This is a genomic window from Pseudomonas ovata (assembly GCF_003131185.1).
GTDB classification, from domain to species: Bacteria; Pseudomonadota; Gammaproteobacteria; order Pseudomonadales; family Pseudomonadaceae; genus Aquipseudomonas; species Aquipseudomonas ovata.
This window is the reverse complement of sequence record NZ_QFFU01000031.1, coordinates 1-57,671: the sequence shown is the minus strand read 5'-3', so window position 1 is coordinate 57,671 and position 57,671 is coordinate 1. Positions and strand designations below refer to the sequence as shown.

Here is a 57,671-nt window from a genome sequence, read left to right as displayed (position 1 = left end):
AGGCCCGCAACGGCGTGCGCAGGCCGGCGCAGACCACAAACAGGTCCAGGTCCTGCAAATGGCGCGGTTCCAGCGCCGAGTTGGGGCAGATCACCAGCCCCAGGTCGCTGGTGACCGACTCGCCATCCAGGCTGAAGGTGCGGGTGGCAAACACCCCGGCCCGAATCAGGTTGGCGGTCACCAGGGGGTCGAGGGCCTGGGTAAAGGCCGGCAAGGAAAAATGCTCGAGCAGCAGAAAGCCGACCCGGGCCTGGCGCGGCGCGTCACCCTTCTCGCCCACGTATCGGAGGTTCTGCCCTTGCATGCCTCCACTGAACTGTCTTCTCTCGACCAAGCGCGGCCTCTGCATTGCTTATTGTTGTTCAAATAGAAAACCGGACCGCTGAACACGCGGCCCGGTCACCCGGCATTCTTGTTGGCAATACGCTGCGGGGCATCATACCCCGCAGGATCGGTCAGCGCGCCTTGATAGTCGTACCTCGCTGCAAGGCGCCACGCGACAATCGATCAAGCAGCAAGGCCACCGCCACGATGGCCAGGCCCGCGCGCAGGCCAAGGCCCATTTCCATGCGGGTCAGGCCGCGGGTCACTTCCGCGCCCAGACCGCCCGCCCCCACCAGCCCGGCCAGCACCACCATGGCCAGCGACAACAGGATGCACTGGTTGAGCCCCACCAGCAGGGTCGGTGTGGCCGCCGGAATCTCGATCTTGAACAGGATCGCTCGTGGTGGCGCGCCCATGGCCTGCCCCAGTTCCAGCAGGTCCTTGGGGATCTGTTTGAAGGCCAGGGTGGTCAGGCGCATCATCGGCGGAATGCCATAGACGATGGTGGCGATAATGGCTGGCACCTTGCCCAGACTGAAGATCATCACGGCCGGAATCAGATAGACCCACGGCGGCACGGTCTGCATGACATTGAGCAGCGGCCCGACCGCCGCGTCCATGCGCTTATAGCGTGCAGCCAGGATGCCCAGCGGGAAAGCGATGGCCACCGAGATCAGCACCGACACTGTCACCAGCGCAATGGTCTGCATCGACGCCGACCACAATCCCGAGATCAGGCAGAACCCCAGCATGAAGGCCGACACCAGCGCGGCGCGCAGGTTGATGAAAAAGTACGCCAGCAGCACCACCATGCCTATCAGCAACCAGGCCGGCAGCGCCAGCAACGCCGCTTCGCAGCCGCCGAGAATGAATTCGATCACCCGACTGATGGCCGCGAACACCGGGTGCAGGTGAGTGTTGAGCCAATCGACTGCCGGGGCCAGGTAATGACCCGGCGAGAACTTCAGGTCAGCGAGACTCATGACCGGCCTCCTTTTTCGCTGTGGCGGGTCAGGCTCTGCGCCAGACGGTCGAGAATCAGCGTAAGCACCACGATGGCGATTGACGCATCAATGGAGCGGGCGATGTCCAGGGTCCGGATCGCCCCGTAGATTGCCTCGCCCAGCCCGCCGGAACCGACAATGCCGGCAATCACGACCATGCCGAAGGCCATCATCAGGCTCTGGTTGACGCCGGCCATGATGCTGGGCAGCGCAAACGGCAGGCGGATCTTGAAGAACAGTTGCACCCCGGTGGTGCCGCTGGACTCACCCAGCTCGATAAAGGGTCTGGGCGTCATGCGGATGCCCAGCGAAGTCAGCCTGAGCACCGGCGGCACGGCAACGATAAAGGTCGCCACCAGGGCGGTGCCCGAGCCGTAGCCGAGCAACGCAATGGCCGGCAGCAGGTAAATGTAGGGCGGCAAGGTCTGCAGCAGGTCCAGCACCGGCTCGGTGACCCGGTCCAGCGCCGGCATCAGGCCAGCCGCCACGCCCGCCGGCACACCGACCAGCAGCGCCAGGCTGGTGGCGGTCAGGACCAGCGCCAGGGTGCTCATGGTTTCATTCCACAAGCCCATGAACTCACAGCACGTCAACGCCAGAACAGCCCCGACGGCAAATTTCCAGCTGGCCGTCATGCGCCAGGCCAGTGCGCCGATCAACAGCGCAACGACATAGAAAGGCGCCACCGCCAGCAGCCAGTACACCGACTGGTAAATGACCTTGAGCCCGTCATTGAGCGCATCGAAGGCCGTCGACCAGTGCTCGGCCACCCACTCCAGGGCCGCATCAATGCGCGCGTCGAACGCAGACGCAAAATCGACAGGGTTCATGGCGTGGACTCCAGCACCGTGCCCGGTGCATCGGCCTGGTGAGCATTGGGCGTGCCTTGCACCCCACGCAACAGGTCGCGCTGAGTAATCACCCCCAGCACAACCCCGTTCTGCTGCACCGCCAGCGCCTCATGGCCGGAGCCGATCATCTGATTGATCAGCGCATCCAGGTCGGCTTCGGCACTGGCCACCGGCAAGGTGCCGATGTCCACCGTCGGGTGCGCGGCGCGCCAGGCTTGCACAGGGGTCATCACCGACTCGGCCTTGACCAGGTGCAGGCGCGAAATACCCGCCACAAAATCGGCCACGTAATCATCAGCCGGATTGAGGATGATTTCCTCGGCGGTGCCTTCCTGAATGATCATGCCGTCTTTCATGATCGCGATGCGGTCACCGATGCGGATCGCCTCTTCAAGGTCATGGGTAATAAAGACAGCGGACTTGCCCAGCGACTTGGTCAGCTCGCGGAACTCGTCCTGCAACTGGCGACGGATCAGCGGGTCCAGGGCGCTGAAAGGTTCGTCCATGAGGATCACCTCGGGGTCGGAGGTGATCGCCCGGGCCAGGCCGACGCGCTGCTGCATGCCGCCCGACAGCTCGGACGGAAAGCGCTGCAGCCAGTCGGTCAGGCCAACCTTGGCCAGTGCCTGCTCAGCCACCTTGTGCCGTTCGGCCTTGGCGACACCACGCACCTCCAGGCCGAACGCGGCGTTTTCCAGCACCGTGCGATGCGCCAGCAAGGCCACGCTCTGGAACACCATGCCGATGTGCCGGGCACGGATGTCGCGCAGCTCGGCGCCACTGAGCCTGGCCAGGTCCTTGCCCTTGACCAGAATCTGTCCGGCGGTGGGTGCGATCAGCTTGTTGAGCATGCGAATCAGGGTGGACTTGCCGCTGCCGGACAAGCCCATGATGCAGAAGATCTCGCCACGGCGCAGTTGCATGTTCACATCGGACACACCCACGACGCAGCCAAAGTCCTGCAGGATCTGTTGCTTGCTCAAGCCCCGATCGATATAAGCCTGCATGGCCGCATCGGCATTTTCACCAAATACTTTCCATACCGACTGACAGCTGACCAACAATTCATCAGTGTCATTTTTTACTGTTTTCATGTCACACCCGTCGAACCAGAAGCTTCTGGTCTATTTATTGATAGCGAGTTCGGCAGAGGCAGGTAAGGCGCAGCGCGCAAGTCAGTACTTCTTGATGTTTTCCCAACGCTTGATCAGGTCGGCATTCTTGTCGGTCCAGTCCTTGACGGCCTGGTCCATGGTCTTGCCGTCCTTGACTTCACCGTTGATCGAGGTGATCACCGGCAGCGGCACATAGATGCCGGCCAGGGTTTCACGCGCCTGCGGGTTCTCGGCCGAGAAGCCCTTGCGACCGATCCAGTAGTAGCTTTGCGGTGGCGCGAAGATACCCTTGGGATCCTTGAGGAATTTGAGCTCGTATTTCTGCGCCATCCAGGACGGTTCCCAGACGGTTACGGCCACCCATTCCTTGCGATCGACCGCCGACTTGAGCGCAGCGCTCATCGCCGCGCTGCTGCCTTCAACCAGGTTCAGCTTGATGCCGTAGTCCTTGACCGCCTGGCTGGCTTCGTTCATCAGGCCAGAGCCCGGCTCGATGCCCACGATGCGGTTATTGAACTTCTCGGCGTTGTCGTTGAGCTGTTCCAGAGAATCAACGGGCACATACTGTGGAACAGCCACGCCCTGGTACAGGCCATGGGAAACCGGTGAGATTTTTTCCAGGCGGTTCTTGTTCTTGTTCCAGTAGTCCTGGGCAACGTAGTCGATCTGCGACGCCAGGATCTGGATGTCGCCCTTGCTCAAGGCCGCGTAGGCAATGCCCCACTCCGAAAAGGTCGTGACCTTGACGGTGTATCCGGAGTCTTCGAGCACCTTCTTGGTAATGCCGGTGATCGGGGTCACGTCCTCGTACGAGATGGTACCCATGTTGATGGTTTTTTCTTCAGCCTGAACCGGTGCTGCCGTCACGCCGACGATGGTCATTGCACAAAGCGCTTGCCATAAACGTTTCATGGTGGATCCCCTGATAGACATCTGTTGTCTGGACTTTTTTGCAGCAAGTCCTGTTGTTGAATCGGCCGCCTCGAAAGAGGTCGCCGTCTGCTCTTGTTGTATTGGAATCAGGTGCCAGCAGGCGGGTGGCCCGTGGCCGATGAATCGAGACTCGCATGCGCTCGAAGACCGGTCAATGGAAATGTATTCTTTGTGTATACCAATAAAATTCAATATAAATACAAAATAGAATAATTTAATTCTTTTATTTCAATAACTTACATAACGAATAAGTGCGCACATGTTGTCGCAAACAGACATGGGGTGGGTCGTTTTTATCAGGTGCCAAAACCGTTTTTGCCGATTTCAGGTCTTGTATCCAAGACGTGGCTTGCGCACTCAGGGGCGGTGGGGCACAAATACCTGTAGACAGGATGTCCGGCACATCCCACTATTTCGTTATACACAATGTAGACAAGAGCTCATGACCCGCATAAAGACTGCCTTGAAACCGAAGGCGCAGCCCGAGATGGAACACTCTGCTACCGATGCCTCACTGGACCGCAAGGCGGTATTGGGTGACACCCTGCGCCGGCGCATCCTGAGCATGGAACTGGCCCCCGGTGCGGTTGTCGACGAGTTGGCCCTGTGTGACGAATTCGGCCTGTCACGCCCACCGGTGCGTGAGCTGCTGCGCCAGGTCGCGGCCGAAGGTTATATCGAGCTTGAAGCCAACCGCGCTCCGCGCGTGGCCTCGATGAGCCATGAGTCGCTGCACAGCTTTTTCCTGTCGGCCCCGCTGATCTACATCGCCACCACGCAGTTGGCGGCCCTGCACGCCAGCGCGGCGGAAATCGAAGGGCTCAAGGCCATTCAGCGCAACTTTCGCCAGGCCCTGGTCGATCGCGATGTCGAGAAGCGCATCATCTACAACGATCAGTTCCATCTGGAAATCGGCAAGATGGCGCACAACGATTACCTCATGCCCAGCCTGCGCCGGCTGCTGATCGACCATGCCCGCCTGGGCAAGACGTTCTACCGCCACCCCACCACCGGCGACATGCAACGCGACCTGGAACTGGCCTGTGACCAGCACGACCAGATGATCGAAGCCATCGAGCGCCGCGACCCTGACGCCGCTGCCGAAATCGTCCGCGCGCATTTCGAGCTGTCACGCCGGCGCATGGCCGAATACGCCGCCCCCGTCGGGGTCGAGGTGGCCTTGGTGTACTGAGCGTACACGGACCGGAGCGCGCTTTCCGTGTGTGCGCATGCAGATAGCAACAATTCCCGATAGTGATGTTATATTGTAACCATCACTATCAGGATCACCTCCCATGTCGTCCCGCAAAATCGCATCCCTGGCCGGTTTCGCCCTGAGCGTCCTTGGCGCACCGCTTTATGCCGCCGATCCGGCCGCCCCTATCGAACTCGATACCGTGACCGTCACCGCCGATCAGGATTTCGAGACCGCCAGCAGCCCGGTACGCGGCTATAGGGCGACCCGTTCGGCCACCGCGACCAAGACCGACACGGCGATCAAGGACATCCCGCAGTCGATCAGCGTGGTCCCGGCGTCGGTGCTCAAGGACCTGGGCACCAGCCAGGTGGAACGTGCGCTTGATTACGCCGGCGGGGTGTCGAAGCAGAACAATTTCGGCGGCCTGACGCTGTACGAATACAGCATTCGCGGCTTTACCACCTCGGAGTTCTACAAGGACGGCTTCAGCGCCAACCGCGGCTACCCGGCCACCCCGGATGCGGCCAACGTCGAGCGCATCGAAGTGCTCAAGGGGCCGGCCGCCAGCCTGTACGGTCGCGGTGATCCGGGCGGTACGGTCAATATCGTCACCAAGCAGCCGCAGCCTGAAGCCTTTACCACGCTGCAGACCAGCGCCGGCAGCTGGGATCGCTACCGCACCGCCCTGGACGTCAACACGCCGCTGGATGCCGACGGCAAAGTGCTTTCGCGGGTCAACCTGGCGGTGGAAGACAACCACAGCTTTCGTGATCACGTCGAAAGCCACCGGGTCTTTGTGGCGCCGTCGCTGCGCTGGGAAATGTCCCCGGACACCACCTTGCTGGTGCAGACCGAGTTCGTGCGCCACGATTCGATTTTCGACCGCGGCATCGTCGCCCCCAACAACCGCCTGGGCAGCGTCTCGCGCTCGACCTTCCTGGGCGAGCCCGACGACAAGATCGACAACGACAACAACCTGATCCAGGCCGCGCTGGACCACAAATTCAACGACACCTGGTCACTGCGCCTGGCCAGCCATTACAAGCAGGGCGAGCTGTCCGGTTTTGCCAGCGAGTCCCGCCCGCTCAATGCCGACGGCCGCACCGTCAACCGCCGCTACCGCGAGCGCGACACGAACTGGCATGACAGCATCACCCAACTGGAGCTGCGTGGTTTCTTCGACACCGCAGGCCTGCAACATGAAGTGCTGATCGGCACCGAGTACGAGAACTACCGCAAGAACGAGCGCGTCACGACCCTTGCCGGCAGCGCCTATGCCATTGATATCTATAACCCGGTGTACGGCCAGGCCAAGCCAGCCGGCGCCCGTTCGGGCACCGACTTTTTCGAGCACGTCGAGAGTCGGGCGCTGAACCTGCAGGACCAGATCATCTTCACCGACAAGCTGCGCGGCATGATCGGCGCACGCTACGAGCACTTCGACCAGCAGATCGATAACTACGCCGGCAACAGCCGCCAGACCCAGCGCCATGACGCCTTTACCCAGCGCGCCGGCCTTCTTTACCAGCTCACCGATCAGGTGGGCCTGTTCGCCAACGCCTCGACGTCGTTCAAGCCCAATAACGGGCTGGATGCGGCCGGCAAAGGCTTCGACCCTGAAGAAGGCATCGGCTATGAAGCCGGCATCAAGGCCGAGCTGTTCGATGAACGCCTGAGCGCCACGTTGGCGGCCTTCCATATCGAGAAGGAAAACGTCCTGGCCCTGGACCCGGGCACCGACACCAGCCGCGCCATCGGCGAAGCCCGCAGCCAGGGTCTGGACCTGCAAGTGAGCGGCCAACTGAGCGACGCCTTTCGGGTGATCGGTGCCCTGGCGTACATCGACGCCGAAGTGACCAAGGGCGACCGCACCATCCCCACAGGCAGCCGTATCCTGGGCGTGGCCAGGCGCAGTGGTAGCGTGCTGGGCGTGTATGAATTCCAGGAAGGCCGGCTGCGCGGATCGGACGTGGGCGCGGCCTTCACCTATGTCGGCGACCGCTCCGGCGAGGCAGGCACCGGTTTTGAATTGCCGGCCTACCACACCGTCGACCTGCTGGCCCATTACAAGGCCACCGACAACGTCACGGTGGGCCTGAATCTAAATAATATCCTTGATGAGAAGTATTACGATCGATCCTACAGCAATTACTGGATTGCACCCGGCGAACCTCGTAACTTCACCGTCAGCCTCACCCTGAACCTCTGAAACACAACAATAAAGGATCCAACATGCGCATTACCCCTACTCTGCTGAGCCTCAGCATCATCGGCGCGGCCCTGCTGGCCGGCCAGGCCAGCGCCCACGGCCTGTGGACCGAGCAACGTCGTGGCAACATCGAAGTGGTCTACGGCCACGGCCCCGAAGACAACGCCTTCAAGGCGCAGAAAGTCAGCGGCGCCTGGGGCTACGACGCGGCCGGCAAGTCGATACCGGTCACCGTCGAGCGCCTGGACGACCATGCGCGCCTCAAGCCGATCAAGCCGGTAGCCGTGATGGCCGTGGCGCTGGACAACGGCATGTGGACACGCAACACCGACAAGAAGTGGATCAATGAGGGCCGCAGCAAGGTGCCGGGCGGCACCGAGTCGATCCACACCTTCAAGTACAGCCTGGCGATCTACGAGCACGAAGCCAAACTGCCGGCGCTGGACAAACTGAAGATGGTCATCGTGCCGCAGGTCGACCCGCTCGAAGTCGGGCCGGGCAAGCCGCTGCCGGTGCAAGTGCTGATCGACGGCAAGCCGGCCGCCGGCATCAAGCTGTTCGGCGACTACCGCAGCGAGCCGGACAAGGTCAGCGCCGAGACCGATGCCGAAGGTCGCGCCACGGTGGTGGTGCGTAACGAAGGCCTGAACATCATCGCCGCCGAAGTCACCCTGCCGGTCAAGGACAACGCCGACATCGAAGCACGCGGGCTGTTTACCTCCCTGACCTTCGTGGGTGCCGAACACCACGACTGACTTGGTGCCCGGTAGGAGCGCGCTTGCCCGCGACCGGCTGCGTTAGCAGTCGTAAATTTTCAGCGTTTCCGAGATTTTGCGAGCGCTACGCACTCGGTCGCGGGCAAGCGCGCGCCTACATACCCTGTATAAAACTGTTACAACCCCGACAAAAGAAAGGTTGTGCCATCATCCGCACATCAGGATAAATGAGAGGCATTATCAGTAGCGTTTGCAAGCCGGATCACAAGCGCTCTGAACCGCCCTTCTCCTCTGATCTACAAGGATCGACCATGCGCATCAATCCCTCCTTCCTGGCCTTGAGCCTGCTCGCTACCACGTTGTTCGCCACCCAGGCCAGTGCCCATGGCCTGTGGACCGAGCAGCGGCGTGGCCATATCGAAGTGGTGTTCGGCGAAGGTGCCGAAGACACCGCCTACAAGCCGGAAAAGGTCACCGGCGGCTGGGCCTGGGATCAGGCCGGCAAGCCGATTGAGGTCAGCATCGAGCGCCTGGCCGACCACGCCCGCCTCAAGCCTGCCAGCCCTGCCGCAGCGGTGGCTGCCGAACTGGACCTGGGCATCTGGACCCGCAACCCGGAAAACAAGTGGCTCAACGAACCACGCAGCAAGGTCACCGGTGGCGGCGAGTCGATCCAGACCCGCAAGTACAGCCTGGCCATCTATGAACATGGCGTGAAGCTGCCGGCGCTGGATCACCTGAAGCTGGTCATCGTGCCGCAGGCCGACCCGCTGGAAGTCGGCGTCGGCAAGGCCCTGCCTGTGCAAGTGCTGCTCGACGGCAAGCCGGCCGCCGGCATCAAGCTGATGGGCGATTACCGCAGCGCACCGGAAGACGTCAGCACCGAGACCGACGCCGACGGCCGCGCCACCGTGGTGGTGCGCAATGAAGGCCTGAACGTGATCGCCGCGCAGACCAGCGTGCCGGTCAAGGGCAACGCCGACTACACCAAGCGTGGCCTGTTCACCTCGCTGACCTTCGTCGGTGCCGAACATCACGATTGATGGCGGTGGAAACGCTATCGGGCCTTGAGAAAGCGTTGCTCATGGTCCGGTGTCGGCAACAGGCACTGGTCGTAGCGACCGAAAATCCGGTAGCGATTGAACGCCACGCGGTCGTAGCACCAGTCCCGCACGGCCCGTGGAAAGACCCGCAGCAGGCCCAGCCAGGGCCAGGCCGCAGGAAGCTGGTGGACCACTTCGAGAAACGCGTCCGAGCGTACCCAGTAGTGCCGGTCGCGAATCACCGCCATCGTATCGAAGCGGTCCATCGGCAAGCCGGCCCAGGCCAGCAGCGCCTGGCCTTCGGGGGATTGCACAGTGGCCAGGCGGATGCGCCGGTGGCGGTCATGACGAATCAGGAATTTCGCCCAGCCGTTGCACAATTTGCACACCCCGTCGAACAGCACCACGGTTTCGCCGGGTGCCAGCAGCGGTGCGGGGTCGGGTCGTCGCAGTGAAGTCGACATATTGCAGCTCCTGAAAAAAGTTCTGGCCGGCCTCTCAGGCCCCCGTCAGGGCGTGGTCTATTCGGTATAGCGTAGCCACAGGTGGCAGCAACCGATAATGGCCCCGGCAAACGCCGCCAGGCGCGCCGGACGCTGGGCTTCGTCGGTGTTGTACAACGCACACAGGTCTTCGGCCAGCGCCTGGGCCACGGCCGGACTGGCCGGCTCTGCACGCACAAAGCCAAGGTAGGATGCCCCCACCCCCAACAGCGCATACCCGTGCTGAAGAAAAAACCGCTGCGCCACCGCATGGTTATGCGCAGGCCCAAGATCCGGTTCGAAATAACCGTTGGGAAAAGCCGCCAGCGCCTGGCTGGCGTGTTCGACTGGCACCACCAGGGCTAACAGCGGTTGGTCCAGCAACGACAAGGGCTGCGCCTGATAGTCGATCCATTCCTGCAAGGACTCGTCACTGAGGGTCAGGCCGAACGCGCAGGCATCGGCAAACGACACGTCGGCTACCAAGGCCATGAAGTTGCGCAGGCAGATGGGGAATTCAGCCTTGGTGGTCAGGTAGCCGATGTGCTCACCCTTTTCGAAGCACTCGGCCGGCAGCCCCACCAGGTCTTGTGGCTTCACCTCGTCCAGGTACAGGTTATTGCGCACATGGCCCGAGGTGTAGCGCGCCTGGCCGGGGTCGTCGAGCGACAGCAAAATATGATGCCCGGGGTGCTCGGCGCCCAGCTTGCGCCAAGCGTCGAGCAGTTCATCGAAGCGTTCGATCGCGCTCAGGCGGTACTCGTCGCAAATACCCTCGGCGGGGTTGCCTGAAGTGTTGTTACCGCAGAATCGAATGTCCATTGATTGTCATTGCTCCACTTCCTGAGGACCGGACAGATGCGCCCGACTGAAAACACCCCCCGTGTAGGAGCGCGCTTGCCCGCGACCGAGTGCGTTAGCAGTCGTAAAATTTCAGCGTTTCACAAATTTTTCGGTCATTCGCTGCAGATTTTCGGCGATTTGGAGATTTTGCGAGCGCTACGCACTCGGTCGCGGGCAAGCGCGCTCCTACAGATGTCCTGTGTTTGCAGGGGGCTGCGTGCCCTGCGGCGGTCGGATCCGGAACCAGATCGCATACATCGCCGGCAGGAACACCAGGGTCAATACCGTACCGGCCAGAGTGCCGCCGATCAAGGTGTAGGCCAGTGTGCCCCAGAATACCGAGTGCGTCAGCGGGATAAAGGCCAGGATCGCCGCCAGCGCCGTGAGGATCACCGGGCGGGCACGCTGCACCGTGGCCTCGACCACCGCATCGAAGGGCGCCAGACCGGCCTGTTCGTTCTGGTGAATCTGACCGATCAGGATCAGCGTGTTGCGCATCAGGATGCCCGACAGCGCAATCAGCCCCACCAGCGCATTGATGCCGAACGGTTGCTGGAACAGCAACAGGGTCGGCACCACACCGATCAGCCCCAGCGGGCTGGTCAGGAACACCATGATCATCGCCGACATCGAGCGCACCTGCAGGATCAGGATGATCAGGGTCAGCGCCAGCATGATCGGGAACAGCGGCAGCATCGCCGCCATCGCCTTGCCCGACTCCTCGATGGCACCGGCCTCGACGATGCGATAACCGGCTGGCAGGTGGTCGATGATCGGCTGCAACTGGCCGGTGATGGCCTTGGACACATCCGGTGGCTGCAGGCCTTCGGCAATATCGCCACGCACGGTCATGGTCGGCACCCGGTCGCGCCGGCGCATGATCGGCTCTTCCATGCGCACATCAACCTCGCCGATCTGCGCCAGCGCAATGCGCTGGCCGTTGCTGCCGGCCAGAGTGAAGTCCATGATCCTGGCCGGGTCAAAACGCCCCTCGCCCGTGGAGCGGGCCATCACTTGCACGGTGCGGATGTCTTCGCGCACGGCGGTGATCGGCACACCGTTGAGCAAGAACTGCAACTGCTGCGCGACGCTGCTGGAACTGAGCCCCACGGCCTGCAAGCGGTCCTGCTGCAAGGTGAAATGCAAGGTCGGCACGCGACTGCCCCAGTCGCTGTTGACCGTGCGCATCATCGGGCTGGCGTCCATGATCTTCTGCACCGAAGCGGCGATTTCACGCAGCCGGTCCGGGTCAGGGCCGCTGACCCGGTAGGCCACCGGGAACGGCGAATAAGGGCCGAACACCAGTTGGGTCACTCGCACCTGCGCCTCACCGGCCAGGCCATCGGCGATGGCCCTGCGCAAACGGTGCTTCAAGGCTTCGCGCTCGTGCTCGTTGCCAGTACGCACCACGATCTTGGCAAACGAGGGGTCGGGCAATTCGGGTCCCATGGCCATGTAGAAACGCGGCGCCCCCTGGCCGATGTAGGCCGTGACGATCTGCGCCTCCGCTTGCGTGGCCAGCCAGGCTTCGACGGCGCTTGAGGCGGCGCTGGTCTGTGCGATCGAGGTGCCATAGGGCATCTGCACCTCGACCAGCACCTCGGGGCGATCAGAGATGGGAAAGAACTGCTTCTTGACCATGCCCATGCCCAGCACAGCGGCCACGAACAGCCCCACGACCGCCGCCGCGACCCACCCCTTGAGGGCAATCACACGGCCCAGCACGCGCCGAAAACGATTGAAGCGCGGCGTGTCATACAGGGCCTGGTGGCCGCCTTCGACCGGCTTGAGGTCCGGCAGCATGCGCACGCCCAGGTACGGCGTGAACAGCACCGCCACCAGCCACGAAGCGATCAGGGCAATGCCCACGATCCAGAACATGTTGCTGGTGTACTCACCGGCCGTAGAGCGGGCAAAGCCGTTGGGCATGAAGCCCACCGCCGTCACCAGGGTGCCCGACAGCATCGGCGCGGCCGTGTGGCTCCAGGCATAGGCCGAGGCCTTGATACGGCTGTAGCCCTCCTCCATCTTCACCACCATCATCTCGATGGCAATGATGGCATCGTCCACCAGCAGGCCCAGTGCCAGGATCAGCGAACCCAGCGTGATGCGGTCGAAATTCTTGCCGGTGGCCGCCATCACCACAAAGACCAGCGCCAGGGTCAGGGGCACGGCAGCGGCGACCACGACCCCGACGCGCCAGCCCATGCTGATGAAGCACACCAGCATGACCACCAGCAGCGCGACAAAGAACTTGACCATGAACTCGCCGACCGCCGAGTCGATATTGACTGCCTGGTCGGTGACCTTGGTCAGGCTCAGGCCCAGCGGCAGCGCTGCGTTGATCGCGCCCACTTCATGGTCCAGCGCCTGGCCCAGGTCCAGGCCGTTCCAGCCGTCGCGCATGACGATGCCCAGCAGCAGGGCCGGCTCGCCGCCGTTGCGGATCATGAACGTCGCCGGGTCTTCATAGCCGCGCTTGACGCTGGCAACATCCGAAAGCTTTAGCGTGCGGCCCTGGGCCACGATGGGCGTGTCACCGATCTTCTGCAGTTGATCGAACGCTCCGTCCAGGCGAATGAACACCTGCGGCCCACGGGTTTCCACGGAACCGGCGGCCGTCAGGGCATTCTGGTCATTGAGCGCGGCAAACACTTCTTGCGGGCCGATGCCGAGCGTGGCCAGGCGCTCATGGGAAAACTCGATGAAGATGCGCTCGGGCTGCTCGCCGACAATGTTGACCTTCTTGACCCCCGGCACGTGCAGCAATTGCTGACGCAGCCGCTCGGCATCGCGCACCAGCAGGCGCTGGGCCTCACCCTTGGCCTTGAGCGCGAACAGCGCGAAGGTGACGTCGGCGTACTCATCGTTGACCATCGGCCCGATCACGCCTTGCGGCAGGTTCGCCGCTTCGTCACTGATCTTTTTGCGCGCCTGGTAAAACTCATCCGGCACCTCGGCCGGCGGCGTGCTGTCGAGCAAGGTCAGGGTGGTGAACGCCAGGCCCGGCCGGGTGTAAGTCTCGGCCCGCTCATACCAGCGCAGCTCCTGCAGGCGCTTTTCCAATTTTTCGGCAACCTGGTCCTGCATCTCCTCGGCTGTCGCACCGGGCCAGGCGGTGATGACCGTCATCACCTTGACGGTGAAGGCCGGGTCCTCGGCCCGCCCAGCTTGAAGAACGCGAGCAGCCCGGCCAGGGAGATCAGCAGGATAAAAAACAGCGTGATCGAGCGCTCCCGCACCGCCAGCGCCGACAGGTTGAACCGTCCCTCGCTCATGGCTGCGCTCCGGCCACGGTCGTGGCTTGCACAGGTGCCGCCACCCGCACCGACTGCCCCTCGCGCAGCAGGTGCGCCCCCAGCGCAACAATGCGCTCACCCGGCTTGAGCGCACCGGTCACCCGCGCGCCTTCATCGTCGAGGTGCGCCACCGTGACCGGCTGCCAGCGAACCGTGGCCGGCTCGCCCTGGATAACCCACACCCCCGGCCCTTTGCCGGCGTCGTGCAGTGCGCCGATCGGCACCTGCGACCCCGGCTCGGCGGCCGCTGCCGGAATGTTTACGGTGATGGTGGTGCCCAGCGGCGCGTCGGCCAGCTCACCTTCCAGGACATAACGCGCTTCAAAGGTACGGGTCTGGCGCTCGGCAACGTCCGACAATTGCCGCAGTCGAGTCGTCACGCTGACGCCCGGTTTACCGAACAATACGGCCTGGGCACTGGAGCCGAGCGCCGGGCGCAGGGTTTCCGGCAGCTGGATCACCGCTTCACGGGGACCGGCATGGGCCACGCGGACCACCACCTGCCCGGCACTGACCACCTGCCCAGGTTCGACCGGCGTGTCCATGACCACGCCGTCGGCATCGGCCAGCAACTGGGCGTAACCGGTGGCATTGAAGGCCACCTGGGCCTGCGCCTGGGCGGCGCTGAGGTCAGCCTTGGCCGCATCGGCCGCAGCCCTTGCCTGATCGTAGGTGGACGCCGACACCGCACCGCTGCTGCGCAAGGTGCGGTAGCGAAGTTCATCGTCTGTGGTTTGCCGCGCCCGCGCCTGCGCGGCCGTGACCGCCTGGCGTTGTGCCTGGGCGGCCAGTTGCAGGTCCGAAGGGTCGATGCGCATCAACACCTGGCCGCGCTGCACCCGCTGCCCGGTATCGACCCGTCGCTCCAGCACCTTGCCGGCCACCCGAAAGCCCAGGTCACTCTGCACCCGCGCCGCGACGATACCGGTAAAGGCACGCGGTGCCGACGTGGCCGGCTCGACCGTCACGACCCGCACCAGCGGTGCATCAGTGCGCGCATCCGGCGGGGTCTGCTCGCTGCAGCCGACCAGCACCAGCGGCAAGACGCCGAGAACAAACAGTGAAAACAAGCGACGCCCGGCCATGATCGGTCCTGCCCAAAATGATGATGGCGCTCACTTTGGGTCTAGTGACCAATTTAGTCAATAGTCACTAACGCGTCATTTCAGGGTGACAGACTGCGCAGCACCAGGCTCGACAGCTGCGCCGGGGCGTGCTCGATGTAGTCGAAACCATGCTGCAACAGCAACGGATTGAGGTAAGGCCTGATCACCAGGTAGATCGCCATGACCAGTTCATCCAGCGGCGTCTTGCGCTCGAAATCGCCGCTCTGGCGGCCAGCAAGCAGGATGTCCTTGAGCAGGTCACGAATCCGTGCCTCGTAGGCCATCGCTGCCGGCCAGCGCTCGGTGGCTGCCGATGTGGCGATTTCGTACAGCTTGCGCTCCTGGGAGAACAGCTTGAGGCTGGCCTGCACGATCGAGGCGAACAGGCGCCGCAGTTTCTCCGGCGGCGTATGGGCCTGCTCGACCGCGGCCCTCACCTCGGCCTCGATCTCGCTCAGGCAGCGGGCGCAGATCATCTCGCCGATGGCCTGCTTGGACTCGAAGAACTTGTAGATATAGGCCTTGGAAAAATCGATGGACCGGGCCAATTCCGACACGGTGGTCTTTTCATAGCCATACAGGCTGAAGTGCTCGGTGGCGGCGGCAACGATCTGATCGCGAACGTCATGATCGACCGGGCCGCGTGCGGGAACGGAGGAAGGGACTGTCTGGCTCATGGTGTGCAGCTTACCGGCAATCGTGAAAGGGCAACAAGTGACCGATTATAATTTTGGTCACGAACATTCATGACGTGCATCGCTGTAGGCATGACGCACGTTGCCGGCAGAGTATCAGGCTTGCAAGGCTCATGGCGCGCCAGGTCCGCACAGGCAGGACCTGGCGTGTAACGGTCAGCGGGGCGATGTCGCCAGGCCTGGCTGAACCAGATCCTGGCCCACCACCGCTGGCGCCGTCTCGGGCATGCGCAAGGCACAGGCGGTCGAGATCACCCCCAGGGCGCTGAACAACAAGGCCGGCCCGATCCAGCCGACCATCGCGAACAGGCCGGTGGCGATGAAGGGCAAGGCACCGGCCACCAGCGAGGCGCCGTTATACCCCAGCGAGATACCGGAAGAGCGCACATTGGGCGGGAACTGCTCGGTAAACCAGCTGGCTTCCACGGCAAAGATCGGGTCATGGCTGAGCAGCAAGGACAGCGCCACCGCCACTACAATCAGTGCCACCACACCGGTGTTGATCAACAGGAACAACGGGATACCGAAGGCGATGGTGAACAGTGAGCCGATCAGGAACACCTTCTTGCGCCCGATCCGGTCACTCAGAGCACCGAAATACAAGTGGCTGCCCAGCCCCAGGGCCGAACCGATCAGGGTGCCCCACAGCACGTTTTCCCGGGTCGCCACACCCGCCAGCAACACATACGAGAGCATGAAGCTGGTTGCCAGGTAATAGCCGCCGGTTTCGGCCAGGCGCAGGCCAACGATCTGCAGGATCTTGCGCCAGTCATTGCGGATCACGGTCAGGGCCGGCTGCTTGATCAGGGTGTTCTCGGCCTTCATTTTTTCAAACTCGGGCGACTCGCTGACGCCCATGCGAATCCACAGGCCGACACCGACCATCGCTACCGAGGCCAGGAACGGTGCCCGCCAGATCCAGTCGCCTTCCAGGTACGCGGCCGACAGCAGGAACGCGCCATTGGCCATCAGCAGCCCCAACGGGATGCCGATCTGCGGCACAGCACCGAAGAAGCCGCGCCGATGCGGCGGAGCATGCTCGCAGGCCATCAACACCGCCCCGCCCCACTCGGCGCCAAAGCCGATGCCCTGGATCATGCGCAATAGAATCAACAGGATCGGGGCGATCACCCCGGCCTGCTCATAAGTCGGGAGCGCGCCGATCAGCACCGTCGCGCCGCCCATCAGCAGCAACGACCACAGCAGCACCGACTTGCGTCCGATACGGTCACCATAGTGACCTGCCAGGTAGCCACCCAGCGGGCGCATGAAAAAGCCCACGGCCATGGTGGCGAAGGCCGCAAGAATGCCGACGATCGGCTCGGTGGTGTGGAAGAACACCGAGCCGAACCAGCCGGCCGCCGCCGTGCCGTAGATGAAGAAGTCGTAGCTTTCGACCGCCGAGCCGACCATCGAAGCAAAAGAGACTTTCGAAGCCTTGTCGTGCGGCCTGGTCGCCGCGCTGTCTGAATGACTCATAAAAAACCCGCCTTTATTGTTTTTGTCTGGGTGGGCAGACCGGGCCTGCCCTGTTGACTCATGATCGGATATGAAATCCACCTCGCAGGAGCGACCAGCGGTCGCGAACAGACGCTTCGCGACCGCTGGTCGCTCCTACAAAAAAGCCACGACGACGGATCGCCTACCGGACCGTTGTCACGGCAGTGCCCAGGTCTCGATCACGCGGCTGTCGTCGCGGGCGCCGAGGCCTGAACGGGCGGCGCTGGAAAATCGCTGGTGGGCGATGTCCAGCAGCGGTACGGCGGCCTTGCACGCCTGGGCCGCCTCGGCCACCAGGCCGCTGTCCTTGACGAAGATGTCGACCATGCTGGTGACCTGCGCATCAGTGCCCTGCAGCATGCGCGGCCCCCGGTCCGAGAGCATCCATGAACCACCTGCCCCGCGCTCGACCAGTGCCAGCACCTGAGCCGGGTCCAGGCCCAGTGCACCGGCCAGGCTCAGCGCCTCGGCGGCGGCAACCAGGTGCACCGAGCACAGGTGCTGGTTGACGACTTTAATAGCCTGGCCGTCCCCGACATGGCTGCCAGTGACCCTGACCTCGCCCATGGCACCGAGCACTGGCCCGACCTCATCGATATCGGCTTGCGTACCCGAGGCAAAGATCAGCAGGCTGCCGGTGTTGGCCCGCGCCACCCCGCCGGTTACCGGTGCATCGATCACCTTGACGCCCATGGCCGCCAGCCGCGCCCCTTGCTCACGCACAGCCGCAGGGCCCACGGTGCTCATGATCACCCAGTGCTGGCCCTGACGGACCTCGCTGAACTGCGTGACCAGGGCCTCAAGTTGCGCCGGCGTGGCGACCATCACCACCACCACAGCCGCATCCTGCGCCGCACGCCAGTCGCCGCTGGCCTCAAGCCCTGCGGCCTGGGCGCGGGCACGTCCCGCCTCGTGCAACTCGATGCCAATCACCCGGTGGCCGGCCTTGTTCACTTGCAGGGCCATGGGCAGGCCAATGGCGCCCAGACCAATGAATGCAACGTTCATAAGGCGCTCCTCAACCGAGCCACTGGCGAATGTTGGCGGCCATGATGGCCGTGGAAATCCCATAGCGATCATGCAGCGTCGGCAAGGCACCGGCGTCCAGGAAGGCATCGGGCAAGGCGATCTGGCGGAACTCGGGCGCCACCCGAGCCTTGAGCAAGGCCAGGGCCACGCTCTCGCCCAGCCCGCCGACGGTGCTGTGGTTTTCCGCCACGATCACCAGCCGGCCGCTGCGCCGGCACTGCTCGATAATGGTCGCCTCGTCGAGCGGCTTGATGGTCGGCACATGCAGCACCGCGACGTCGGCACTGCCATCGCCAAGCACCTTGGCCACTTCCAGGGCACGCATGGTCATGATGCCGCTGGCGATGATCAGCACGTCCTTGCCATCGCGCAGCAGGCTGGCCTTGCCCAGTTCGAACCGATAGTCGTACTCGTCCAGCACCATCGGCACCTTGCCACGCAGCAGGCGCATGTACACCGGGCCGTTGTAGCGGGCGATGGCGTCCACGGCCTGGGCCGTGTCCAGCGCGTCGCACGGGTCGATCACGGTCAGGCCCGGAATCGCGCGCATCAAGGCCAGGTCATCGGTGGCCTGGTGGCTGGGGCCGTAGCCGGTGGTCAGGCCGGGCAAGGCCGCGCAGATCTTCACATTGAGGTGTTCCTCGGCGATCACCTGATGAATGAAGTCATAGGCACGCCGGGTAGCAAACACCGCGTAGGTGGTGGCGAACGGCACCAGGCCTTCCTTGGCCAGGCCACCGGCGGCGGCCATCAACAGTTGCTCGGCCATGCCCATCTGTACGTGTCGCTCGGGAAACTCCCGGCCGAAGATATGCAGGTCGGTGTATTTCGACAAGTCAGCACTGAGGCCGACGATGCGCGAATCGCGCTCGGCGGCGGCCACCAGTGCGTGGCCGAAGGGCGCACTTTCAGTGCGCTGCCCTTCGCTGGCAATCGAGGCAATCATCGCCGAGGTGGTCAGCCTTGGCGTTGGCAAGGTTTCGCTGCCCATGTCAGTGCACTCCTTGGTCGTAGTGGGCGTCCAGCGCCGTCAGCGCCGCCTGCCACTCGTGTGGCTCGACGCGGATGAAGTGGTTTTTCTCGCGGGTTTCGAGAAAGTCCACGCCCTTGCCCATCAAGGTGTCGAAGAGAATGACCCGGGGCCGGGCCTCGGCCACCGCCATCGCGGTGTCGAATGCGCCCAGTACGGCCGCCAGGTCGTTGCCATCGACACGCTGCACGTGCCAGCCAAAGGCTTGCCACTTGTCGACCAGGGGTTCGAATTCCAGGACTTCGTGGGAGTTGCCATCGGCCTGCTGCTTGTTCAGGTCGACCAGCGCAATCAGGTTGCCCAGTTTGTGATGCGCCGCCGACATGGCCGCTTCCCAGGTTGCCCCCTCGTCCAGCTCACCGTCGGACATCGAATTGAACACCCAGGCCGGATTGCCCTTCATGCGCAGGCCCAGTGCCATGCCGACGCCGATGGCCAGGCCCTGGCCCAGCGAGCCCCCGGACATTTCCATGCCCGGGGTGTAGGTGGCCATGCCCGACATCGGCAGCCGGCTGTCATCGGCGCCGTAGCTGTCCAGCTCATCCTCGGCAATCACGCCGGCTTCGAGCAATGCCGCGTACAAGGCAATGGCGTAATGTCCGTGGGACAGCAAAAAACGGTCGCGGCCCTCCCAGGTGGGATCACCGGGGTCCAGCTTCATGGCATGGCAGTAGGCGACCGCCAGCACATCGGCCCAGCCCAGTGCCTGGCCGACGTAGCCCTGGCCCTGGACTTCACCCATGCGTAGCGCAAAGCGCCGGATGCGCCAGGCGTGATGGGCCAGCGCGGCAAGAGGCTCGGGGGGCGCAATCGCGCCTGAAGGAATTATTGTCATTGTGGTTTCCTGCTTGCGATAGAAATGGCCCCGTGCTGAACTGATGTTAAATATTCATCAAATAGTTCAAGCCGGAACGTAGAGCCACGCTATCACTGAGGTTTACACCCTTACAAAAGGCATTTTTACAATAATGAATGAACAAAATTCATCAATAGCCCGACTGCGCAAAGTGCCATTGTCATCGCTGCGCGTGTTTGAGGCGGCCGGGCGCAGCGGCTCATTTGCCGTGGCCGCACACGAGTTGGGCCTGTCGTCGAGCGCTGTCAGTCACTCGATTCGCAAGCTCGAAGACGCTATCGACCTGGTGCTGTTCGAACGCACCACTCGCGAGGTGAACCTCACCGTGCGCGGCCGCCTGCTGCTGGAGCATGTGCAGCGCGGGCTGGACGAAATGCACCGCGGCTTTGCCTTGGTCAATGCCGACGAGCCACCCCCGCTGCGCCTGCACACCGCACCCAGCTTCGGTACGCAATGGCTGATGCCACGCCTGGCGCGCTTCGTGGCTGCGCACCCGAATATCGACCTGCGCTTTTCGGCTAGCACCGAATACGCCCGCTTCGAGAACGACGACTTCGACCTGGACATTGTCTACGGCGAACCCAAGGGCAGCCTCAATGAAAAGGTGCCGCTGGCCGTCGAGCACCTTACGCCGCTGTGCAGCCCGCAGATCGCTGCCCGCATTCGCAGCCCGCAAGACCTCTACCAGCACACCCTGATTCAGTGCGAAGTGCAGATGCTGCAATGGAAAGGCTGGTTCGAGGCCAACCACCTGTTCGCGCCCCATCACTACGCCTTGCGCTTCGACCGCAGCGCCATGGCCATCGCGGCGGCCGTCAACGGCATGGGTGTGGTGCTGGAGTCGACCTTGCTGGCCGAAGGCGAATTGCAGAGCGGCACCCTGGTGGCGCCGCTGCGCAGCGTGACCCATGAGATCCAGTACATCGGGCATTACCTGGTGTACCCCAGGCGGCGCACCCGGCACGAGGCCTCGGAGGTGTTCAAGAAGTGGCTGCTTGATGAGATCGGGGTACGCTGATCAGTCGTTGATCCGGGTCATGACTTCACTGACCCGCTGGCCATCGAGAAAAAAGCTGTAGCGCAATCTGGCATCAGGGGTGGGTTGCAGGACAATGGTGTTGTTCGACTTGTGGAACGGATGGCGAAAGAGCAAGGGGTTGTCGGAATAGGCAAAACTCTGGAAATGCAGTTCATCGCCGACCCAGCGGACATCGTTGAACAGGTGATGCCAGTTTTCATCACCGGCATTGAGCAGGTAATAGCGGCCGGTAGCGTCACGGACGATTTCCAGCAGCATCTGGTCTTCGGCCCCGGCCCACTTGCCGACGTAGCGGCCCATGTCGGGGTGGTCCGGCAAGGTCGGTGCCGGCAAAAAATCATCGGGCTGATAAGGCGTGCGTCGCGCCAGTTCGGTGCCACGGGCAGGATCGTGCGGGCATGACGCCGCGATCCTGTCGACCTTGCGGTAGTCGAATGTCAACCGCCGAGGCCCCACTTCACGCACCAGTTGCAGGCGTTCTGCCGAAAGGGACAGGACGTTGAATTCGTAGGTGCCCAAGGGTGACGAGACATGGATCGTCTGCCCGTCTTCGGCCAGCCGGTAGTCGAAGGTTTGCACCGGTTGCGCACGCGGGTGCCTGCAATTGACCGGGTGCAACAACAAGGCGCCATCGGCGCGGTACTCGGCCACGGTGGCCGTGCCGTCCTGCAGCGGCTGCAGGGCCCAGATGCCCACGAGACGCGAGTTGACTGCCAGTGAATTCGTGGCATTCAGGTCACTGCTCTGGTAGGCACAACCACTCAGAATCAGGGTGCTCAGGACCAGGGGCATGAACGGGCTCGACACGATGCTCCTCCATGGTGGCATTGTTCAACGGCCCGGGTGCAAACCTGCATGCACCTGCACCCGATTGCGTTAATCGTAGTACGAGTATCGTAAAAAGCCCGGCTGAGCATCAAATGAGCGGGTCAAGGGCTTATGAGTTGCTGCGACACTCACTCATGGCCCGGTATTGCAGCGCGTTGAGTTCGCCTCTGGAGTCCTTGTAGATCATCAGGCGCGGGGCGACTTCACAGGTTTTCTGCAAGGGCGACTTGAACACGATGCGGGCGACGTCCAGCTTCATGCCATACCGGTACTCGACAATGTCAGGTGCGGGCAGGTTCTGCCGGCTGGCGTGGTCCTGCACGATGCGCTGATAGTTGCTCAACGTCTGGGTCGATACCGAATGGTCGGGCCGGGAGGCCTGGGCGGCCAGGGGCATGGACATCACCAGGGCGGTCAACAAGGCGGTGGACAGTTTCATCGGGGTTCTCCTTCAAAAGATGAAGCCAGATTAACCACCGGTCGCTTGCCGGAGCATGGCGTGAACATGACCATTTCGTCATGTGGCCTTGTGCACACCGCTGCATGAAAAAACCCGCGACATGCCTTGGCGCGGGTTTTTTACCTTAGGGAATCAATCCGGGTCGCGCCGATGCGCCCATTGATACAACGCCGGCAACACCAGCAGCGTGAGCATGGTCGAGGACAGGATGCCGCCGATCACCACCGTTGCCAGCGGACGCTGCACCTCGGCGCCGGTGCCGGTGGCCAGGGCCATGGGAATGAAGCCCAGCGACGCCACCAGCGCGGTCATCAACACCGGACGCAGGCGGGTCAAGGCACCTTCATGGACCGCGTTCTGCAACGAGCGCCCCTCTTCGCGCAGGGCACGGATAAAGGCGATCATCACCAGGCCATTGAGCACCGCCACACCCGACAGGGCGATAAAACCCACGCCGGCCGAAATCGACAGCGGAATATCACGCAGCCACAGCGCCAGCACCCCGCCGGTCAGGGCAAACGGGATACCGGTGAACACCAGCAGGCCATCCTTGAGGTTGTTGAACATCATGAACAGCAAGGTCAGCACCAGCAGCAAGGCAATCGGCACCACGACCTGCAAGCGCTGGGCCGCCGATTGCAGTTGCTCGAACTGCCCACCCCACGCTGTCCAGTAACCGGTCGGAATGCGCACTTTTTCCTGCAGGGTCAGCCCGGCCTCCTCGACGAACGAGCCCAGGTCACGGCCCCGCACGTTGGCACTGACCACCACCACGCGCTTGCCGTTTTCACGGCTGATCTGGTTGGGGCCCAGCTCCAGGTCGAGGCTGGCAACCTGACTCAGGGTGATAAAGCCGATCTGTTGCCCCGCACTGCCGGGCACCGGGATCAGCAGGCTGGCCAGCGCCTGCGGGTCGGTGCGCAGCGTTTCGGGCAGGCGCACCATCATGTCGAAGCGCCGGTCGCCTTCATACAGCGTGCCGGCCTCACGGCCGCCTACGGCAATCGCCAGGGCATCCTGCACGTCACCGATATTCAGGCCATGACGCGCCGCCTTGTCGCGGTCGATATTGATGGTCAGCACCGGCAGACCGGTGGTCTGCTCGACCTTGACTTCCGAGGCACCGGGCACCGTCTGCAAAGTGCTGGCGATGGTGGCGGCGGTCTGGTTGAGCACGTCCATGTCGTCGCCATAGACCTTGACCGCCACGTCACTGCGCACCCCGGAAATCAGCTCGTTGAAGCGCAACTGAATGGGTTGTGACAACTCGTAGTTGCTGCCCGGCACGCTGGCCGCAGCCTGTTGCAGCTCGGCAATCAGCGTCTCGCGGGACTTGCCCGGGTCCGGCCACTCGCTGTGCGGCTTGAGCATCACATAGGCGTCGGAAATGTTCGGCGGCATCGGGTCAGCGGCAATTTCAGCGGTACCTGTGCGGGCAAACACGCGCTCGACCTCAGGCATTTTCGCCATGATCGCCTTTTCAAGACGCTGCTGCATGTCCACCGACTGGCTCAGGCTGGTACCCGGCACGCGCAGGGCCTGCAAGGCGAAGTCGCCTTCGCTCAGGCTGGGAATGAACTCGCTGCCCATGCGGCTGGCGGTCAAGCCCGACAGCACCACCAGCACAACGGCCAACGCAAAGGCGATGCTGCGATGTGCCAGCACCCAGTCCAGCACCGGGGCATAGCCCTGGCGGGCCTTGCGCATCACCAGGCCCTCTTCTTCCTTGACCTTGCCGGTCACAAACAGCGCAATCGCCGCCGGCACAAAGGTCACCGACAGGATCATCGCGCCCAGCAAGGCGATGACCACGGTAAAGGCCATGGGGTGGAACATCTTGCCCTCGACCCCGGTCAGGGCAAAGATCGGCAGGTACACCACCATGATGATCAACTGGCCGAAGATCAGCGGCCGGCGGGCTTCCCTGGCGGCAGCGAACACCTCGTGGAAGCGCTCCGAGCGGGTCAGCAGCCGGCCATGCTTGTGCTGCGCATGCGCCAGGCGGCGTATGGCGTTTTCGACGATCACCACCGCACCATCGACGATAATGCCGAAGTCCAGCGCGCCCAGGCTCATCAGGTTGGCACTGACGCGGTTGGCGAACATGCCGGTGAAGGTAAACAGCATGGCCAGCGGAATGACCATCGCGGTAATCAGCGCCGCACGGATATTGCCCAGGAACAGAAACAGGATGGCGATGACCAGGATCGCGCCTTCGATGAGGTTTTTCTTCACCGTGGCGATGGCCTTTTCCACCAGATGGGTGCGGTCGTAGACGGTGACGGCGCTGACGCCCTCGGGCAGGGTGCGGTTGATCTCGGCCAGGCGGGCGGCCACGGCCTGCGAAACGCTGCGGCTGTTTTCGCCAATCAGCATGAACACCGTGCCCAGCACCACTTCGCGACCGTTTTCGGTGGCCGCGCCCGAACGCAACTCCTTGCCGATCATGACCTCGGCCACGTCGCTGACCCGCACCGAGGTGCCCTGCACATGGGTCAGGACCACATTGGCGATGTCTTGCAGGCTGCCCAACTGGCCGGGCGCGCGAATCAGCAACTGCTCGCCGCTGCGTTCGATGTAGCCGGCGCCGACGTTGGCGTTGTTGCGCTCAAGAGCCGTGAGCAGGTCATTGAGGGTCAGCTTGTAGGCCGCCAGCTTGCGTGGGTCGGGGGCGATCTGGAACTGCCGGGCAAAGCCGCCGATGGTATTGATCTCGGCCACGCCGGGCACGTTGCGCAGCTGCGGCTTGATGACCCAGTCCTGGATGACCCGCAGGTCGGTGGGCGTGTAAGGCGTGCCATCGGGCTTGCGCGCCTCGTCACGGGCCTCGACCGTCCACAGGAAAATTTCGCCCAGGCCGGTGGACACCGGGCCCATGACCGCATCGACCCCGGCCGGCAATTGCTGGCGAGCGTTCTGCAAGCGTTCGCTGACCCACTGGCGGGCGGCGAACAGGTCGGTGCCCTCCTTGAAGATCACCGTGACCTGCGACAACCCGGAGCGCGACAGCGAGCGGGTCTGTTGCAGGCCGGGCAGCCCGGCCATCGCGGTCTCGATGGCAAAGGTGATGCGCTGTTCGGTTTCCAGCGGCGAAAAACCGGGTGCAGCAGTATTGATCTGCACCTGGACATTGGTAATGTCCGGCACCGCATCAATCGGCAGTTTCTGGTAGCTGGCGATCCCCAGCCCGGCCATGAGCAGGACCGCGAGCATCACGACGATGCGCTGCTCGATAGCGAATTGAATCAGGCGTTCAAACATGCAGGCGTACTCGTGGGCAGCGGATCAATGGGAGTGCTCGGCCGAACCTTTGCCCAGCTCGGATTTGAGGACGAAACTGCCGGCGGCTGCGACCTGGCTACCGGGCTGCAAGCCTTCAAGAATCTCTACATGCCCGCCGGTCTGACGGCCGGTCCTGACCGGTTGCAACAGGAAGCCCTCGGCGTTGCGCACGAACACCGAGGGGCGGTTTTCCACCGTCTGCAGTGCCGCCTCCGGCACGGTGACGGCGGCCCGGGCCTGGGCCACGGTCACGTCGATATTCACCAGCAACCCCGGGCGCCAGGCGCCCTGCGGGTTGGCCAGGGTCACCCGCACCGGCGCGGCGCGGCTCTGCTCGCCCAACAGGCTGCCGACATAACCCACCCGCCCTTCGACCCGGGCATTGAGGTCAGGCGCGGTCACCGTGACCGAGCGCCCCACCTGCACCTTGTCCAGGTCCTTGGCGGTGACGCCGAAGGTGGCCCAGACCCGGGTCAGGTCTGACAAGGTGAAGGCATTGCTGGCCTCGCTGACCACTTCGCCCTGGGTCAGGTGCTTTTCGACGATCATGGCGTCGAACGGCGCCACCAGCTCATAGCGGTTGCCGCCGGCCGGGTTGAGCCCGGCGCCGATCACCGCCAGCTTCTGCCGGGCATTGGTGACGTTGATCTGCGCCTCTTCAAAGGCCTGTCGGGCCAACTGGTAATCCTGCTCGGCCGAGATCTTGTCCTGCCACAGGGTCTTTTCGCGCTGCAGGGTGCTGCGGGCGGTTTCCAGCCGGCGCTGGGCGGCGCTCAGCTCGCTGCGTTGATCGGCGATCTGCGGGCTGGCGATCATGGCCAGGACCTGGCCTTTTCTGACCGGTTGCCCCAGCTCGACCAGCACTCGCTCCACCACGCCACCGACCCGGGGCACCAGGTGCGCGGTGCGGTCTTCATCGAAGCGGATCTCGCCGGGAAAACTCACAGCCACGCCCATCGGCCGAGCCGTGGCGACGGCCAGTTCGATGCCGGCGCTGGCGATCTGCTCAGTCGACAACGCCAGCTGGCCTGCTTCGTGGCCCTCTTCTTCATGCCCCTCTTCTTCATGAGCATGGCCGTCATCGGCCTTGGCGGTTTTCTCATCGCCATGGCTTTTCTCTTCATGACCGGCCTGGTCATGCTCATGGTCATCGTCCTTGGGCGTGGCCGGCGCCTTGGCCGGGGTCACGGGCGCGGCCGGCTGCGGATGATCGTGATCATGATCGTCATGGGACTCTTCGGCGTTCAGGCTCAGACTGCCCAGGCCGACAAGGCCGGCCAGCGCCACGGCAAGGGCAAGGCTGCGTGTGTTGTTCATGGAAGCTCCAGGTCATGGCCGGCCAGCAATGGCTGGCTCCACGGCCGAAAATCGAGGGTCAGGGATGAGTGGCGACGCGACCGAAATCGCCGTAGATGCGCTCGATGGCCACCTGGGCTTCAGTGGCCGAGGCCAGCGCGTCCAGGTAGCGGCTGCGGGCATCGATCAGGGTGCGCTGGGCGTCCAGCACGTCGATGAAACCGAACTTGCCGACCTCGAAACCGCGTGTGGCGGTGTCTACGGCCTGTTGCGCGGCCGGGAGGATCACGCCGGTAAAGGACGCCGCTTCACTGGCGGCGTTGTTCCACTGGTCCAGCGCCGAACGGGTCTGGGTGCGCAGGTCAAGCTCTACGGCATTGCGCAGGTCGCGGGCCTGGTCGGCGCGGCGCGAGGCGGCCAGCACATTGCCCTGGTTGCGGTCGAACAGCGGCAGCGGCACCGACAGGCCGACCACATTGATGCGTTCGCGCTCTTCGCGGCTGTACTGGCTGCCGAGGCTGACGGTGAGGTTGGGGATGCGCTGGGCCCGCTCGGAGCCCACCGAGGCCTCGCGCTGCCGGATCTGCGCCTCGGCCAGACGCATGGCCGGCACCTGCTCAAGCACGGCCAGCAAGCGTGCGGCCGCCGGCGCCGAGGGCGGCGCGAGATCAGCAAAGCCCAGGCGTTGCCCTTCATGTTCCGGCGTACCGGTCACCCGGGCCAGTTGCCGCTGGCTGTCGGCCAGTTGGGTGCGGGCCTTGCGCAGTTGCAGTTCGGTTTCGGCCAGTTGCACCTGGGCGCGGGTGGCCTCGATGGGCGAGACCTGCCCGGCACGTACCCGGCCATCTGCGACGTGCAGGCCACGCTCGGCCAGGCGGCGCGACTGCTCGGCCAGTTCGACGGCGGTCTGCGCGCGTGCAGCCGCATAAAATGCCTGAGTCACCGTTGCGCGCAGCTCATGGGTGCGACGCTCCAGCTCAAGCCGGGCAGTGTCCTGGCCGCGCTCGGCGACATCGATACGGGCCCCGCGCTTGCCGCCCAGCTCCAGTGCCTGGCTGAGCATCACCGTGGTGGTGCGGGTGGCGCGGCGGGTGTCTTCGACTTCCCACGACAACTCGGGGTTGGGCATCAGCCCGGCCTGCTGGCGCTCGCCGTCGGCGATGCCAAGGTCCTGGCGCACGGCAGCCAGCTCGGGATTGCGCGCAAAGGCGCCGTCAATGGCCTGCGCCAGCGTCAGGTCGGCGGCTTGCAGGTAGCCGGCGGACACGAGCATCACACACAGCACGCCAAACCGGACCAGACGCCTGCGGCAGCCGGTTTTCAGGAAAAGGTCTTGATCTGCAGGCACGTTTACAGCTCCCCGTCACACACTGGCCAGGCCCTGAGCGGGCCGAATATTGAGTGCGAGGGACTGTAGGGAACTGCCGTTATCGGCAGGATTGCCTGAACATTACAATTTCGTTATATGCGGTTACACCGCCGGATCATAGTCATTCACATGGCCCACCTGACGCTGCAAACGCCCCAGCAGATCGATCAGGGTGTCCACCTCTTGCGGCGACAAATCGCCGAGCAGACGCCGCTCGCGCTCCAGCGCCACCTTGATCACCCGGTCATGCAGCGCCTGGCCACTGTCGGTCAGGCTGATGGTGTAGCGCCGGGCATCCCTGGGGTCGACCTGGCTGCGAATATGCCCGGCGGCTTCCAGTGTCTGCAACGAACGACTGGCTGCGCTCTTGTCCAGGCCGACGACCTGGCAGATACGGTTGGCGGTGATGTCGCTCTCGACCGCCAGCATGGACAGCATCCGCCACTCCACCACACCGATGCCGAAATGCTTGCGGTAGCACTGCGAGGCACCGGTGCCGAGCTTGTTGGTGAGGAAAGTAAGCAGGCCTGGCACATAGCGGGCAAGGTCGAGCTGGGCGGCGGAGGACATGGCGAAAATACCTTGGGTCAGTAGCACACGAAAATTAGTTGACACCGCAACCAATTGGATAGAGGATCTGCCTCATCAGCATACCCAACCTCACAACAATAATGATCAGGTGCCTGCCATGAGTCCGTCCGACCGCCACACCCTCTCCCCGCCCCGGCACCTCACGTGACCGGTCCGGCCAGCCTGCGCTGACCGGACCCGATACGTTTTTCAACCTGTTTTTTCAACAGCCATTTGAGTATGGAGGGGCACGTCATGCTTGAAGTCCATGTTACGGGCAAGACCGTCGAAGCCTTGGGCATCTGCAGTTTCGAACTGCGGGCCATCGATGGCGGGCCGCTGCCGGCCTTCGAGGCCGGTGCGCATGTCGATGTGCACATCGCGCCGGGGCTGACCCGGCAATACTCGCTGTGCAACGACCCGCGCGAGCGGCATCGCTACCTGATCGGCGTGCTGCGCGACCCGGCCTCGCGCGGCGGCTCGAACGCCCTGCACGATACGCTGCATGTCGGCCAGACGCTGACCCTCGGCACGCCACGCAACCTGTTCGCCCTGGCGCCCACCGGCACGCGCCACCTGCTGCTTGGGGGTGGCATCGGCATCACACCGATGCTGGCGATGGCACATGAACTGCATCACCGGGGCGCCGACTTCGAGCTGCATTACTGCTTTCGCAGCCGTGACCGCGCCGCCTTCGTACCGATGCTCGAACAGTGCGCCTTCGCCCGTCATGTCTGTCTGCACGATGACAGCGGTGCCCTCCTGCAAAAGCTCGACGCGCCGGCCCTGCTGGGTACACCGACGGCCGGCAGCCACCTGTATGTGTGTGGCCCGGGCGGCTTCATGCAGCACATCCTCGACACCGCACGCGCAGCCGGCTGGCCCGAAGCGCAGGTGCACCGCGAATTCTTCGTCGCCACGGCGGCCGATCCTGCGACCAATACCGCGTTCGAAATCGAGCTGGCCAGCAGCGGCCGGGTGCTGTGCGTACCGCCCGAGCGGACGGTGTTCGAGGTGCTCGATGAAGCCGGCGTCATGATCGACTCCTCTTGCGAGCAAGGCGTCTGCGGCACCTGCCTGACCCGCGTACTGGCGGGCATCCCGGATCATCGGGATCAGTTTCTGACCCCTGCCGAGCAGGCCGCCAACGACTGCTTTCTACCCTGCTGCTCACGGGCGCACTCCAAGCGCCTGGTGCTGGACCTTTGATCGCCCCCTCAAAACAACAACCGTGCCCCTGGAGACCCTCATGACCTCATCCACCGCTCAAGCGCTCGCCCATGACGCCGCCGCACCGGCCACGCCACGCTTTGCCCTGGACCAATGGTACGTCGCGGCCCTGGCCTGGGAGCTGCAGGACAAACCGCTGGGACGCACCTTGCTGAACACCCCCGTGGTGCTGTTTCGCACCGCCGACGGCCAGGTCGCGGCGCTGGAAGACCGCTGCTGTCATCGCGCCCTGCCCTTGTCCAACGGCACGCTTGAAGCCGGCGGCCTGCGCTGTGGCTATCACGGTCTGCTGTTCGACGAAGGCGGCCGCTGCATCGAGATCCCGGGGCAGGACAAGATCCCCGGCAAGGCGCGGGTGTCGGCCTATCCGGTGCGTGAGCAGGACCAGATCGTCTGGATCTGGTTTGGCAGCGCCGCGCATCCCGAGCCGTTGTGCGAGCCACCGGTCTATGACGTGCACAGCAGCGGCAAATACCTGTTCGACGGCAGCGTGTACCACTACGACGCGCCCTATCAACTGATCCACGACAACCTCATGGACCTCAGCCACCTGGGCTATGTGCACCTGCGTACCATCGGCGGCAATGCCGGCATCCACATGAATGCGCACATGCGTGTCGAAGGCGACGACCACGTCGTGCGCGTGGTGCGCCATATGCCGGACTCGGTGCCGCCACCGACCTACAGCGCCGCCTATCCGTTCAAGGACAAGATCGATCGCTGGCAGGAAATCGAGTTTCATGTCAGTCATCTGCGCATCTGGACCGGCGCGGTCGACGCTGGCAGCGACGATCTCAATGACCCGCAGCGTGGCGGCTTTCACATGCGCGGCTTTCATGGCGTCACGCCCGAGACCGACACCACCAGCCATTACTTCTGGACCATGGCCACCAACCCTGAACACGATGCCGAGGCGGTCAAGGCCAAGGTCATCGAGCAGACCATCCTGACCTTCGACGAAGACAAACAGATCATCGAGGCCCAGTACCGCAACATGTGCCGCTTCGGTACACGCCCCATGATCGACATTCACGTCGACGCCGGCGCCAACCGCGCACGACGGATCATCGAGCGGTTGCGCCTGGCTTCGTGAACCCGGTGTAGATCGCTGAAACAGGCTCATTCCGAGCCGCCCTGCATGCGCCACTGACCACAAAAACAAAAAGGTATCGCCATGTTCCTCATTTGCCCCATTCGCCGTGGGCTGGCTTCGGCCGCCCGCCATTTGCCTGTTGCCCTGCACACCCTGAACGGAGCCTGACGCCATGCCCGCATCGATCGGACTGCAGATGGATGAAAAACCCATGGTCAGGTTTCAATGGGGCGTGGTCGCGCTCTGCTTCCTGATCAATATGCTCGATGGTTTTGACGTGCTGGTCATGGCCTTTACCGCCGCCTCCGTGTCGGCCGAATGGAGCCTGTCCGGCACCCGCCTGGGCTACTTACTCAGCGCCGGCCTGGTGGGCATGGCCATCGGCTCGCTGTTTATCGCGCCGTGGGCCGACCGCTTCGGTCGCCGCCCTTTGATCCTGTTGTGCGTGGGCGTGGCCGGTGCCGGCATGGTCGCCTCGTCACAGGCCGGCTCGCCGCTGGTGCTGGGCGCCTGGCGGCTGCTGACCGGGCTGGGCATCGGCGGCATCCTGGCCAGCAGTTATGTGATTGCCGGCGAGTACGCCAACAAGCGCTGGCGCGGCCTGGCCATCAGCCTGCAAAGCACCGCGTATGCGCTGGGCGCGACCCTCGGCGGGCTGATCGCCACGCAGATGATCCCGGCGCTGGGCTGGCGCTCGGTGTTCCTGTGCGGCGGACTGGTCACGCTGGCGACCCTGCCAGTGCTATGGCTGTGGTTGCCCGAATCGTTGGCCTTTTTGCTGTCGCGCCAGCCGACCGGGGCGCTGGCGCGAGCCAATCGCCTGTTGCGCGCGGTGAAGCTGGCCGGCATCGAATACCTGCCGACTATCACCCACAGCGCCAGCCCGTCCTTGCGCACCACCTTTGCCCGGTTGTTCTCGGCGCCCTTGCTGCGCTCGACGCTGCTGATCTGGGCGGCCTTTTTTCTGGTGATGTTCGGTTTCTACTTCGTCATGAGCTGGACCCCGCGCCTGCTGGTGGCGGCCGGGCTGTCCAACCAGCAAGGCATCACCGGCGGCGTATTGCTCAACGTGGGCGGCATCTTCGGCACCGCCCTGGTCGGCCTGCTGGCAGCGCGCTTTCGCCTGTCACGGGTATTGATGGTCTACCTGCTGATCAATGCGGTGCTGGTGGCCGGGTTTGTCAGGTTCACCGACAACCTGGCCGTGACCTTCGCGCTGGTGGTGCTGATCGGCATTTTCGTCAATGGCTGCGTCGCCGGCCTCTACGCCTTGACCCCGACGATCTACGCCGCCGGCCAGCGGGTCACCGGCCTGGGCTGGGGAATTGGCATCGGCCGGGCGGGTGCGATTGCTTCACCGCTGGTGGCCGGCCAACTGATCGATGCGCACTGGCAACCGGCCGACCTGTATGGGCTGTTCGGCCTGGCCTTTGTGCTCGCCGCACTTATCGTCGGCCTGCTCAAGGCCCAATCGGTCCAGCCCCTGCGCAGCGCGACCAACCTGTAAACGGCAGCCGACAACCCCCATAAAAAGGGCACATGCAATGATCTCTCGCTATCGAATCGCCAGCCTGTATGGGCTGGGCGTGGCTGCCGCCTGCGCGTCGTACAGCGCCGTGGCAGGCTTTCTGGACGAGTCCGGTTTCAGCGTGACGGCACGCAACTACTACCTGGACCGCGACTTCAAGGGTGACACCCCCTACCCGGCCGCGCGCGAATGGGCACAGGGTTTCATCTTCAAGGCGCAATCGGGGTTCACCGAAGGCCGGGCCGGTTTTGGCCTCGACCTGACCGGCCTGTTGGGCCTGCGGCTCGACTCATCGGCGCAGCACACCGGCACCCAGTTGCTGCCCTTCGACCCGCAGACCCGCCAGGCCCGGGATGAATACTCGGAACTGGGGGCGACCCTCAAGGCCCGCCTCGACCAGACCCGATTCAGCTACGGCACCCAGTTCCCGAACCTGCCGGTGATCACGGCCAGCCCGGCACGGCTATTGCCGCAATCGTTTCGTGGCACCCAGGTCACCAGCGATGCCATTGAGCGCCTGACCCTGCACGCCGGACGCATGGACCGGGTCAACCTGCGTGACTCGACCGATGAACAATCGATGTCGGTGGCCTCGCCCAACGGCCGCTTCAGGGCCGGTGCGTTGTCTGAGCGGTTCGACTTCATCGGCGGTGACTACCGAGCCACCGATGCCCTGACCCTGCGCTATTACCATGCCCGCCTGCAGGACATCTACACCCAGGATTTCGTCGGGGCGTTGCACACCTGGCCCTTGGGGCCGGGCCGTCTGAAGAGCGACCTGCGCCTGTTCGACAGCCGCGAGAACGGTCGGGCCGAGGCGGGCCCTGTCGATAACCTCAATGCCGGGCTCATGCTCAGCTATCAACTGGGCGCGCAGACGCTGGGGCTGGGCTACATGCACCTGAGCGGAGACACCGCCATGCCCTACCTGGGCGGTGGCGAACCGGCGGTGCTCAGCGACGGCACATTGAGCGCCGATTTCGTCAACCCCGGAGAACGCACCTGGGTGGCACGCTACGACTATGATTTTGCAGCCGTCGGCGCGCCCGGCCTCAAGGGCATGCTGCGTTATCTGCGCGGGCACCATATCGACCTGCCCAGGCTGGGCGGCAACAGCCTGGCGGAATCGTCCAAGGACCTTGAGCTGTCGTACGTGGTGCAAGCCGGTGTTGCCAAGGGGCTGGCATTTCGGGTGCGTCATGCGTTCTATCGCAGTGACCTGAGCGGCGCTGCAACGTTTCGTAACGACAATGAAACCCGCGTAAACGTGGACTACACCTTCAAACTCTGGTGAGTACCCGATAAAGATCCCGTCCAGCGCTTGACCTTATAGCCACTCCAGACTTCACAATCGCGCCCGGCACAGCGCCTGAGACGCTTGCCGGCGGCGATACTCCCTGAATCTGGATCTTTCTATGCGCATTCTTGTTGTCGACGACGAGCCCAAGACGGCCGAATACATGCATCAGGGCCTGACCGAAAGCGGCTATGTGGTGGACATCGCCAGCACCGGTATCGATGGCCTGCACATGGCCTGCACACAGGATTACGAACTGGTCATCCTGGATGTGAACCTGCCGCTGATGGAGGGCTGGGAGGTACTGGCGGCGCTGCGCAAGGCGCGCCCGACCCGGGTGATGATGGTCACCGCGCGCGGGCGGCTCGAAGAGCGGGTCAAGGGCCTGGACATGGGCGCCGACGATTACCTGGTCAAGCCGTTCGAGTTTCCCGAGCTGCTGGCCCGGGTGCGCACGCTGCTGCGGCGCAGCGAGCAACCGGGCACGCCCGAAGTGCTGAGCATTGCCGACCTGGAGCTGGATCACGGTCGGCACCGGGCCTTTCGCGCCGGCCGGCGCATCGACCTGACCACCAAGGAATTTGCCCTGCTGCACCTGCTGATGCGTCACAGCGGCGAGGTGCTGTCACGCACGCGCATCATTTCCCAGGTCTGGGACATGAACTTCGATTGCGACACCAACGTGGTCGAGGTCTCGATCCGCCGCCTGCGGGCCAAGATCGACGATCCGTTCGAGTGCAAGCTGATCCACACCCTGCGCGGCGTCGGCTATGTGCTGGAAGCACGCCCATGAGTGCCCCGCGCGGGTCGCTTCCGGTCACCGTGCGCCTTTCAACGCGCCTGGGCCTGACGGTCAGCGCACTGTGCGCCCTGCTGGTGCTGGGCATGACCACGCTGTCGTGTGTGACCATCTCGCGCCAGCTCGACCAGCGCGCCGAAAACGCGCTGAACGACAAGCTCAGGCAGGTGCGCCACAGCCTGAGCGAAAGCACCTGGTCGGTCACCGACAGCCAGTTCAACTCGCACAGCCTGCGCGATCAGATCGTCGGCCATGACAACTTCACCCTGACCCTGCTCGATGCCAGTCCCCCGCACACGCGCCTGCTGGTCATCGGCCAGAACGAAAACACGCCGCTGCCCACCCTGAGCCTTACCGGCCAGGAACGCGAATTCGAGCGTATCAATGCCGCCCAGGGCCATGAGCTGCTGGTGACGTCCACACGGATAGCGCTGCCCAGCGGCCAACAGGTGCTGGCGGTGCTGGCCATGGACCGGCAGGACGACACCACGCTGCTGTTGGCCTATGTACAGTCCTCGCTGCTGGCGGTGCCGCTGATTCTGCTGCTGGTCGGTGGCGGTGCCTGGTGGGCGGTGCAGCGGGCACTGCGCCCGCTCAAGGCCTTTGGCAAGGTGGCCGGCAAAGTCTCGGCACGCGACCTGTCGCAGCGCATGGTCGTCAGCGGCCTGCCCGATGAGCTGCAACAGCTGGCCCAGGCCATCAACATCATGCTGCAACGCCTGGACGATGATGTCCGCCAGTTGGCGCAATTCAGTGACGACCTGGCCCATGAGCTGCGTTCGCCGATGAACAACCTGATGGGCAAGGCCCAGGTGACGCTGTCCCGGGAACGCCCGGCCGGCGAGTACAAACAGGCGCTGGAGTCGTGCACCGAAGAACTGGAACGGCTGTCGCGCATGGTCGCGCAGATGCTGTTTCTGGCCAGCGTCAACCAGCCCTCGACGCCCCTGGCCAGCGAGCCGGTCAACCTGCGCGAAGAAGCCGACAGGGTGGTCGAGCTGTTCGACCTGCAAGCCGAAGACAAGACCATCGCTTTGTCCGTGAGCGGCAATGCCTGCACCCGCGGTGACCGGCTGATGATCCAGCGGGCCATCTCCAACCTGCTGTCCAACGCCATCCGCCACGCTCCGCCCGGCAGCCGCGTGACGCTGGACCTGATGCAGCAGGCCGGCCACGCGGTGCTGGCGCTGAGCAATCCGGGACCTGGCATCGCCGGCGAGCACCTGCCACGGCTGTTCGACCGGTTCTACCGCGTGCACACCAGCCGCGCCCGGCACGAGGGCGGCACCGGCCTGGGCCTGGCCATCGTGCGCTCGATCATGACCGTGCACGATGGCCAGGTCGAGGTTGAAAGCGAACCCGATGGCCTGACCACCTTCCGCCTGATCTTCCCCCACGACGGCGCCCGCCTGTCACCCCTCCAACGAACGAGCAAGACCTATGCGATTCTCGAACCTCAATAAGCCCCTGCGTCCTGTACTGCTGGCACTGGCCGCCGGCTGGATGACCCAGACCCTGGCCGCCCCGGTCATCGATGTGCACCGCGACGCGAACTGTGGTTGCTGCAGCAAATGGATCAGCTACCTGGAAAGCAATGGCTTTACCGTCAACGACCATGTCGAGACCGACATGGCGGCGGTCAAGCAGCGCCTGGGAGTGCCGGCGGGCATGGGCTCGTGCCACACCGGCGTGATCAACGGACAATTCGTCGAAGGCCATGTGCCAGTGCAGCCGATCCTCGACCTGAATAAGCGCCCGGAACTGATCGGCATCGCCGTGCCGGGCATGCCGGTCGGCTCGCCGGGCATGGAGCACGGCGAGCGCCAGGACGCCTATCAGGTGATCGGCGTCGATGGCGCAGGCGCACGGGTGGTGGTGGCCGATTATCCGCAGCGTTGAGAAAGCGTCCACCGCCTGCCAAGCCCTACCCGCGCAACCGGCTCCCCTCTTATTGATCAACACACCCTGAATAAACAGTCGCGTCTGATACTGTTTATTCAGGGGCACGGCTGTTTTGGCTGTGAGGGCACCGTCTCTTATAAACGAATCATCACGATGATCGTGTGCCCGCCCTTTAGCCTTTTGTCAGGCGCCCTGTGTAGCTATTGATAATAGTCCGCCGCTTTATCAATAGGCCATTATTGGGTAGTATCCTTGCGTCTTACCGCAAGCCCGAAAGCCATTATTCGATTCCTGGCTCTTTCTGCTCTGCCCTCCCCGTACCAGACACCCCAGTCGCCCCCCACACCTCAACCCCCAAGGCATAATTTCCGGATGACGCATTCATGGTCCCCGTCCCTTTGGGGTCGGCGCATAACTCGTTCTTCGCCCTGGCAATTAACACTGATCGAAGAACAACTCGATTTGATCGTCAATGAACAACGCTACGCGATTGTCATTGATGAACGCTTGCCGCCGCTGATCAATAAGGGGCTGCTTTGGAGTGAAGTAATCCTGCCGGGAATTACCCTGAACGGATTACCCAATGCCCAGGCCAGGTCATTGCAGGCGGCGATTGATGAAGTGGTGGTCAAACAACGCGAACGCCAGACCGTCGAGCGTTTCAATCAAGCCTATGTACAGATCAAGCACTGGTTGACCGTCGTTTCCCAACAACTGGCCAGTGCGGCCGGCGAACGGCGCTGGATCACTCAGGAACACCAGCAGACCCTGCTGGACAGTCGACCGCTGCTGCCGTTACCGGACGACACGTTGTGGGCGCTGTTCAGAACGTCATCCGTCCAGGATCACTTGGCCGTCAACGGCCTTGTCGAGACCGTCGAGCAGGACCTGAACGCCTGGCAAGCCGACTGGCCGGCCACCTGGCACGCGTTGAACGAACAACACACCCGCCAGGAACTGGCAGCCTGCAAGCACCTGTTCGATCACGTCGAGAAAAAGCCGCTGACCGAAGAACAGGCGCGTGCCGTGATCTGCTTCGACAACCGGGTCCAGGTGGTGGCCGCCGCCGGCTCCGGCAAGACCTCGACCATGATCGCCAAGGCGGCCTATGCCATTGATCGTGGCTTGATGCTGCCTGGGCAGATCGTGCTGCTGGCCTTCAACAAGCAGGCCGCCGATGAATTGAAAATGCGCGCAGCACAGTCATTCAAACGCTTGGGGATGGACGATACCCAGGTCGAAGCCTCGACCTTTCATGCCTTGGGCCTGCACATCATCGGCCAGGCGACCGGGCGCAAACCGGACATTCCGACCTGGGCGGTGGACGCGCAAAGCGGTCTGCGCAAACTGACCGGACTGATCGAGCAGCTCAAGTCTGATTCACTGCTGTTCCGGGTCAAATGGGACATGTTCCGCCTGGTGTTTGGCCGGCACCTGGCCAACTTCGGCGATGACGCCCCGGCCGATGCCTGGAATGCCAGTGGCCAGGGCCTGATCACCACCCAGAACGGCGAGCGGGTGCGCAGCCAGGAAGAGTGCATGATCGCCAACTGGCTGTTCTATAACGGTGTTGAATATGAGTACGAACGCAACTATGTGATCGATACCGCCAGCGCCGACCATCGCCAGTACAAACCCGATTTCTATTACCCGGCGATCGACCTGTATCACGAACACCTGGCGCTGGATGCCAATGGCCAGCCGCCGCCGCATTTCGAGGGTTATCTGGAGGGCGTGATCTGGAAGCGCCAGTTGCATCAGGAGCAAGGCACCGACCTGATCGAAACCACTTCCTGGCAGTTGCGCAACCAGGACTGGATGGCGGACCTGAGCCTGGCCCTGACCCAGCGCGGCATCAAGCTCAAGCCGGACCCTGAACGCCCCACCCCGGCCAACGGCCAACCGCCGCTGCAAAGCACCGAACTGGTGGTGCTGCTGCGCACGTTCATCAGTCATGCCAAGAGCAACGGGCTTGATGCCCAGGCAATGGCAGAGCGGCTGGACGCACTGCCGGGCGTTTTTTTCAAGCTGCGCTATCGCTTGTTCCTGCAACTGGTCGAGCCGGTCTTGCAGGCCTGGGACCAGGCGCTGGCGGCCGAACACAGCATCGATTTCGAAGACATGCTCAACCTGGCCGCCGAGCACCTGGAGCAGGAGCGCTACGACGCAGGCTTTACCCTGGTGCTGGCTGATGAATTCCAGGACGCCTCCCGTGCCCGCGCCCGACTGTGCCGTGCCCTGGTGCAACAGCCGGGGCGGCATCTGTTTGCCGTGGGCGATGACTGGCAGTCGATCAACCGCTTTGCCGGCGCCGACGTCTCGGTGATGACCGGCTTTGCCGAGTGGTTCGGCCACGGCCAGGTGCTGAAGCTGGAGCGCACCTTTCGTTGCCCACAGGCGCTGTGTGATGTTTCCAGCGGTTTTGTCAGCAAGAACCCGGCGCAGCTCGACAAGCAGGTACGCTCGGAGACGCCCGCGCACGGCCCGGTGCTGCAAGGGTTGCAAGTCAAACACCGCGAGGAACTGAGAGACGCCATCAATGGGTTCCTGCAACGGCTGTATCAGGACCTTGGTGCGGCCAATGACAAGGCTTCGGTGGTGATCCTGGGCCGCTATAACGCTGATCAGGTGTACATGCCCGAGCACTGGCAGGCCCGCTACGGCCAGCGCATCGAGTTGTCGTTCATGACCATCCACCGGTCCAAGGGCAGCGAAGCCGACTATGTGATCCTGCCGGCCATGATCAGCCACGCCCGCCGCCTGAGCTTTCCCAACACCCGCAGCGAGGACCCGGTGCTGAGCATGGCCATGCCCGGCGCCGACGACTTCCCGCAGGGCGAGGAACGCCGGCTGTTCTACGTGGCCCTGACCCGCGCCCGGCGCAGCGTGGCGCTGTTCACCGTGCAGGGCATGCGCTCGGTGTTCGTCCAGGAACTGGTCAGGGACCAGGTCTTGACGATCACCGACATCGAGGGCCAGGTCATTGATGACATTTCCTGCCCGGCCTGCGGGCAAGGCGCAATCGTCACCCGCACCGGGCGTTATGGCGACTTCAAGGCCTGCTCCAACTACCCGGCGTGCGAATACAAACCAGGAAAGAACCGCTCAGGGGGCGGCAACCTGATCGGGCCTCCTGGCGGGCTGGTGCCGGCACGTTGACCGCCTAAACGCAGCCGCACCCCGTGGGAGGCGGCTTGTCGGCACCCGCTTGTCGGCGCCCGCTTGCCGGCGATGACGGACAGACAGAGGCAACGTCTTCAGTCCGGAAAAACCAGCGCAAAGACCGTGCCTGAAGGGTCGCTGGTCACACTGACCGTTCCACCATGGGCCTGCATGATCGAGCGAACGATGGCCAGTCCCAGCCCACCGGAGTCATCGGGCTGATTGCGGGAAGGGTCACACCGATAAAACCGCTCGAACAAGTGCGGCAGGTGTTCGCCTGCAATCTCGTCACCCTGGTTGTGCACGCTGATTTCCAGCCTGCCCCCGGTGCTCAGGGTGCTGATCGTGACCGGCGTGTCAGGGGCAGCGTAACGCAGCGCATTGGCCAGCAGATTCGCCAGCGCCCGGCGCAGCAACTGCGCGTCAGCGTTCAGCGTGCCGCGGGCCCTGTTGATCAGTGCAATGCCGCGCTCCTCGCCCATGCCTTCGAAATATTCGCAGAGCTGGCCGGCCAGTGCCTGCAGATCGACAGGTTCGCGCCTGACCGTCGCATTGGGCTGCTCGGTACGTGCAAGAAACAACATGCTGTCGATCATTCGGGCCAGGCGCTCGTACTCTTCCTGATTGGACACCAGCAGATTCTGGTAGTCCTCAGTCGAGCGCGTGCGACCCAGCGCCTGTTGGGTCTGCCCCATCAAGTTGCTCAGGGGCGTACGCATTTCGTGCGCAAGGTCTTCGCAGAAGCGTGAAAGCTGGGCGAACCCCTGCTCCAGACGGCCAAGCATTTGATTGAGGGCATGGCTCAAAGCGCTCAGCTCGCTGAGTTGCCCGGACGGCTGCAGACGCACATGCAGGTGCTGCACATCAATGGTGGCGGCGCGTGTTGCCAGTTGACGCACGGGCTTGAGCCCGCGCTGGCTGACCAGCCAGCCGAACAGAAACGCCAACAAGGTCCCGATCGTCACCGCCATCAAGACTTTCCAGCGATAGGCGCTGAGCATCTGCTCCCGCTCAGTGAGGTCCTTGCCGGCAATCAGGGTCAAATGACGATCGGCACTGGAAAGACTGACCCAGGCAAAACGCAACGCGGGATTATCGGGGCTGTCTGCCAGACTGGGCACGGACGATGCCGGCAGGCTTGGCAATGGCAGCGCCAGCGGGTTTATTTCGATCAGCATCTGCCCGCTGCTGTCGATGATCCAGAGCATGTTATCGCGGTTGCCCAGCATGTTTTCGTACAACCGCGGGCGCGAGCGCAGCGCATCGATACTCGGGCTGTCGCCGATCAAGGCCTGCATGTGCTGCAGGCGCCCCAGCAGCGCCTGGTCATCGCGCCAGGCGATTTCACGCTGCAGGGAGTGATACAGATAGAACCCTGCAGCCCCCAGGAGCAGCACGCTGACCAGGGCGAACATCAATGCCAGGCGCAGGCTGAGCCGGCGTGGCCACAGGTTCATGGTTGAGCATCCAGCCTGTAGCCCATGCCGCGCACGGTGTGAATCAGCTTGAGCGGATAAGGGTCATCGACCTTCGCCCGCAAACGGCGAATGGCGACGTCTACGACGTTGGTATCACTGTCGAAATTCATCTGCCAGACATGCGATGCGATCAGCGTACGTGACAGCACCTCACCTTCGCGGCAGAGCAACAGATGCAGCAACGCAAACTCCTTGTTGGTCAGGGTCAGGCGCTCGCCACTGCGGGTGACCTTGCGCTTGAGCAAATCCACATGCAGGTCGGCAACCTGAAACTGCTCGACTTCTCTGGGCGGACCGCGACGCAGCAGCGTGCGCACGCGCGCGAGCAACTCCGCATATGAGAATGGCTTGACCAGATAGTCATCGGCCCCGAGTTCGAGCCCTTTGACCCGGTCTTCGATGGCATCGCGCGCCGTCAGGAACAGCACCGGCGTTTGCCACTTGCGGCGGATGATCTGCAGCAGTTGCCAGCCGTCCAGCCCAGGCAACATGACATCCAGGATGATCAGGTCAAATTCGCACTCCTGCACCCAATGTTGACCATCCAGTCCATTCAAGGCGACTTCAACCTGATAGCCGGACTCACTCAACCCTTTACGCAGATAATCCGCCGCCTTCGCTTCATCTTCGACAACCAGGATACGCATCTCGTCCTCCAGCACAGGGGCGTAGTCTAGGCTTATAGACAGTGTCGCCCCATTACAAATCGGTAATCCTCTCGCAATCTGTCTGAGCGCAACGCTTGTGCAGTATGGCCGCCAACAGCTCGACCGAGCTTTGAACGGGAGGATCCATGCACATCGCAAGAAGCTTCACCATCTCACTCCTTGCCCTGGCGATCGGTGCAAGTACCGCGTGGGCCGACACGTCGAAAGTGGCCCAGCGTGCGGATGTCACCCTGGCCATGGCCAACCAGTTGCTGGACGCCACATTGGCCGCCTGCCATGCCGATGGCCGTATCGCAGTCGCGGCCGTGGTGGACCGCGCCGGCAATCTGGTCGCCGTGCAGCGCGATGACAATGTCGGGCCACACAACACCGTGGCGGCACAACGCAAGGCCTTTACCGCCCTTTCAACCAAGACCGCGACCGGCCTGCTGGCTGAGCGTGCCCGCAGCAACCCCGAAGCTGAAAACCTCAACACGCTCGCTGAACTGTTGCTGTTGGGCGGTGGCGTACCGCTGAAGGCAGGCGACCAGGTCATCGGGGCCGTCGGCGTTGCCGGTGCCGGCGGTGCGCAGTTCGATGAAGGCTGCGCGCTCAAGGCGATCGCCCAGGTTTTACCCACTTCCCTCAACTGATCAGGAGATCATCATGACTGTATTGAAAACCCTCGTTGCCGGCGCCGTGTTGAGCCTGCTGTCTTCTGCGGTCTTTGCGGCGGCCAACCCTTTGAGCGTGCATGTGCTGAATTTGCAAGACGGCCTGCCATCGCCTGGCGTGAGCGTGACACTCGAAAAACAGGACGGCCAGGACTGGAGCAGACTGAACACCGCCGTCACCAACGAACAGGGCCGTGTGCCTGCACTTTATCCGCAAGACAAGGTGCTGGAAAAAGGCATCTATCGGGTCACGTTCAAGACAGGTGACTGGTTCAAGAAACATCAGTCGGCCACCTTCTTTCCCGAAGTCCCGGTGATTTTCGAAGCCGACGGCAGTGTGCCCCACTACCATATTCCGCTGCTGCTCAGCCCCTATGGCTTCTCGACTTACCGCGGCAACTGAGTCATTGATTGGCCTTGCCCTGTGCCGGGCAAGTGGGAGGCGGCTTGCCGGCGACAGCGGCGTTGTTAACGCCGCGATTCTCCGGAGCCCTCTCCAAGACGCTCTACGGCACCTGCGACAGCGGCCGCGCCACCTGTTCCAGTGACTTGCGCTCGGCGGCCACACCCCACACCGCCTGCACCAGCGCGGCCATGATCATCAGGGCCGCGCCGATCAGGTAGCCGATGAACACGTTGAAGCGCTCGCCGCTTTCGATCAACTGGCCAAACAGGGTCGGGCCGACGATGCCGCCCAGTCCGGTGCCGAAGGCGTAGAACACGGCGATGGCCAGGGCACGGATTTCCAGTGGGAACGTTTCGGCCACAGTCAGGTAGGCCGAACTGGCCGCCGCCGAGGCAAAGAAGAAAATCACCATCCAGGCCAGCGTTTGCTCGATCACATCCAGCAGTCCTTGAGCGAACAGCCAGCCGCTGATGGCCAGCAGCACACCGGAGATAAAGTATGTGGCACTGATCATGACCCGCCGCCCGACCACATCGAACAGCCGCCCCAGCAACAACGGGCCACAGAAGTTACCCAGCGCGAACGGCAATACGTACCAGCCGATGTGCGCCGAGGGCACGTTGTAGAAGTCGGTCAGCACCAGCGCGTAAGTGAAGAAAATCGCGTTGTAGAAAAACGCCTGGGCGGTCAGCAGGCTCATGCCGACCACCGCACGCCGGCGATGGACCACGAACAGGCTGGTGAACACCTCACGCAGTGGCGTATGGTCGCGGGCCTGCAGGCGCAGCGGCGGTCCCTCGACCGGTGGCAAGGCGATGCCGCGCTCAAGGTAGTGGCGCTCGATGCCCTCGACGATGCGCCGGGCTTCGTCGGGCTGGTTGTGGATCAGCAGCCAGCGCGGGCTTTCCGGGATCCACAGGCGCATCAGCATGATCACCAGGCCCAGCGCCGCACCGATGCCAAAGCACAGGCGCCAGCCGGTTTCACTGCCGACAAAGTCCGGGTCCAGCAACACGATCGAACCCACCGCACCCAAGGCGGCCCCGACCCAGAAGGTGCCGTTGATGGTCAGGTCGACCCAGCCGCGAAAGCGCGCCGGGGTGAACTCCTGAATGGTCGAGTTGATGGCCGTGTACTCGCCGCCGATGCCGGCGCCCGTGAGAAAGCGAAACAGCAGAAAGCTCCACAGGTTCCAGGAAAACGCCGTGGCGGCAGTGGCGGCGATGTACACGAACAGGGTGATGAAAAACAGCTTGCGCCGCCCCAGGCGGTCGGTCAGCCAGCCGAAGAACAACGCGCCCAGCACCGCCCCGGCAATATAGGCCGCGCCCGCCAGGCCGATATCGGCATTGCTCATCTGCAGCACCGGGCTGTCCTTGAGCGCCCCGGACACAGACCCGGCCAGGGTCACCTCCAGGCCGTCGAGCAGCCAGGTAATCCCCAGGGCAAACACCAGCAGGGTATGGAAACGACTCCACGGCAGGCGGTCCAGACGGGCCGGCAGATCGGTGTCGAAGGTGCGCGCATGTTGCGGTTCCGGGGTCATGGTGACAGTCCTTTGCAAAGCCGGATCGGCAGTTCGTAAGACCCCTCGAAAACGCGTTCCTCTTTTTTCCGAGTATTTTTTCTGTTGCCCTATCACGCGCAATTCCTACAAGCACAGCAGAAATGCCCGGCTTTTTCAGGCCGGGTCAAGGGCTAGCCTGCCAGGTCTTCATTCCTGACCTGGAACACTGCATGAGCACCGACCCAAGCGAAACCGCCCTGCTCAACCTGTGCAATGCCGAGCGCGCAGCCAGGGAGCAGCCCCATGAAGACATCGACAGCCCGGTGGCCGCCTGCCCGGCCAGGCAGGACACGATCTTCGTGGTGCCGGTGCGTTACGCCCTGGCCGAACAGGCCGCCAGCCAACCGGCCTGCCAGCCGGGCGTCGACCCCAGATCCCATGCCATGGCCACCCGTCGGTTACGCGCCGGCTACCTCTACCTGTGGCAGGGCAACGGCCCGCTGCAACGCTTTGGCGTGTGCCCGGAAGGCAGGCTGGACCCGGACCCTCTGGATGGCGATGACACGCTGATCCAGCGCGGCACCCTGACCGGTCTTGCCCTGAACAAACACCAGCCGGCCTGGCTGATGTACACCGAATACCCCCTCGACCTGCAACGCTGCGCGGAACTTGCCCAACCGGCCACACGGCAAAGACGCATGCGCCTGATCGACCTGCCGCAGGTCGCCAATCATTTGCAGGCCCCCCATTGCCCGCCGCTGCGAGACGCCGAGAAAGTCATCGCCGAACTGATGCCGGAAACCTTCAGCCGGGGGGCGGCCAGCGAACATCAACGCCGTGGCGAGGCCGAGCGGCGCAAGGCCCAGCAACTGCGCGACACGATGATTGAGCACCGCACCCTTGAAACCACCCGGGCCTACACCGATGCCATGAACCGGGTCAGCACACGCGAGGACATCCTCGCCAGGTACCCCGACGCCGACAAAGACCGCCCTGCCCCCGGCCAGTGGAGCGCCCACCCCTGGAATGCCCTGACCACCTACCATTGGCTGCGAGCGGCGAGGCAGGAAGCAAAAGAGCTGTGGGCGGTACTCGCCTGCCTGGACGATGACCTGGGCGTGCTGCGCGACATCGATCACGAACAGGACCATCTGGAAATCAGCCATCAGCAGTGGATCGGTGACAACCAGATCCGCCTGACGGTGGGCGGGTTCATTCGCAGCCTGTTGACCGAAGACGGGGCGGAGGTGGCGAACCTGATCAACTACAGGTATATGGAGCGCAACCTCGGGCTTACACTAGGGTCTGTTGCCGTTTCAGCACGAGCCGCGTTGCCGGGCCAAATCTCGCCAGGCCAGGCGGAGGACGCAGAAAAGGGTCACTCCCTTTTCAAGTCCTCCAACACCGCATGGCGAGATTGGGCACGCAACCCGAAGGGCCGGGCCTGTTTTGCCGCGATACTGCGTTACTCGCCACTCATTTGGAATGACCAAACTTCGCGGCTCCTGCCTTGCCTCGCGGCAAAACGGGCGCCGGCGCGGCCGTGCTGAAACGGCAACAGACCCTAGGACAGGGCGAGATCCTTCTGCAAATCAATCCCGAGGTCGAACCCCTGCGCCTTGAAGAGGCTCGACTGGCACATGCCGACATCGTGCAGCTCACACCCGAGGGCAAGAAACAGCTGGCCGATGTCAGGGAGCAGATCAGGCAGTTGCAGTTACCGATGGCGGACTTTATCGATAGCGAACTGCATGACGCAGTGGACATCGAGGTTCGTCGCTACCGAAAACAGAAAGACTACAACCAGCGAAAAGGCAAGTTCAGCGGCAGGATCGACGAAAACATCGACCTGCCGGCCATGAACACCTGGCTGGACGAAACGGCACCGGCGCATTACCAGCATGTCGAAGCCCGCCATGCTCTGCTGTATGCCGACCACGCCCTGTTTCTACCACGCCATGACAGCGGCACCTGGTTCGTCAATTATGACGATGCCGCCCATCGTCTCTGGCTCGACGAACTGGCAAAAAGCTGCCTGACCGCCCAATGCCTGTACAGCCAGGGCGCCGAGCAATATGCCGACTACGTACGCAGTGCCGACAAGGGCGCCTTGCGACAACTGTTCTACTCCTGGAGTCCGACCCTGGAAGCAGCGCTCAATACCGAAACCCGCCTGGGCGAAGTATTGGCGGCGCTGAGCGACGAGAACATGAGCAACACCCGGGCTGGCTTATTCGGCAGCCTCATCGGCTCTTTATCATTTGGGGCGGCAGCCACTGAGTTCGCCTCATTACAAAAACAACTTGAAAGTCCATATAACTCGGTAGATCCCTGGATAAAAACCCGAAAACATATCGTCATTGGACAGATGATCGCCTACGCGATCCAGGCCATCGCGGGATTCGGCTATACCTCGGCAGCCTTGACAGGCGTCATGTCCGCCAGCGCTGCAACTGCAGGCTACCTTGCAGTGATGGCCAGACTGGGTTGGGTTATCGCCATCCTGGGCGGCCTTTACTTAATGGTCTGGTTCTTTCAAAAAACCCCCTTGCCCATTTTTTTGTACCATTGCTGCTGGTCAAAACAGAGAGCGCGCGATCTTTCAACCATTGCTTTGGCATCACAACGGCAGGAAATGCAGCAGCTACTGACACTCCTTTATTCGCCGCGAATCAGCTTCACGAAAAAAATCGAAAACCCCGACTCAGACAAGATCTTTTACCTCCAGGATCAGCACGCTATCGAAACGCTGAGCATCGATTTACCCGGCGCAACCCCCAATAACGTAAGACTGGACGTTTCCCTGATGGGCGACCCGATCGACCATGAAGCCTGGAGGCTGCGTCGTAGCCAGCCTGGGCTGCATACACCGCCTAGATGGATGCGCGACATGGGTGCTCACTGGCTGAATAACAGCCACTGCGAATGGATTCCTTCAGAAGAGGGTCAGGGTCTGCGTATAAGCGGAAAATTCGAGCCAGTGACGGTCAAGCTGGCTTCGCTGCCACAAACACTCTCGTTGCGCGTGAAATACAGCTCCCCTCTGACCTCCCTGTTGCAGATAAACCAGTTTATCGGCGGCGAACACGGCCTGGCTTTCACGATTACAGCCAATGGCGGCGTGATTGCGCTACGCGATACCGAGGCACCCAGCCTGAACCAGGCAACCGAACACAGATTGGGTGATCAGCAATGCTCACGTTTTCTGCAACCGAAGGTCAAAAAATGAGTAGGCCTCCTGCAGGATCTTCCAAGAAAACAATGTTCTCTCAAGATGATTATCTGGCTCCCCTTCCTCTGCCCACCGGACAAAAACCCAGTGATTGCCTCAATATCATATGGCGTAAAAACGATACCTTTCTGGATATCAGTCATTACAGCATTGGCTCGGCGGTCGCTCTCGCCTGGTTTCAAATAACGTTTTTCCTTGCACTTACATTCACGCTTAATCACTTCGCCCCCCTGGCGGTTTGGCCAATGTTATTGCTTGGCTCCGTCATGGTCGGCATGTTCATTCTGTTCCTGATTCTTATCCTCACACGCCCCGCCCCGCTTCCCATGCGTTTCAACCGTCAACGTCGCGAAGTCTGTTATCTGCACAAAAACGGCGCGTACTGGATCGTGCCCTGGGAGAGTGTCATTGCGACTGCCTCCCAGGTTTCGAGCACAAGCCAGGGCGGACGCATCACTCAAGGCGTGCTGATCATCAGCCTGGAAAATCCTGATCCAGAGGCCTGCGATAACACCCCGGATGTCACATTGAGCTTTAACTGCGGCGGCGGCGAAACCGCCATGGCCCTGTGGGAGTGCGTACGCACCTACATGGAAGTCGGCCCTGATGCCATCACTGACAACACCAGCAGGTTCACTCGAACCAAAGGCATTCTGGCCAGTTATCTTGATGATCTTCGCGATGCCGCCAAACGCAAGGGCTGGTTCATGACCCTGCTGTGGGACGGATTTTTCGGCGTGTTCGTTTTCAACACATTGCTGGCCGACCTGCTGGAACGCAAGAAACTCTACCCACTCCCCGATCTCGACCACCCCGACATCATCGAATGGTCCAAACCCCTGCCGCCCGAGCAATGGGCCAAGCCCTCTGCCGAGCTGCAGGCTGCCTTTGCCAGGCTGCAGGCCGCCGCTGATCCCGCCCGCCCCGCCCTCTGAATCGTCCGTCAGGCCAGCCGGCCTGGCGGCATGTCAACAACAGGCCTGATCGGCAGACAGCTATCAAGGCCCGCTCACCTCGCGAAGTATGACGTCTCGAAAAAAAACTCATCCCGTCTCGCCATAAAAACCAGAAAACCCTGTAAATGCTCAGCAAAAAATAAAACAACCTCAAAAAGTCGTCACACCACCTCTTGACATCATCGTACAGCAGGGCAAATAATCGCCACCAAGTCGTATGACGACATACCGATAAAGCCCGAATAATTACAAGATTGCAGGCCCCCATGAAAATCACCCGCATCAATGTCGAGGTCTTCACCTACCCCACCCGACGCGCCGTCGACAGCGCCGGCCATGCCCATCCCGGCGAAGAGCGTCCGGTCAGACACGCCATGCTGCGCATCGGCTGCGATGATGGTAGCGAAGGCTTTGCCTTCGGCCCGCCCGAGCTGATTCGTCCGCATATCATCGAGTCCTTCGTCAAGAAGGTGCTGATCGGCCAGAACCCCATGAACCGCGAGAAGATCTGGCAGGAGCTGGCCCACTGGCAGCGTGGCAGCGCCAGCCAGCTCACCGACCGCGCCCTGGCGCTGGTCGAGCAGGCGCTCTGGGACCTGGCCGGTCGCGCCCTGAAGCAGCCGGTGCACAAGTTGCTGGGCGGCTACCGCGACAAGGTGCTGGCCTACGGTTCGACCATGTGCGGCGATGACCTGCCGGGCGGGCTGTCGACCCCGGATGAGTTCGGCCAGTTCGCCGAGAAACTGGTGCAGCGCGGCTACAAGGCCATCAAGCTGCACACCTGGATGCCGCCGATCTCCTTCGCCCCCAACCCGCGCATGGACGTGCAGGCCTGCGCGGCGGTGCGTGAAGCGGTCGGTCCCGACATCGCGCTGATGCTCGACGGCTATCACTGGTACAGCCGGGTCGATGCGCTGTACATCGGCCGGGAGCTGGAAAAGCTCGATTTCGCCTGGTTCGAAGAACCGATGATGGAAGAGTCCACCGAGTCCTATGCCTGGCTGGCCGCCAATCTGGACATCCCGGTGCTGGGTCCGGAAACCGTCGCCGGCAAATACCACAGCCGTGCCAGTTGGGTCACCAACAAGGCGTGCGATATTCTGCGTGCCGGTGTGGCCGGGGTCGGTGGTATCGGCCCGTGCCTGAAAGTGGCGCACCTGGCCGAATCGTTCGGCATGGATTGTGAAGTTCACGGCAACGGCGCCGCGAACCTCAACGTGGTCGGCGCCATCAGCAACTGCCGCTGGTACGAGCGCGGCCTGCTGCACCCGTTCCTGGAGTACGACGACGTACCGGCCTACCTCAATACCCTGGTCGACCCGATGGACAGCGAAGGCTATGTGCACCTGAGCCAGCAGCCAGGCCTGGGTGAGGACATCAATTTCAGCTATATCGAGACGCATACCGTAGAGCGCTATTAAACCCGGCTTCAGCCGGGCGTGCTGTAGCAGGGTTCGCGGCCAAAGCCGCTCCCTGCGTACAGCGCGGCACCCCGGGAACGATCAGAGCGTTCCCGGTACATGAGTCTTTATAAATATAAAAAAGGACCGCCCCATGAAACTCTGGCCCAAGCGCCTGCCCTGGCTGCTCTGCCTCGCCCTGACGGCGACGTTTCTGCACACCCCCAATGCGCAGGCCCGTGGCGAGACCCCGGTCGACCAACTGGTGGTCGGCATGAGCATGATCAACCTGCTGTCCCTGGACCCTGCCGCCGCCACCGGCCTTGAGGTGTCCGAAGTCAATTCCAACGTCTATGACATGCTGCTGGAACAGGACGCCGCCCGTCCCGACCAACTGGTGCCGGCCCTGGCCGAGCGCTGGGAAATCAGCCCGGACCGCATGCGCCTGACCTTTCATCTGCGCGCAGGTGTCACGTTCCACTCCGGCAATCCGCTGACCGCCCAGGATGTCGCCTGGTCGCTGCAACGGGTCGTCACCCTCAACAAAGCCCTGGCCTCGACCTGGAAAGCCTACGGCTACAGTGCCGAAAACGTGACCCGCCTGGTGCGCGCCGAAGGGCCGCTGACCTTCGTCATGGACCTGCCCAAGCCCACCGACCCGATGCTGGTGCTCAATACCCTGGCCACCTCGCCCAGCGCCTTTGTGGTCGACCGCCTGACCGTGCAGCAGCACGCCCAGGGCGATGACCAGGGTGCCGCCTGGCTGACCACACACACGGCGGGCTCCGGTGCGTTCAAGCTGGACATCTGGCGCGCCAACGACGTGATTCTGATGACCCGCTTCGACAATTACTGGCGCGGGCCGGCCAAGATGCGCCGGGTGGTGATGCGCAACATGACCGAGTCCCAGGCCCTGCGCCTGATGGTCGAGCGCGGTGACCTCGATGTGGCCCGCGGCATGGCTGCCACCGACATCAAGGCCCTGACCCGCTCCGACGATGTCGAGGTGCAGACCATCCCCCGTGGCACGCTGTACTACGTGGCCATGAGCATGGAGCAACCGCTGTTCAAGGACATCAAGGTGCGGCAGGCGGTGCGTTCGCTGATCGATTACGAAGGCATCAACAACGTGGTCATGCCGCACTACGGCATCATCAACCAGCGCCCCCTGCAACTGGGCCTGCAGGCCCGCCTGGACGATCCGGGCTATCGCCTCAACGTCGCCCAGGCCAAGCGCCTGCTGGCCGAAGCCGGATACCCGGAGGGTTTCAAAATCACCATCCGCTCGCTGACCGACTCGCCGTTCATCAACATTGCCACCAGCCTGCAGTCGACCCTGGCCCAGGCCGGTATCCAGGCCAACATCATCACCGGCACCGGCAACCAGATCTACGGTGCGATGCGTGACCGCAAGTTCGACATCCTGGTCGGGCGTGGTGGCGGCGGTGCCGAGCGGCATCCGCACTCGAGCCTGCGTGCCCTGGTGTACAACCCGGACAACCGCGAGCAGGCCAAGCTGACCAACTTCCAGGGCTGGCGCACCTCGTTCTTCGACCCGCAGATCAACAGCCTGATCGAGCAGGCCGAGCAGGAGCGCGACCCGGGCCGGCAACTGGCGCTGTATCAGCAGATCCAGACCCTGTATGACCAGAAGGCCGGGCCCATCATGCCGGTGTCGCAGATGACCGACGAGGTGGTGATCCACGCCGATGTCCGTCAGTACCTGGGGCACAGCGCCGCCACCACGCGCCTTCGGGACGTCTATAAGCAACGTTGATCGCGACGTTCATCCGCTCACGCCAAGGCAGGAATCATCATGTCGAGTGCATCACTTTCTTTTTGGAGCAGTCGGGTGGCCAACGGCACCCGTCGCAGCGGTTCAGTAGTGGCGACTCTGTTCGGCTTGCTGTTGCTCACTTTCTTCATCGGTCGGGTCATGCCATTGGACCCGGTACTGGCGGTCGTCGGCCCTGACGCCGATGCCGCCGCCTACGCCCAGGCTTACAAAGAGATGGGCCTGGACAAGCCGCTGTGGAGCCAGTTCGGCGTCTACGTCGGCGACCTGGTCCAGGGCGACCTGGGCAAGGGCCTGCTCACCGGCCACCCGGTGATCGAGGACATCGCCCGGGTGTTCCCCGCCACGCTGGAGCTGGCGACCCTGGCCATTCTGTTCGGCGTGCTGGGCGGGCTGCCACTGGGCGTGTACGCCGCCACCCACCAGGGCCGCGTAGGTGACCATATTGCCCGGGTGATCACGCTGTTCGGTTACTCCACGCCGATCTTCTGGCTGGGCATGATGGCCTTCCTGGTGTTCTACGCCTGGTTGGGCTGGGCTGGCGGTGTGGGCCGCATCGGCCTGGCGTATGACGGCCTGATCGAGACCCGCACCGGCCTGCTGCTGATCGACACCGTGCTGGCTGGCGACTGGGAGGCTTTTCGCAGCGCCTTGCGCCACATCCTGCTGCCGGCACTGATCCTCAGCGTCAACTCGGTGGCCTACATCAGCCGCATGACCCGCAGCTTCATGCTGGAACAGCTGTCGCAGGAATACATCATCACTGCCCGGGTCAAGGGCCTGTCGCAGCGCAGCATTGTCTGGGGTCATGCGTTTCGCAATATCCGCGTGCAGCTGCTGACCATCGTCGCCCTCGCCTATGGCGGTCTGCTCGAAGGCGCGGTGCTGATCGAAACGGTGTTTGCCTGGCCCGGCTTCGGCCAGTACCTGACCAGCAGCCTGCTGCTGGGCGACATGAATGCGGTGATGGCCTGCGTGTTGTTGATCGGCCTGATTTTCGTGGCCCTGAACCAGATCAGTGACGCCCTCTACAAAGTCTTCGACCCGAGAACCCGCTGATGAATACGTCCATTGCAAGCCGCGTAAAACCCTTGGCATCGGTGCCCGATTCCAGCCTGGCGGCCCTGGCGGCCAGCAGCAAGCGCCTGTTGCGCTTTCTGGTGCGCAACCCGCTGACGCTGGCCGGCCTGGTGGTGATCAGCACGTTGATGGTGGTCGCCCTGTTCGCGCCCTGGATCGCCACCCATGATCCACTGGCGCAGAACCTCTCGGCCGCCCTGCAAAGCCCGGGCGCCGCGCACTGGTTCGGCACCGACGAATACGGCCGCGATGTGTTCAGCCGGCTGGTGTATGGCTCACGCGTGACCCTGTACATCGTCATGCTGGTGACCGTGATCGTCGGACCCATCGGCCTGCTGGTCGGTACGGTCTCGGGCTATTACGGCGGCTGGGTCGACAGCCTGTTCATGCGCATCACTGACATCTTCATCTCGTTCCCCAGCCTGGTCCTGGCCCTGGCCTTTATCGCCGCCCTCGGCCCTGGCCTTGAGCATGCGGTGATCGCCATCGCCCTCACCGCCTGGCCACCGATCGCCCGCCTGGCCCGTGCCGAGACCCTGTCGCTGCGCAACGCCGATTTCGTGGTGGCGGTGAAACTGCAAGGGGCGTCGGCCACGCGCATCATCGGCCGGCACATCATCCCCATGTGCCTGTCGTCGGTGATCATCCGCCTGACCATGAACATGGCCAGCATCATTCTCACCGCCGCCGCCCTGGGCTTTCTCGGCCTGGGCGCCCAGGCACCGCTGCCGGAATGGGGCGCGATGATTTCCAGCGGTCGACGCTACATGCTCGAAAGCTGGTGGCTGGTGGCGGCACCGGGCGCGACCATCATGCTGGTCAGCCTGGCCTTCAACCTGCTGGGCGACGGCCTGCGCGATGTGCTGGACCCGCGCAATGCCTGACGGTCGGACCGTAAAAGCGGCTTGGGCCGCGAAGCTCAAAGAACAACAATAAGGTACAGCGCCATGTCACAGATCAAGCTTGCAGTAGAAGATTTGCGCGTCGACTTCACCAGCGCCGGCAAGACCACCACCGCGGTGCACGATGTGTCGTTCACCCTGGGCCGGGAAAAGCTGGCCATCGTCGGCGAGTCCGGCTCGGGCAAGTCGACCGTGGGCCGCAGCCTGTTGCGCCTGCACCCGGCCAGCGCCCGCATCACCGCCAAGACCCTGCGCTTTGGCGACACTGACCTGCTGAGCTGCAATGAAAAGCAGATCCAGGGCATTCGCGGCCGGCGCATGTCGATGATCATGCAGGACCCCAAGTACTCGCTGAACCCGGTGATCAAGGTCGGTGACCAGATCGCCGAAGCCTACCTGGCGCACCACAAGGTCTCGAAGGCCGAAGCCCGCGAGCGCACCCTGGACATGCTGGCCAAGGTACAGATCCGCGACCCGGCGCGGGTGTTCGAGCTGTACCCGCATGAGGTGTCCGGCGGCATGGGCCAGCGGATCATGATCGCCATGATGGTGATCACCGACCCGCAGGTGATCATCGCCGACGAGCCGACCTCGGCGCTGGACGTCTCGGTGCGCCGCCAGGTGCTCAATGTGCTTGAAGAACTGGTCAGCGAACGCGACCTGGGCCTGCTGTTCATCAGCCACGACCTGAACCTGGTGCGCCACTTCTGCGACCGCGTGCTGGTGATGTACGCCGGACGGGTGGTCGAGTCGCTGGCCGCCAAGGACCTGGACCACGCCCGTCATCCCTACACCCAAGGCCTGCTCGCCGCCCTGCCCAGCCTGGACCGCCCTCGCGCCAGCCTGCCGGTGCTGCAACGCGACCCACTCTGGCTCACACACTGAGGTTGATCCCATGGCGATGATCGAAGTCGATTCCCTGAACCTGAGCTTTGGCACGGGCGCGGCCGTCAACCAGGTGCTGCACGATGTCAACCTGCAGGTCGAGCAAGGCCAGTCGTTCGGCCTGGTCGGCGAGTCCGGCTCGGGCAAGACCACTGTCCTGCGCTGCCTGGCCGGCCAGTACCATCACTGGAGCGGCCACCTGAAGGTCGCCGGCCAAGGGGTACAGCGCAAGCTTGATGCCGAGCACTACCGCACGGTGCAGATGGTGTTCCAGGACCCCTACGCCTCGCTGCACCCACGGCACACTGTCGACACCGCGCTCAAGGAACCGCTGAGCGTGCACCGCATCGGCGAGCGTAACGAGCGGGTCAGTGAAGTGCTGGGCCAGGTCGGCCTCAACGACAGCTTCCGCTACCGCTACCCGCACCAGCTCTCGGGTGGACAGCGCCAGCGCGTGGCGATTGCCAGGGCGCTGATCCTGCAACCGAAGGTGCTGCTGCTCGACGAGCCCACCTCAGCGCTGGATGTGTCGGTGCAGGCCGAGATTCTCAACCTGCTGGCTGACCTGCGCCGCCAGCGCGGCCTGACCTACCTGATGGTCACCCATGACCTGGGGGTGGTCGCCCACCTGTGTGATCGCCTGGCGGTGATGCAACAGGGCCGGGTGGTCGAGACCCTGGACAGCGACCAGTTGCTGGGCAACCAGGTGCATCACGACTACTCGAGGCTGCTGATCCAGGCCAGCCGCGACCTGGACGCTCGACCGCCCGGTTGAACACTGAGCGACAAGCCGCAGGTTACAAGCCGCCCCAAACCCGCGAGGACGCTGCATCGCCTCGTGCCGCTTGAAGCCCAACGCTTGCCGCTGCCTCTCCCGCTACCAGTTTGATTTCCGGCTTTTACGGCCACGGGATCCGGCTGCCTGCGATTTGCTGAAAAACCCTGAAAATCAACTCAATCACAAGAATAAAAAAATGAAAAAAATCATCTCTCTGATCGCGCTGACTTCCACCACCCTGCTGACCAGTGCCTGGGTTCAGGCCGGCAACACCGGTTACGTCAACTACCGGCACCAGTACGCGGAGGAGTCGCGTATGCACTCGGACCGGGTCAAGTTCGGCACACGCCTGGAAAGCGGCTGGGGCTTCGAAGGCGAACTCAAGTACAAGACCGCCGGCGACCGCCAGGACGTGGCATTCGACAACACCGTGGGCAGCGGCCATGAACTGACCGTCAGCTACCAGTACAAGCTCGACAACAAATGGACCTTCACCCCTTCGTTCCAGCTGGAAAGCATCGAGAAATCGACGGCGTACAAGACCGGCCTGAAGGTCGGCTACAAGCTCACCGATGAGTTGAGCCTGTCGGGCCGTTATCGCTTCGACTCGATCAAGCTCGACCGCGACAAGGTCAACAAGGAGATGCCTTACAACGCTTCGGACGACCAGACGGTCAACCGCTACGACGTATGGCTCAACTACGCGCCCAAGGGCAGTGCCTGGGCGTACGAGTACCAGTTCATCTACTTCGATGCCGACTACATCCGCTACGACAACGACACCAGCGACTACGAGCAGAACGCAGCGTTCAAGTACAAGTGGGACAAGAACTGGACACCGTTCTTCGAGGTGGGTGACATCAAGGTCAACGCCACCGACGATGAACGCCAGCTGCGGTTGCGGGTCGGGGTGCAGTACAACTTTCTCTGATCGTACGATTGCGGCCCGGTAGGAGCGCGCTTGCCCGCGACCGAGTGCGCAGCGCTCGCAAAATCTCGGAAACGCTGAAATTTTACGACTGCTGGCGCAGCCGGTCGCGGTGGTCCGGCATTCCGGCAGAGTGGGCTATTCGGACAGGCACGGTTCGGTAGGAGCCCGCTTGCCGGCAACAAGGTCCGCAAGGACCTTCTTGCGATGGTGAGGCCACTATTTTTACGACTGCTACGCAGCCGGTCGCGGGCAAGCGCGCTCCTACGGGGGTCAGTCGCCGTATAGGGACTGGGTGCGGCGCAGGCGCATGCGGCTGCCGTTGAGTCGCGGGCCAGCAGGCTATTCGGACAGGCACCGTCCGGTAGGAGCCCGCTTGCCGGCGACCGAGTGCGCAGCGCTCGCAAATTCTCGGAAACGCTGAAATTTTACGACTGCTGGCGCAGCCGGTCGCGGTGGTCCGGCAGAGTGGGCTATTCGGACAGGCACGGTTCGGTAGGAGCCCGCTTGCCGGCGACCGAGTGCGTAGCGCTCGCAGAAATCTTGGAAACGCCACTATTTTTACGACTGCTGGCGCAGCCGGTCGCGGTGGTCCGGCATTCCGGCAAGCGCGCTCCTACGGGGGGGGGCAGTCGCCGTATAGCGACTGGGTGCGGCGCAGGCGCATGCGGCTGCCGTTGAGTCGCGGGCCAGCAGGCTATTGGGACAGACACCGTCCGGTAGGAGCGCGCTTGCCCGCGACCGAGTGCGCAGCGCTCGTAAATTCTCGGAAACGCTGAAATTTTACGACTGCTAACGCAGCCGGTCGCGGTGGTCCGGCAGAGTGGGCTATTCGGACAGGCACGGTTCGGTAGGAGCCCGCTTGCCGGCGACCGAGTGCGTAGCGCTCGCAGAAATCTTGGAAACGCCACTATT

At 63.1% G+C, this 57,671-nt stretch carries 47 protein-coding genes and 1 pseudogene (1 of these 48 running past the window's edge); 25 read left to right on the top strand and 23 right to left on the bottom strand.

Going from position 1 to position 57,671, the window contains the following annotated elements:
• The 5 genes from DGA31_RS26820 to DGA31_RS26800 form a co-directional block, all read right to left on the bottom strand.
• Positions 1-349, bottom strand: partial view of a GlxA family transcriptional regulator gene (locus tag DGA31_RS26820; protein ID WP_109514559.1) — the 5' end (the start) only. It extends 716 nt beyond the left edge of the window; only the first 349 of its 1,065 coding nucleotides appear in the window; it begins with the start codon at positions 347-349; its stop codon lies off the left edge, out of view.
• 106 nt (positions 350-455) lie between these two features.
• Positions 456-1,307 carry an ABC transporter permease gene (locus DGA31_RS26815; RefSeq protein WP_109514558.1) on the bottom strand — a complete coding sequence of 284 codons (852 nt, stop codon included), beginning with the start codon at positions 1,305-1,307 and terminating at the stop codon, positions 456-458.
• Entirely contained in the window at positions 1,304-2,158 is an 855-nt protein-coding gene (locus DGA31_RS26810; RefSeq protein ID WP_109514557.1) for an ABC transporter permease, read from the bottom strand. Before DGA31_RS26810 ends, DGA31_RS26815 begins: the two co-directional genes overlap by 4 nt.
• Positions 2,155-3,273, bottom strand: coding sequence for a quaternary amine ABC transporter ATP-binding protein (locus tag DGA31_RS26805; RefSeq protein ID WP_109514556.1), 1,119 nt, complete (start codon positions 3,271-3,273; stop codon positions 2,155-2,157). The genes DGA31_RS26810 and DGA31_RS26805 overlap by 4 nt, the downstream gene beginning before the upstream one ends.
• Before the next feature lie 81 nt (positions 3,274-3,354).
• Entirely contained in the window at positions 3,355-4,206 is an 852-nt protein-coding gene (locus DGA31_RS26800) for a glycine betaine ABC transporter substrate-binding protein (RefSeq protein WP_109514555.1), read from the bottom strand.
• Between the two features lie 463 nt (positions 4,207-4,669).
• On the opposite strand from DGA31_RS26800, the gene DGA31_RS26795 reads away from it, so the two are divergent.
• The 4 genes from DGA31_RS26795 (at position 4,670) to DGA31_RS26780 (ending at position 9,393) form a co-directional block, all read left to right on the top strand.
• A complete protein-coding gene (locus tag DGA31_RS26795; protein ID WP_109514554.1) occupies positions 4,670-5,419 on the top strand; it encodes a GntR family transcriptional regulator in 750 nt (249 codons plus the stop codon).
• Between the two features lie 103 nt (positions 5,420-5,522).
• A complete protein-coding gene (locus DGA31_RS26790) occupies positions 5,523-7,634 on the top strand; it encodes a TonB-dependent siderophore receptor (RefSeq protein WP_109514553.1) in 2,112 nt (703 codons plus the stop codon).
• A gap of 23 nt (positions 7,635-7,657) precedes the next feature.
• Positions 7,658-8,389, top strand: coding sequence for a DUF4198 domain-containing protein (locus DGA31_RS26785; RefSeq protein ID WP_109514552.1), 732 nt, complete (start codon positions 7,658-7,660; stop codon positions 8,387-8,389).
• A 272-nt stretch (positions 8,390-8,661) separates the two neighbouring features.
• Positions 8,662-9,393 carry a DUF4198 domain-containing protein gene (locus DGA31_RS26780; RefSeq protein ID WP_109514551.1) on the top strand — a complete coding sequence of 244 codons (732 nt, stop codon included), beginning with the start codon at positions 8,662-8,664 and terminating at the stop codon, positions 9,391-9,393.
• Positions 9,394-9,407: 14 nt separating this feature from the next.
• Here the strand turns inward: DGA31_RS26780 and DGA31_RS26775 are convergent, their stop codons facing one another.
• The 9 genes and pseudogenes from DGA31_RS26775 to DGA31_RS26735 all read right to left on the bottom strand — a co-directional run bounded on the left by DGA31_RS26775 (position 9,408) and on the right by DGA31_RS26735 (position 20,212).
• Positions 9,408-9,857 carry a thiol-disulfide oxidoreductase DCC family protein gene (locus tag DGA31_RS26775; RefSeq protein ID WP_109514550.1) on the bottom strand — a complete coding sequence of 150 codons (450 nt, stop codon included), beginning with the start codon at positions 9,855-9,857 and terminating at the stop codon, positions 9,408-9,410.
• A 57-nt stretch (positions 9,858-9,914) separates the two neighbouring features.
• The gene (locus tag DGA31_RS26770) at positions 9,915-10,697 is read right to left on the bottom strand and encodes a hypothetical protein (protein ID WP_056837238.1); all 783 of its coding nucleotides are present in this window, start codon (positions 10,695-10,697) and stop codon (positions 9,915-9,917) included.
• Positions 10,698-10,904: 207 nt separating this feature from the next.
• Positions 10,905-13,996: pseudogene (locus DGA31_RS26765) on the bottom strand (efflux RND transporter permease subunit).
• Positions 13,993-15,102, bottom strand: a complete 1,110-nt coding sequence (locus DGA31_RS26760; protein ID WP_109514549.1) for an efflux RND transporter periplasmic adaptor subunit — start codon at positions 15,100-15,102, stop codon at positions 13,993-13,995. Before DGA31_RS26760 ends, DGA31_RS26765 begins: the two are co-directional and overlap by 4 nt.
• 80 nt (positions 15,103-15,182) lie before the next feature.
• Entirely contained in the window at positions 15,183-15,800 is a 618-nt protein-coding gene (locus DGA31_RS26755; protein WP_109514548.1) for a TetR/AcrR family transcriptional regulator, read from the bottom strand.
• A 174-nt stretch (positions 15,801-15,974) separates the two neighbouring features.
• Complete coding sequence (locus DGA31_RS26750) at positions 15,975-17,297, bottom strand: MFS transporter (RefSeq protein WP_109514547.1); 1,323 nt, start codon at positions 17,295-17,297, stop codon at positions 15,975-15,977.
• A 177-nt stretch (positions 17,298-17,474) separates the two neighbouring features.
• Positions 17,475-18,326, bottom strand: a complete 852-nt coding sequence (locus DGA31_RS26745; RefSeq protein WP_109514546.1) for an NAD(P)-dependent oxidoreductase — start codon at positions 18,324-18,326, stop codon at positions 17,475-17,477.
• A gap of 10 nt (positions 18,327-18,336) precedes the next feature.
• Positions 18,337-19,338, bottom strand: a complete 1,002-nt coding sequence (locus DGA31_RS26740) for a transketolase family protein (protein ID WP_056837226.1) — start codon at positions 19,336-19,338, stop codon at positions 18,337-18,339.
• Between the two features lies 1 nt (position 19,339).
• On the bottom strand, positions 19,340-20,212 hold the full coding sequence (locus tag DGA31_RS26735) for a transketolase (protein ID WP_109514545.1): 873 nt from the start codon (positions 20,210-20,212) through the stop codon (positions 19,340-19,342).
• A 133-nt stretch (positions 20,213-20,345) separates the two neighbouring features.
• Here DGA31_RS26735 and DGA31_RS26730 point away from each other — a divergent pair, with 133 nt between their 5' ends.
• Positions 20,346-21,251: a LysR substrate-binding domain-containing protein gene (locus DGA31_RS26730; protein ID WP_056837222.1), complete on the top strand. Its 906-nt coding sequence runs from the start codon at positions 20,346-20,348 to the stop codon at positions 21,249-21,251.
• On the opposite strand, the gene DGA31_RS26725 is transcribed toward DGA31_RS26730, so the two are convergent.
• From DGA31_RS26725 to DGA31_RS26700, 6 genes are all read right to left on the bottom strand, one after another.
• Positions 21,252-22,079, bottom strand: a complete 828-nt coding sequence (locus DGA31_RS26725; RefSeq protein WP_109514544.1) for a hypothetical protein — start codon at positions 22,077-22,079, stop codon at positions 21,252-21,254.
• 130 nt (positions 22,080-22,209) lie between these two features.
• Positions 22,210-22,539, bottom strand: coding sequence for a DUF2790 domain-containing protein (locus tag DGA31_RS26720; RefSeq protein ID WP_056837218.1), 330 nt, complete (start codon positions 22,537-22,539; stop codon positions 22,210-22,212).
• A gap of 153 nt (positions 22,540-22,692) precedes the next feature.
• Complete coding sequence (locus tag DGA31_RS26715) at positions 22,693-25,821, bottom strand: CusA/CzcA family heavy metal efflux RND transporter (RefSeq protein ID WP_109514543.1); 3,129 nt, start codon at positions 25,819-25,821, stop codon at positions 22,693-22,695.
• Between the two features lie 24 nt (positions 25,822-25,845).
• Entirely contained in the window at positions 25,846-27,159 is a 1,314-nt protein-coding gene (locus tag DGA31_RS26710; protein WP_109514542.1) for an efflux RND transporter periplasmic adaptor subunit, read from the bottom strand.
• 58 nt (positions 27,160-27,217) lie between these two features.
• A complete protein-coding gene (locus DGA31_RS26705) occupies positions 27,218-28,411 on the bottom strand; it encodes a TolC family protein (RefSeq protein ID WP_109514541.1) in 1,194 nt (397 codons plus the stop codon).
• A 198-nt stretch (positions 28,412-28,609) separates the two neighbouring features.
• Complete coding sequence (locus DGA31_RS26700) at positions 28,610-29,077, bottom strand: MarR family winged helix-turn-helix transcriptional regulator (RefSeq protein WP_109514540.1); 468 nt, start codon at positions 29,075-29,077, stop codon at positions 28,610-28,612.
• Positions 29,078-29,332: 255 nt separating this feature from the next.
• Here DGA31_RS26700 and DGA31_RS26695 point away from each other — a divergent pair, with 255 nt between their 5' ends.
• From DGA31_RS26695 to DGA31_RS26660, 8 genes are all read left to right on the top strand, one after another.
• The gene (locus tag DGA31_RS26695) at positions 29,333-30,286 is read left to right on the top strand and encodes a PDR/VanB family oxidoreductase (RefSeq protein WP_109514539.1); all 954 of its coding nucleotides are present in this window, start codon (positions 29,333-29,335) and stop codon (positions 30,284-30,286) included.
• 40 nt (positions 30,287-30,326) lie between these two features.
• On the top strand, positions 30,327-31,400 hold the full coding sequence (locus tag DGA31_RS26690) for an aromatic ring-hydroxylating oxygenase subunit alpha (protein WP_056837206.1): 1,074 nt from the start codon (positions 30,327-30,329) through the stop codon (positions 31,398-31,400).
• Positions 31,401-31,572: 172 nt separating this feature from the next.
• Complete coding sequence (locus tag DGA31_RS26685; RefSeq protein WP_109514538.1) at positions 31,573-32,907, top strand: MFS transporter; 1,335 nt, start codon at positions 31,573-31,575, stop codon at positions 32,905-32,907.
• Positions 32,908-32,944: 37 nt separating this feature from the next.
• Positions 32,945-34,222, top strand: a complete 1,278-nt coding sequence (locus DGA31_RS26680; protein WP_109514537.1) for an OprD family outer membrane porin — start codon at positions 32,945-32,947, stop codon at positions 34,220-34,222.
• A gap of 121 nt (positions 34,223-34,343) precedes the next feature.
• Positions 34,344-35,018, top strand: a complete 675-nt coding sequence (locus DGA31_RS26675) for a heavy metal response regulator transcription factor (protein ID WP_056837202.1) — start codon at positions 34,344-34,346, stop codon at positions 35,016-35,018.
• Entirely contained in the window at positions 35,015-36,487 is a 1,473-nt protein-coding gene (locus DGA31_RS26670; protein ID WP_109514536.1) for a heavy metal sensor histidine kinase, read from the top strand. Before DGA31_RS26675 ends, DGA31_RS26670 begins: the two co-directional genes overlap by 4 nt.
• 40 nt (positions 36,488-36,527) lie before the next feature.
• Positions 36,528-36,923, top strand: coding sequence for a DUF411 domain-containing protein (locus DGA31_RS26665; protein ID WP_109514568.1), 396 nt, complete (start codon positions 36,528-36,530; stop codon positions 36,921-36,923).
• 465 nt (positions 36,924-37,388) lie between these two features.
• A complete protein-coding gene (locus DGA31_RS26660; protein WP_241509660.1) occupies positions 37,389-40,085 on the top strand; it encodes a UvrD-helicase domain-containing protein in 2,697 nt (898 codons plus the stop codon).
• Between the two features lie 98 nt (positions 40,086-40,183).
• Here the strand turns inward: DGA31_RS26660 and DGA31_RS26655 are convergent, their stop codons facing one another.
• A complete protein-coding gene (locus tag DGA31_RS26655) occupies positions 40,184-41,545 on the bottom strand; it encodes a heavy metal sensor histidine kinase (RefSeq protein ID WP_109514534.1) in 1,362 nt (453 codons plus the stop codon).
• Positions 41,542-42,213: a heavy metal response regulator transcription factor gene (locus DGA31_RS26650; protein ID WP_056837196.1), complete on the bottom strand. Its 672-nt coding sequence runs from the start codon at positions 42,211-42,213 to the stop codon at positions 41,542-41,544. Before DGA31_RS26650 ends, DGA31_RS26655 begins: the two co-directional genes overlap by 4 nt.
• A 146-nt stretch (positions 42,214-42,359) precedes the next feature.
• On the opposite strand from DGA31_RS26650, the gene DGA31_RS26645 reads away from it, so the two are divergent.
• The gene (locus DGA31_RS26645; RefSeq protein WP_109514533.1) at positions 42,360-42,866 is read left to right on the top strand and encodes a GlcG/HbpS family heme-binding protein; all 507 of its coding nucleotides are present in this window, start codon (positions 42,360-42,362) and stop codon (positions 42,864-42,866) included.
• A 13-nt stretch (positions 42,867-42,879) separates the two neighbouring features.
• Positions 42,880-43,290, top strand: a complete 411-nt coding sequence (gene uraH, locus DGA31_RS26640; protein ID WP_109514532.1) for a hydroxyisourate hydrolase — start codon at positions 42,880-42,882, stop codon at positions 43,288-43,290.
• Positions 43,291-43,393: 103 nt separating this feature from the next.
• Here uraH and DGA31_RS26635 read toward each other — a convergent pair whose 3' ends face one another.
• Complete coding sequence (locus tag DGA31_RS26635) at positions 43,394-44,839, bottom strand: MFS transporter (protein ID WP_109514531.1); 1,446 nt, start codon at positions 44,837-44,839, stop codon at positions 43,394-43,396.
• Between the two features lie 191 nt (positions 44,840-45,030).
• Between DGA31_RS26635 and DGA31_RS26630 the strand changes: the two genes are divergently transcribed.
• The 10 genes from DGA31_RS26630 (at position 45,031) to DGA31_RS26585 (ending at position 56,759) form a co-directional block, all read left to right on the top strand.
• Positions 45,031-46,350 (top strand): toxin VasX, encoded by a 1,320-nt coding sequence (locus tag DGA31_RS26630; protein ID WP_109514530.1) that lies wholly within the window; start codon positions 45,031-45,033, stop codon positions 46,348-46,350.
• Positions 46,311-48,029 carry a hypothetical protein gene (locus DGA31_RS30415; protein WP_241509659.1) on the top strand — a complete coding sequence of 573 codons (1,719 nt, stop codon included), beginning with the start codon at positions 46,311-46,313 and terminating at the stop codon, positions 48,027-48,029. Before DGA31_RS26630 ends, DGA31_RS30415 begins: the two co-directional genes overlap by 40 nt.
• Positions 48,026-48,967, top strand: a complete 942-nt coding sequence (locus DGA31_RS26620; RefSeq protein ID WP_109514529.1) for a DUF6708 domain-containing protein — start codon at positions 48,026-48,028, stop codon at positions 48,965-48,967. Before DGA31_RS30415 ends, DGA31_RS26620 begins: the two co-directional genes overlap by 4 nt.
• 287 nt (positions 48,968-49,254) lie before the next feature.
• Positions 49,255-50,409, top strand: a complete 1,155-nt coding sequence (locus tag DGA31_RS26615; RefSeq protein WP_056837184.1) for a mandelate racemase family protein — start codon at positions 49,255-49,257, stop codon at positions 50,407-50,409.
• Between the two features lie 133 nt (positions 50,410-50,542).
• Positions 50,543-52,165 (top strand): ABC transporter substrate-binding protein, encoded by a 1,623-nt coding sequence (locus tag DGA31_RS26610; protein ID WP_109514527.1) that lies wholly within the window; start codon positions 50,543-50,545, stop codon positions 52,163-52,165.
• Positions 52,166-52,204: 39 nt separating this feature from the next.
• Positions 52,205-53,242 (top strand): ABC transporter permease, encoded by a 1,038-nt coding sequence (locus tag DGA31_RS26605; RefSeq protein WP_056837181.1) that lies wholly within the window; start codon positions 52,205-52,207, stop codon positions 53,240-53,242.
• A complete protein-coding gene (locus tag DGA31_RS26600; RefSeq protein ID WP_056837179.1) occupies positions 53,242-54,147 on the top strand; it encodes an ABC transporter permease in 906 nt (301 codons plus the stop codon). Before DGA31_RS26605 ends, DGA31_RS26600 begins: the two co-directional genes overlap by 1 nt.
• Before the next feature lie 63 nt (positions 54,148-54,210).
• A complete protein-coding gene (locus DGA31_RS26595; protein ID WP_056837177.1) occupies positions 54,211-55,050 on the top strand; it encodes an ABC transporter ATP-binding protein in 840 nt (279 codons plus the stop codon).
• A 10-nt stretch (positions 55,051-55,060) separates the two neighbouring features.
• Complete coding sequence (locus DGA31_RS26590; protein ID WP_109514526.1) at positions 55,061-55,825, top strand: ABC transporter ATP-binding protein; 765 nt, start codon at positions 55,061-55,063, stop codon at positions 55,823-55,825.
• Positions 55,826-56,024: 199 nt separating this feature from the next.
• Positions 56,025-56,759, top strand: a complete 735-nt coding sequence (locus DGA31_RS26585) for an oligogalacturonate-specific porin KdgM family protein (RefSeq protein WP_109514525.1) — start codon at positions 56,025-56,027, stop codon at positions 56,757-56,759.
• Positions 56,760-57,671: the final 912 nt, after the last annotated feature.

Bases quoted from the DNA above. Each gene is read 5' to 3' on its own strand.
- DGA31_RS26815 (WP_109514558.1), bottom strand. From the start codon at position 1,307: ATGAGTCTCGCTGACCTGAAGTTCTCGCCGGGTCATTACCTGGCCCCG.
- DGA31_RS26810 (WP_109514557.1), bottom strand. From the start codon at position 2,158: ATGAACCCTGTCGATTTTGCGTCTGCGTTCGACGCGCGCATTGATGCG.
- DGA31_RS26805 (WP_109514556.1), bottom strand. From the start codon at position 3,273: ATGAAAACAGTAAAAAATGACACTGATGAATTGTTGGTCAGCTGTCAG.
- DGA31_RS26800 (WP_109514555.1), bottom strand. From the start codon at position 4,206: ATGAAACGTTTATGGCAAGCGCTTTGTGCAATGACCATCGTCGGCGTG.
- DGA31_RS26795 (WP_109514554.1), top strand. From the start codon at position 4,670: ATGACCCGCATAAAGACTGCCTTGAAACCGAAGGCGCAGCCCGAGATG.
- DGA31_RS26790 (WP_109514553.1), top strand. From the start codon at position 5,523: ATGTCGTCCCGCAAAATCGCATCCCTGGCCGGTTTCGCCCTGAGCGTC.
- DGA31_RS26785 (WP_109514552.1), top strand. From the start codon at position 7,658: ATGCGCATTACCCCTACTCTGCTGAGCCTCAGCATCATCGGCGCGGCC.
- DGA31_RS26780 (WP_109514551.1), top strand. From the start codon at position 8,662: ATGCGCATCAATCCCTCCTTCCTGGCCTTGAGCCTGCTCGCTACCACG.
- DGA31_RS26775 (WP_109514550.1), bottom strand. From the start codon at position 9,857: ATGTCGACTTCACTGCGACGACCCGACCCCGCACCGCTGCTGGCACCC.
- DGA31_RS26770 (WP_056837238.1), bottom strand. From the start codon at position 10,697: ATGGACATTCGATTCTGCGGTAACAACACTTCAGGCAACCCCGCCGAG.
- DGA31_RS26760 (WP_109514549.1), bottom strand. From the start codon at position 15,102: ATGGCCGGGCGTCGCTTGTTTTCACTGTTTGTTCTCGGCGTCTTGCCG.
- DGA31_RS26755 (WP_109514548.1), bottom strand. From the start codon at position 15,800: ATGAGCCAGACAGTCCCTTCCTCCGTTCCCGCACGCGGCCCGGTCGAT.
- DGA31_RS26750 (WP_109514547.1), bottom strand. From the start codon at position 17,297: ATGAGTCATTCAGACAGCGCGGCGACCAGGCCGCACGACAAGGCTTCG.
- DGA31_RS26745 (WP_109514546.1), bottom strand. From the start codon at position 18,326: ATGAACGTTGCATTCATTGGTCTGGGCGCCATTGGCCTGCCCATGGCC.
- DGA31_RS26740 (WP_056837226.1), bottom strand. From the start codon at position 19,338: ATGGGCAGCGAAACCTTGCCAACGCCAAGGCTGACCACCTCGGCGATG.
- DGA31_RS26735 (WP_109514545.1), bottom strand. From the start codon at position 20,212: ATGACAATAATTCCTTCAGGCGCGATTGCGCCCCCCGAGCCTCTTGCC.
- DGA31_RS26730 (WP_056837222.1), top strand. From the start codon at position 20,346: ATGAATGAACAAAATTCATCAATAGCCCGACTGCGCAAAGTGCCATTG.
- DGA31_RS26720 (WP_056837218.1), bottom strand. From the start codon at position 22,539: ATGAAACTGTCCACCGCCTTGTTGACCGCCCTGGTGATGTCCATGCCC.
- DGA31_RS26715 (WP_109514543.1), bottom strand. From the start codon at position 25,821: ATGTTTGAACGCCTGATTCAATTCGCTATCGAGCAGCGCATCGTCGTG.
- DGA31_RS26710 (WP_109514542.1), bottom strand. From the start codon at position 27,159: ATGAACAACACACGCAGCCTTGCCCTTGCCGTGGCGCTGGCCGGCCTT.
- DGA31_RS26705 (WP_109514541.1), bottom strand. From the start codon at position 28,411: ATGCTCGTGTCCGCCGGCTACCTGCAAGCCGCCGACCTGACGCTGGCG.
- DGA31_RS26700 (WP_109514540.1), bottom strand. From the start codon at position 29,077: ATGTCCTCCGCCGCCCAGCTCGACCTTGCCCGCTATGTGCCAGGCCTG.
- DGA31_RS26695 (WP_109514539.1), top strand. From the start codon at position 29,333: ATGCTTGAAGTCCATGTTACGGGCAAGACCGTCGAAGCCTTGGGCATC.
- DGA31_RS26690 (WP_056837206.1), top strand. From the start codon at position 30,327: ATGACCTCATCCACCGCTCAAGCGCTCGCCCATGACGCCGCCGCACCG.
- DGA31_RS26685 (WP_109514538.1), top strand. From the start codon at position 31,573: ATGCCCGCATCGATCGGACTGCAGATGGATGAAAAACCCATGGTCAGG.
- DGA31_RS26680 (WP_109514537.1), top strand. From the start codon at position 32,945: ATGATCTCTCGCTATCGAATCGCCAGCCTGTATGGGCTGGGCGTGGCT.
- DGA31_RS26675 (WP_056837202.1), top strand. From the start codon at position 34,344: ATGCGCATTCTTGTTGTCGACGACGAGCCCAAGACGGCCGAATACATG.
- DGA31_RS26670 (WP_109514536.1), top strand. From the start codon at position 35,015: ATGAGTGCCCCGCGCGGGTCGCTTCCGGTCACCGTGCGCCTTTCAACG.
- DGA31_RS26665 (WP_109514568.1), top strand. From the start codon at position 36,528: ATGACCCAGACCCTGGCCGCCCCGGTCATCGATGTGCACCGCGACGCG.
- DGA31_RS26655 (WP_109514534.1), bottom strand. From the start codon at position 41,545: ATGAACCTGTGGCCACGCCGGCTCAGCCTGCGCCTGGCATTGATGTTC.
- DGA31_RS26650 (WP_056837196.1), bottom strand. From the start codon at position 42,213: ATGCGTATCCTGGTTGTCGAAGATGAAGCGAAGGCGGCGGATTATCTG.
- DGA31_RS26645 (WP_109514533.1), top strand. From the start codon at position 42,360: ATGCACATCGCAAGAAGCTTCACCATCTCACTCCTTGCCCTGGCGATC.
- uraH (WP_109514532.1), top strand. From the start codon at position 42,880: ATGACTGTATTGAAAACCCTCGTTGCCGGCGCCGTGTTGAGCCTGCTG.
- DGA31_RS26635 (WP_109514531.1), bottom strand. From the start codon at position 44,839: ATGACCCCGGAACCGCAACATGCGCGCACCTTCGACACCGATCTGCCG.
- DGA31_RS26630 (WP_109514530.1), top strand. From the start codon at position 45,031: ATGAGCACCGACCCAAGCGAAACCGCCCTGCTCAACCTGTGCAATGCC.
- DGA31_RS26620 (WP_109514529.1), top strand. From the start codon at position 48,026: ATGAGTAGGCCTCCTGCAGGATCTTCCAAGAAAACAATGTTCTCTCAA.
- DGA31_RS26615 (WP_056837184.1), top strand. From the start codon at position 49,255: ATGAAAATCACCCGCATCAATGTCGAGGTCTTCACCTACCCCACCCGA.
- DGA31_RS26610 (WP_109514527.1), top strand. From the start codon at position 50,543: ATGAAACTCTGGCCCAAGCGCCTGCCCTGGCTGCTCTGCCTCGCCCTG.
- DGA31_RS26605 (WP_056837181.1), top strand. From the start codon at position 52,205: ATGTCGAGTGCATCACTTTCTTTTTGGAGCAGTCGGGTGGCCAACGGC.
- DGA31_RS26600 (WP_056837179.1), top strand. From the start codon at position 53,242: ATGAATACGTCCATTGCAAGCCGCGTAAAACCCTTGGCATCGGTGCCC.
- DGA31_RS26595 (WP_056837177.1), top strand. From the start codon at position 54,211: ATGTCACAGATCAAGCTTGCAGTAGAAGATTTGCGCGTCGACTTCACC.
- DGA31_RS26590 (WP_109514526.1), top strand. From the start codon at position 55,061: ATGGCGATGATCGAAGTCGATTCCCTGAACCTGAGCTTTGGCACGGGC.
- DGA31_RS26585 (WP_109514525.1), top strand. From the start codon at position 56,025: ATGAAAAAAATCATCTCTCTGATCGCGCTGACTTCCACCACCCTGCTG.